Annotated in this window: 44 protein-coding genes (1 of these 44 running past the window's edge); 21 read left to right on the top strand and 23 right to left on the bottom strand. The window is 46.2% G+C overall.

The features are described 5' to 3' along the window. The 5 genes from F0364_RS21280 to F0364_RS21260 form a co-directional block, all read right to left on the bottom strand. Positions 1-2,722, bottom strand: partial view of a hypothetical protein gene (locus tag F0364_RS21280; RefSeq protein WP_153799836.1) — the 5' end (the start) only. The gene continues 4,172 nt to the left of window position 1, outside the view; the window shows 2,722 of its 6,894 coding nt (coding positions 1-2,722); it begins with the start codon at positions 2,720-2,722; its stop codon lies off the left edge, out of view. A 31-nt stretch (positions 2,723-2,753) separates the two neighbouring features. After that, positions 2,754-3,836 carry a hypothetical protein gene (locus F0364_RS21275; RefSeq protein ID WP_153799835.1) on the bottom strand — a complete coding sequence of 361 codons (1,083 nt, stop codon included), beginning with the start codon at positions 3,834-3,836 and terminating at the stop codon, positions 2,754-2,756. 12 nt (positions 3,837-3,848) lie between these two features. Then, the gene (locus F0364_RS21270; RefSeq protein WP_153799834.1) at positions 3,849-6,176 is read right to left on the bottom strand and encodes a hypothetical protein; all 2,328 of its coding nucleotides are present in this window, start codon (positions 6,174-6,176) and stop codon (positions 3,849-3,851) included. Positions 6,177-6,314: 138 nt separating this feature from the next. After that, positions 6,315-9,218 (bottom strand): SGNH/GDSL hydrolase family protein, encoded by a 2,904-nt coding sequence (locus tag F0364_RS21265; RefSeq protein WP_153799833.1) that lies wholly within the window; start codon positions 9,216-9,218, stop codon positions 6,315-6,317. A 36-nt stretch (positions 9,219-9,254) separates the two neighbouring features. Then, positions 9,255-12,170, bottom strand: coding sequence for an SGNH/GDSL hydrolase family protein (locus F0364_RS21260; protein ID WP_153799832.1), 2,916 nt, complete (start codon positions 12,168-12,170; stop codon positions 9,255-9,257). A 957-nt stretch (positions 12,171-13,127) separates the two neighbouring features. Between F0364_RS21260 and F0364_RS21255 the strand changes: the two genes are divergently transcribed. Together F0364_RS21255 and F0364_RS21250 are read left to right on the top strand one after the other, a co-directional pair. After that, positions 13,128-13,595: a hypothetical protein gene (locus F0364_RS21255; protein WP_153799831.1), complete on the top strand. Its 468-nt coding sequence runs from the start codon at positions 13,128-13,130 to the stop codon at positions 13,593-13,595. 324 nt (positions 13,596-13,919) lie between these two features. Further along, complete coding sequence (locus tag F0364_RS21250; RefSeq protein ID WP_153799830.1) at positions 13,920-14,375, top strand: hypothetical protein; 456 nt, start codon at positions 13,920-13,922, stop codon at positions 14,373-14,375. On the opposite strand, the gene F0364_RS21245 is transcribed toward F0364_RS21250, so the two are convergent. Further along, positions 14,372-14,629: a hypothetical protein gene (locus F0364_RS21245; RefSeq protein WP_153799829.1), complete on the bottom strand. Its 258-nt coding sequence runs from the start codon at positions 14,627-14,629 to the stop codon at positions 14,372-14,374. The two genes, F0364_RS21250 and F0364_RS21245, sit on opposite strands and share 4 nt — an antisense overlap. A 518-nt stretch (positions 14,630-15,147) precedes the next feature. Between F0364_RS21245 and F0364_RS21240 the strand changes: the two genes are divergently transcribed. Further along, positions 15,148-15,369 carry a hypothetical protein gene (locus F0364_RS21240; RefSeq protein ID WP_153799828.1) on the top strand — a complete coding sequence of 74 codons (222 nt, stop codon included), beginning with the start codon at positions 15,148-15,150 and terminating at the stop codon, positions 15,367-15,369. 1,242 nt (positions 15,370-16,611) lie between these two features. Here the strand turns inward: F0364_RS21240 and F0364_RS21235 are convergent. Genes F0364_RS21235 through F0364_RS21220 form a run of 4 tightly spaced genes read right to left on the bottom strand, consistent with a single transcriptional unit; the run spans position 16,612 to position 21,707 of the window. Further along, positions 16,612-18,264: a glycosyltransferase gene (locus tag F0364_RS21235; protein WP_153799827.1), complete on the bottom strand. Its 1,653-nt coding sequence runs from the start codon at positions 18,262-18,264 to the stop codon at positions 16,612-16,614. Continuing rightward, positions 18,261-19,544 (bottom strand): glycosyltransferase family 2 protein, encoded by a 1,284-nt coding sequence (locus F0364_RS21230; RefSeq protein ID WP_153799826.1) that lies wholly within the window; start codon positions 19,542-19,544, stop codon positions 18,261-18,263. Before F0364_RS21230 ends, F0364_RS21235 begins: the two co-directional genes overlap by 4 nt. Positions 19,545-19,547: 3 nt before the next feature. Continuing rightward, complete coding sequence (locus F0364_RS21225; protein WP_153799825.1) at positions 19,548-20,834, bottom strand: ABC transporter ATP-binding protein; 1,287 nt, start codon at positions 20,832-20,834, stop codon at positions 19,548-19,550. A gap of 18 nt (positions 20,835-20,852) precedes the next feature. Then, complete coding sequence (locus F0364_RS21220) at positions 20,853-21,707, bottom strand: ABC transporter permease (RefSeq protein WP_153799824.1); 855 nt, start codon at positions 21,705-21,707, stop codon at positions 20,853-20,855. Positions 21,708-22,055: 348 nt separating this feature from the next. Here F0364_RS21220 and F0364_RS21215 point away from each other — a divergent pair, with 348 nt between their 5' ends. Beyond that, positions 22,056-22,898: a hypothetical protein gene (locus F0364_RS21215; protein ID WP_153799823.1), complete on the top strand. Its 843-nt coding sequence runs from the start codon at positions 22,056-22,058 to the stop codon at positions 22,896-22,898. Positions 22,899-23,310: 412 nt separating this feature from the next. Next, the gene (locus tag F0364_RS21210; protein WP_153799822.1) at positions 23,311-23,751 is read left to right on the top strand and encodes a secondary thiamine-phosphate synthase enzyme YjbQ; all 441 of its coding nucleotides are present in this window, start codon (positions 23,311-23,313) and stop codon (positions 23,749-23,751) included. Here the strand turns inward: F0364_RS21210 and F0364_RS21205 are convergent. The 3 genes from F0364_RS21205 to F0364_RS21195 form a co-directional block, all read right to left on the bottom strand. Next, a complete protein-coding gene (locus F0364_RS21205; protein ID WP_153799821.1) occupies positions 23,748-24,860 on the bottom strand; it encodes a TIR domain-containing protein in 1,113 nt (370 codons plus the stop codon). The two genes, F0364_RS21210 and F0364_RS21205, sit on opposite strands and share 4 nt — an antisense overlap. Next, positions 24,861-25,661, bottom strand: coding sequence for a hypothetical protein (locus F0364_RS21200; RefSeq protein ID WP_153799820.1), 801 nt, complete (start codon positions 25,659-25,661; stop codon positions 24,861-24,863). A 511-nt stretch (positions 25,662-26,172) separates the two neighbouring features. Continuing rightward, positions 26,173-26,616, bottom strand: coding sequence for a nuclear transport factor 2 family protein (locus tag F0364_RS21195; protein WP_207632813.1), 444 nt, complete (start codon positions 26,614-26,616; stop codon positions 26,173-26,175). Between the two features lie 207 nt (positions 26,617-26,823). Between F0364_RS21195 and nudK the strand changes: the two genes are divergently transcribed. Next, a complete protein-coding gene (gene nudK, locus F0364_RS21190; protein ID WP_153799819.1) occupies positions 26,824-27,402 on the top strand; it encodes a GDP-mannose pyrophosphatase NudK in 579 nt (192 codons plus the stop codon). 10 nt (positions 27,403-27,412) lie between these two features. Here nudK and F0364_RS21185 read toward each other — a convergent pair whose 3' ends face one another. The 3 genes from F0364_RS21185 to F0364_RS21175 form a co-directional block, all read right to left on the bottom strand. Next, entirely contained in the window at positions 27,413-27,898 is a 486-nt protein-coding gene (locus F0364_RS21185; protein WP_153799818.1) for a cytidine deaminase, read from the bottom strand. Between the two features lie 33 nt (positions 27,899-27,931). Continuing rightward, positions 27,932-29,452 carry a signal peptidase I gene (lepB, locus tag F0364_RS21180; protein WP_153799817.1) on the bottom strand — a complete coding sequence of 507 codons (1,521 nt, stop codon included), beginning with the start codon at positions 29,450-29,452 and terminating at the stop codon, positions 27,932-27,934. A gap of 195 nt (positions 29,453-29,647) precedes the next feature. Beyond that, on the bottom strand, positions 29,648-30,466 hold the full coding sequence (locus tag F0364_RS21175) for a phytanoyl-CoA dioxygenase family protein (RefSeq protein WP_153799816.1): 819 nt from the start codon (positions 30,464-30,466) through the stop codon (positions 29,648-29,650). A gap of 123 nt (positions 30,467-30,589) precedes the next feature. Here F0364_RS21175 and F0364_RS21170 point away from each other — a divergent pair, with 123 nt between their 5' ends. Together F0364_RS21170 and F0364_RS21165 are read left to right on the top strand one after the other, a co-directional pair. Continuing rightward, positions 30,590-31,459 (top strand): AraC family transcriptional regulator, encoded by an 870-nt coding sequence (locus tag F0364_RS21170; RefSeq protein WP_153799815.1) that lies wholly within the window; start codon positions 30,590-30,592, stop codon positions 31,457-31,459. 103 nt (positions 31,460-31,562) lie between these two features. Continuing rightward, positions 31,563-32,921: an MATE family efflux transporter gene (locus F0364_RS21165; protein ID WP_153799814.1), complete on the top strand. Its 1,359-nt coding sequence runs from the start codon at positions 31,563-31,565 to the stop codon at positions 32,919-32,921. 345 nt (positions 32,922-33,266) lie between these two features. Here F0364_RS21165 and F0364_RS21160 read toward each other — a convergent pair whose 3' ends face one another. Beyond that, on the bottom strand, positions 33,267-33,863 hold the full coding sequence (locus tag F0364_RS21160; protein WP_153799813.1) for a porin family protein: 597 nt from the start codon (positions 33,861-33,863) through the stop codon (positions 33,267-33,269). Between the two features lie 162 nt (positions 33,864-34,025). Next, positions 34,026-34,952 (bottom strand): DUF4846 domain-containing protein, encoded by a 927-nt coding sequence (locus F0364_RS21155; RefSeq protein WP_153799812.1) that lies wholly within the window; start codon positions 34,950-34,952, stop codon positions 34,026-34,028. Positions 34,953-34,969: 17 nt separating this feature from the next. On the opposite strand from F0364_RS21155, the gene F0364_RS21150 reads away from it, so the two are divergent. Further along, on the top strand, positions 34,970-35,764 hold the full coding sequence (locus F0364_RS21150; RefSeq protein WP_153799811.1) for an ABC transporter substrate-binding protein: 795 nt from the start codon (positions 34,970-34,972) through the stop codon (positions 35,762-35,764). An 89-nt stretch (positions 35,765-35,853) separates the two neighbouring features. On the opposite strand, the gene F0364_RS21145 is transcribed toward F0364_RS21150, so the two are convergent. The 3 genes from F0364_RS21145 to F0364_RS21135 all read right to left on the bottom strand — a co-directional run bounded on the left by F0364_RS21145 (position 35,854) and on the right by F0364_RS21135 (position 38,198). After that, the gene (locus F0364_RS21145; protein WP_153799810.1) at positions 35,854-36,465 is read right to left on the bottom strand and encodes a zinc-ribbon domain-containing protein; all 612 of its coding nucleotides are present in this window, start codon (positions 36,463-36,465) and stop codon (positions 35,854-35,856) included. A 182-nt stretch (positions 36,466-36,647) separates the two neighbouring features. After that, complete coding sequence (locus F0364_RS21140; RefSeq protein ID WP_153799809.1) at positions 36,648-37,178, bottom strand: hypothetical protein; 531 nt, start codon at positions 37,176-37,178, stop codon at positions 36,648-36,650. Between the two features lie 39 nt (positions 37,179-37,217). After that, entirely contained in the window at positions 37,218-38,198 is a 981-nt protein-coding gene (locus F0364_RS21135; protein WP_153799808.1) for an OmpA family protein, read from the bottom strand. 481 nt (positions 38,199-38,679) lie between these two features. Between F0364_RS21135 and F0364_RS21130 the strand changes: the two genes are divergently transcribed. Beyond that, a complete protein-coding gene (locus tag F0364_RS21130) occupies positions 38,680-41,547 on the top strand; it encodes a TonB-dependent receptor (protein ID WP_153799807.1) in 2,868 nt (955 codons plus the stop codon). 231 nt (positions 41,548-41,778) lie between these two features. Here the strand turns inward: F0364_RS21130 and F0364_RS21125 are convergent, their stop codons facing one another. Beyond that, the gene (locus F0364_RS21125; RefSeq protein WP_153799806.1) at positions 41,779-42,225 is read right to left on the bottom strand and encodes an META domain-containing protein; all 447 of its coding nucleotides are present in this window, start codon (positions 42,223-42,225) and stop codon (positions 41,779-41,781) included. Positions 42,226-42,295: 70 nt separating this feature from the next. Between F0364_RS21125 and aac(6') the strand changes: the two genes are divergently transcribed. Both aac(6') and ychF read left to right on the top strand, forming a co-directional pair. After that, positions 42,296-42,739 carry an aminoglycoside 6'-N-acetyltransferase gene (gene aac(6') / locus F0364_RS21120; protein WP_153799805.1) on the top strand — a complete coding sequence of 148 codons (444 nt, stop codon included), beginning with the start codon at positions 42,296-42,298 and terminating at the stop codon, positions 42,737-42,739. Between the two features lie 133 nt (positions 42,740-42,872). After that, positions 42,873-43,976, top strand: coding sequence for a redox-regulated ATPase YchF (gene ychF, locus F0364_RS21115; RefSeq protein ID WP_153799804.1), 1,104 nt, complete (start codon positions 42,873-42,875; stop codon positions 43,974-43,976). Positions 43,977-44,047: 71 nt separating this feature from the next. Here ychF and F0364_RS21110 read toward each other — a convergent pair whose 3' ends face one another. Next, the gene (locus F0364_RS21110; protein WP_153799803.1) at positions 44,048-44,926 is read right to left on the bottom strand and encodes a sugar phosphate isomerase/epimerase family protein; all 879 of its coding nucleotides are present in this window, start codon (positions 44,924-44,926) and stop codon (positions 44,048-44,050) included. A gap of 449 nt (positions 44,927-45,375) precedes the next feature. Here F0364_RS21110 and F0364_RS21105 point away from each other — a divergent pair, with 449 nt between their 5' ends. From F0364_RS21105 to F0364_RS21065, 9 genes are all read left to right on the top strand, one after another. After that, a complete protein-coding gene (locus F0364_RS21105) occupies positions 45,376-46,125 on the top strand; it encodes a hypothetical protein (RefSeq protein WP_153799802.1) in 750 nt (249 codons plus the stop codon). Positions 46,126-46,283: 158 nt separating this feature from the next. After that, positions 46,284-46,436 (top strand): hypothetical protein, encoded by a 153-nt coding sequence (locus F0364_RS21100; protein ID WP_153799801.1) that lies wholly within the window; start codon positions 46,284-46,286, stop codon positions 46,434-46,436. 108 nt (positions 46,437-46,544) lie between these two features. After that, positions 46,545-49,355 carry a TonB-dependent receptor gene (locus F0364_RS21095; protein WP_235921187.1) on the top strand — a complete coding sequence of 937 codons (2,811 nt, stop codon included), beginning with the start codon at positions 46,545-46,547 and terminating at the stop codon, positions 49,353-49,355. A 2-nt stretch (positions 49,356-49,357) separates the two neighbouring features. Next, positions 49,358-50,521, top strand: coding sequence for a DUF4249 domain-containing protein (locus F0364_RS21090; protein ID WP_153799800.1), 1,164 nt, complete (start codon positions 49,358-49,360; stop codon positions 50,519-50,521). Continuing rightward, positions 50,496-52,946 carry a hypothetical protein gene (locus tag F0364_RS21085; RefSeq protein ID WP_153799799.1) on the top strand — a complete coding sequence of 817 codons (2,451 nt, stop codon included), beginning with the start codon at positions 50,496-50,498 and terminating at the stop codon, positions 52,944-52,946. The genes F0364_RS21090 and F0364_RS21085 overlap by 26 nt, the downstream gene beginning before the upstream one ends. Positions 52,947-53,554: 608 nt before the next feature. Next, the gene (locus F0364_RS21080; RefSeq protein ID WP_153799798.1) at positions 53,555-54,082 is read left to right on the top strand and encodes a YfiT family bacillithiol transferase; all 528 of its coding nucleotides are present in this window, start codon (positions 53,555-53,557) and stop codon (positions 54,080-54,082) included. An 87-nt stretch (positions 54,083-54,169) separates the two neighbouring features. Continuing rightward, positions 54,170-54,733, top strand: coding sequence for an NUDIX hydrolase (locus F0364_RS21075; RefSeq protein ID WP_153799797.1), 564 nt, complete (start codon positions 54,170-54,172; stop codon positions 54,731-54,733). 465 nt (positions 54,734-55,198) lie between these two features. Further along, the gene (locus tag F0364_RS21070; protein ID WP_153799796.1) at positions 55,199-56,722 is read left to right on the top strand and encodes a TolB family protein; all 1,524 of its coding nucleotides are present in this window, start codon (positions 55,199-55,201) and stop codon (positions 56,720-56,722) included. A 508-nt stretch (positions 56,723-57,230) separates the two neighbouring features. Further along, a complete protein-coding gene (locus F0364_RS21065) occupies positions 57,231-57,659 on the top strand; it encodes a helix-turn-helix domain-containing protein (protein ID WP_153798833.1) in 429 nt (142 codons plus the stop codon). Positions 57,660-57,671: the final 12 nt, after the last annotated feature.

Below are 57,671 nucleotides of genomic sequence, written 5' to 3'. Positions count from 1 at the left end.
TGCGGTTCTGGCCGTTAAATGTGAACCGGATCTTTTCGAGGGTAAGTTTGCCCTGCGCACCATTAGGGTTGTCGGGCGTGCCTTTACACAGATTATAACTATAGTCGAAGCGAACCGTCTTTATAGGCCGTGCATCCTGGTGCCCATGCGCATAGTAGTCCGCCCGGGTGAACAGATCAATCTGCTTCAGGCATTTCATAGATGCATCGCCGGATGAAAGTCCCCCTGAGGGCCCTGATGCACCCTTGCCGTCGAAGCGGTCCTGCAGCGTAAAGACTGCTATCATGGTTTTGGATTCAATGGATTGCAGGTACCAGGATTCCCGCTCGCCATAAGAAACGATACCCTTGTCATCTTTGGTTTCGCTCCTATTGCCGGGATTGAAGTTGGCGTCTTTGTCTGGACCGAGCGGTGTGCGCCAGCGGTGGTTCTCAAATTGTGTATAGCTGAACTTAACCGCGTTACCCAGGTCATCGTCTGTTATGCCATCACCTCTTACATCCACATAATCAGGCGAGAGCAGGCCCGTCAGCAGGAAAGAATGCGCATAAGCCGGAGTTTTGGTGATCTGGATATAGCCGTCTTTATACCTGTCCTCCAGCAAACCGGAACTGGTAGTCATCCATGACTCATCAATAGTTACTTTGTCCGCATCTGCTGCCGTCTCGGCATTGGAAGAGCTGGTATTGTTGATAGAGAAAGTATAATCTGCTTGCTTTATGTTATAAACAGGTATTCCATAAATGTACCGCTGGCCGTCTGCCTCAGTGACATTGATCTGGGAGATATGGTGGCTTTTACGGTAACCACTTACCCTGGGCGATGGCCATACGAGTTGCTGTCCTGCCTGTGGATTATTTAAGGTCTTAATTGAATTAATGCTCGTATCAAGACCAGCACGGCTTGCTTCAGCAGCGGTAAGAAAACTCACCACCTGGGTGCGTTTTTGCCGGGGTGCCAGCGTACCTGCGGCTACGGGCAAGCTGGTCCCCTCTTTATAACCAGCGCGGTTAAAGGCTTCCAGGTAGGGTTCAATAGTGGGAGAACCATCGGAACCGCCTAATTTAAAACGTACCAGTTTAGTACCCCCGATTTTGTCGTACAGCGTCTTATCCAGTACGGTGGATTCACCGGGGTTACGGAAATAGACATTTTCAAAACTCCCGGAGACCCCGCGAAATGACATGGCATGTTTCAACTTGTTGCCGTTGCCCCATTCTCCAATAGACGAAGGGGTTTTAACCGTGTTGAAATTGCCACCATAATGCCCAATGGGCCCGATATCAAAACCCAAAGAAAAGCTCTTGTCCCTGGTCTGTGTGAAATTGTCCCGCACATAACCCAAATCATTGCGGAATGCCCGGATACTTCCACCAGTACCTTCGCCCTGGATAGCGAACACATCATAGGCATACTGCGGTGCGGAAATGATCGGTGTATTACCGGTTACCTCACGGTCATTCAACCTGGTAAAATCCATAACCGCTGAGGGGTTATTTACCGCGTTTTCATAATACATGTAGCCCACCATGGGTTTAAGCTGCAGCGTATCGGTAGCTTCAATTTCTGATTTCTGCGCATACACTTCCACTTCAAAATTGGGGTGCGCCCCGAAAAGACCGGAACCCAGCTGAAAATGCCCTGAACCGGCAGAGTTGGTTACAGGCATGCGGATGACAGGTGTATAGGATGGCTTAGCGAAGCTGATGGAAGAAGAAAAAATGTTCTGACCAACACTACTGTTTTGTTGGTATTTTTTATCTCCGTAGTGTTCTTTACCCGGAGCCCGTTGCCTGCTGAAACTCATTTGTTCGCTCAGTTGAAGGTCCTTGATTCCTGTCCTTGAATTATAACTGGTACCCAGCGAAAATCCGGCCGTGGAACCACGCTCCTGCTTAAAGCCGGTATAACTGAAAGAGGCCAGTGGAGAGAGGGTTGCCCCATTACGCGAACTGGCATTCAGGCCAACTGAAAATCCAAGTTTTAGTGTGTCTGTTTTACCGGATTTGATATTCCGCACATTATTGGCAAGGCCGAAATTTACCCCGCCCTTGATACCCAGCTCAAGTGCGGGGCCAAGGTAGTTATTGAAAGACATCCCCAGGTTCAATCCTATAGGTATGTTCAAAACGTCCTTAATGCCGATAAGCTCAAAATCAGTCCCAAACCTCACGCCCCAGGTCTTGTTGGGCTTCATTGTCTGTATTTCAGTCATGGTATCCTGCCCGTTAAAATCATCCGGTATGCCACGCATGTTTCGGGTGACAGAACCAGGATTGATGTTCCAGCCCAAACCCACCCAACTGGCCTCGTCTTCCATGCCCGGGTTACCGTTGTAATAGATATTTACAGGGTAACCACCCACATCCAGCAGCGGTATATTATAACTGAAATCACCCGTAAACAGGTTGACCATATTGTCCACGCCAACCGGTTTGAAGGACGCCATCTCCGGCTGGCTCGGGCCGCCGATAAACTTTTTGCTTTGGGGGATGAACCTTGCGGGTTGTTGCGGCTTTTTGTTTTCCTGTGGCTTGGGAGACAGTGCTTTCGGCCTGGCCAGGGAGGCCGGAATACCGGCGGCACCTGTTTGTTGTGAACTGCCCCTGCCTGCATATCCGCCACCACCGGCGTAACCGGTTAAAGCGGTGGAGAGGTAGAACAGTGTCAGGAACAGCCATGCTGCGGTCTTTCGGTACCTGGAACAAATAAGTTGTATCATAGTCTATTGTCTGCTTGGATATGGAATCAAATTATTTTACACTAAAGGACGCCTGGTAAATCTTGCCTGCTTTATCCTTCATCTCGACGGTATATAGCTGCCCCTTGCTGAAATCGCTTCCCGCTTTAAAACCCAGGAAATTATCCCCGTACAGTATCTTTTGCGGTTGCGACCGGATAACCTTACCAGAGGCGTCCTTAAACCGCACTTCGGCCATATATTCACTGTCAAATGAGTAGAACCGGATGTTGATGGTCCCGGTTTCCACCAGGTAGTCACCCGCAGGCTCACCCGGCCGTTTCAAAGCCATATAGCTGATAATCTTTGGCGAAGGCGTTGGTGCATTTGGCTGTTGCACGGTGAATGTCCATATATCGCTGAAGGCGATGGCGTTGCCGTTATTGCGCCCGGTAATCCTCCAGGCGTATACTTTACCGGTGTCCAGTTGCTTGCTGGATGCGGGGTAATTCAGCAGGAGTTCCCTCAGCCTTCCCGCCCCGAATACCGGCACATTGACCTGTACCGCCTCGCTGCTGCTCTGGCCCGGTAATACCTCGACCAATGTGAGGTCGTAACTCAGGTCACCGAAGAGGTTAGGCGGTGTCGGCGGCAACCAGCTGAACTGTGGCCAGGCCGTCTGAAGCACCGCTTCATGGGCAGGCGTGCTCAGCAAGGGCGGGCTGAGCGGTTCCACGTTCACACTGATGCAGTTTTCCGCAAGAACGGCATGATGCGAACCGGTCAGGGAATAACAAGCCAGGTAATTACCTGCCGGCAGCATGCCGTTCGGGTCACGGTCATTGTTGAATGCCGGGGAGAAGTAACTGTATTGTATCGGTGATACATCCGCCACCTGCAACTGGGCGGCACCTTTGCGGAGCGTGATTGTACGGGAGATACCGGTCAGCAGCACCTGGTTGGTCTGTACATCCTGCAGGTTCAGGGTAACGGTAACGAGCTGTTCCCCTTCGATAGCTGATACCAGCAGCATATTCCATAGCTGGTTTTTCATCAGCACACCGGCCGGTGGCACCTGTAGTGTCATTGTAACCTGGCCCTGGCAGAAGACCGAAAAACAAAGCATACAGATAGTCAGGCGAATCCTGTTTTTCATCAGCATTGGATTTTAGAATGTTTTGAAATAAGTAAACCGGCCGATATTGTTATGCTCCAACCTCCTGTCCGGCCCCGGGATAAATCCCTTGTCAAATAAAAACCTGAACTCACCCAGGAGGGGGACTTTGATGGCTGCGTTGCCTGAATACCCTACCTGCCTCAGGTCATAAGCGGTCTGCAGGTTATATTTAAGGCCGCCGCCCACACTCAGCCATTTATTGCAGGTATACTGCGCGTTACCGTCCGTCGTATATAACCGGTACCAGGTATTGGATGCCCTGGAAAGATTGAACTGCAGGGTAAGCTTTGGCAGGAACAGAGACTGGTTGATGAGTAAATTTTTTGTGTTGAAATAAACAAACCCACTGTCCTTCGAACTGTTGTAGAACTGCGTATAGATCAGCGATGTACTGAGCGTATTATCCTTTAACCTGTAATAATGGCCCAGGCTTGCGGTCAGGTTATAGAACATATTCTGGAGATACCTGTCTTCCGACAGCCTTGTTAACTGGGAACTGGGAAAATAACCCAGGGATATTACCGGCCACTTGTTTTTCCGGTAGGTAGCCTGGATACTCTTGAAGACGGTTGTGCTCTTAAACCCTGCGGGTATGTAGGGATTGGTAAAATCATTTTCATTAGCGGAAGCAACGATTTCCACTGTCCTTTTGAACAGGCGCTGACTTACCCTGATGTTCCAGATGCGCTGGGCAGCGCCATTGGTAAAAATGCTGAAAGACTGGAAATTAGTGCCCAGGCGTTTATAATACCCATTGATTTGCGTTTGCGTGGAAGGTATATAAGAAGCCAGCTTTAGCGAATAGGCTTCGTTGGAATGATCCTTAAAGCTCAGGGCGGAAGCCAGTAGCCCTGTTGATTTGTCGCCGGCCTGATAGACGGGCATAGAAGATTTAGCCAGCTCCACGGTCAGCAGGTGATGGACCCCCAGCCGGTAATTACCTTCAATGGTAAATCCCATCAGGTAAGGAGACAATTGGCCGGGTCGCACCGTATCGGAAAAACTGCTATATAGCTGTCTTCGTCCTGCATAGTAGGACAGGATGATGTTGTTACCATCCTTCATGCCCCGACCCACCCTCACAATACCAGCATATTGCCTGGGGCCTGGCTGGTCCTGCACCACGAAGTCCCTGAAACGGTATTCCAAGGTCCCCGCCGCAAATGCGACGTACCAGGAAGGATTGTATTCTACCTGCAGGCCGGTAAGCATAATGTTTTTCAGGGATAGCTCAGAATAGTTAACCACATTGGTGCCCAGCCCTACAGAGCGTACCGCCATCAGGGATTTATATCCTTTTGGCATGGCTGAATCAGGAATACCATACTCCTGCATCCTGGCTTTAAGCTCCTGCACGTTGCTGATGGCGTCAATTTTCCTGGCACCGGCTCCGGATCTGCCCGTCAGGGCACGCAGCCGGCTATAGGTGGCTTCAAGGGTCTTGACCTCTTGCTTCAGCGAGTCGTACCGCCCCTTTTTAGCGCGGAGGTCATCCCGGAGGGAATCTGCCCAGGCCTTGTAAGCTGCAAGGGTATCCAGGTATTTTCGGACGCCTTTTGCGCTATCAGAACCGCCGGGTAACCTGGACATGGCTTTGGCTTTTAACGAGTCTGTCCTGCCGTGGAGGTTTCCCAGCTTCGACAGGGCAGAATCCCGCGACATTCCAGCCACCTGCCCCTTTTGTAACCCGCTGCCGGTTAGTGATACTGGCAGAAAGGAGGGCTTCCCTGGCAGGGTTAGGATTGAATCAGGGTAAATGGCTAATGAATCAACCTTCTGTCCCAACATAGCGGCATAACGCTTAGCCAGGTATTCCCGCTCTCTTATCTCCACCTGCCGTTGGAGGTAACCTGGTCCTTCCAGTTCACTGCGCAAGCCTGACAACTGCTGGTACTTAATATCCAGTAGCCTGCGGATGGAGTCCATTTTAATTGCAGGAATTCCCTGCAACGTTATTTTTTCTTTCAGCCTGTCGCGGACGGTTTGCTGAAACTGGTAACTATTGAAAAGGAGGTTGACATTATTAAAGCTTTTGAGCAGCCGGGCGTTGCCAAACCTGGTCGTGAAAAAAAGCCGCATAGGATAATGATCCTTTACAGTAATGTCCAGATAGGCCTGCACCGTGTGTTGGTAAACATCCTGCTGGGCGTATGGCGTATCAAGATTGGAATAGTAGTTCACATCATAGAGCACATTGCCATGAATTTTCAGTGCTGATTTTTTTGCAGGAGGAACCGGCGCTGCCTGCCACTTCATTTTTATGGGCTGCCTGCCAGCCGTAGCTGTATGCGAACCGCGGTCTGTTATAAAAATGATCATATGCTGTGTTTTTGTGCTGTCGAGGCAATATTCAACTACCTTCCTGCCTGGCCGGGAACTTTGTCCCGGCCGCTGTTGTCCTTTCCCTATCACCGTAACCAACAGGAGCCAGCACAGGCAGGATAGTAGCCTTTTCATCTAGTTTTCTTTTAGGATGAGTGCATTGAGATAACTGAACTGTCCATAGCTGCCGGTATTGCTGTTACTGTACACACCGATATATATCTTACCGGTGGCGTCAGGCACCAATGCTGTAGGAAGCGTGGGGGATACCGCATACTGGCCGGTATTGCCATATGCGTTTTGCAGGTGCACCTGGTTGCTGCCGCCCACTTTCACGTTGAATGTGGAATATTTAGGCGAAGTGGTCGTCACGTCCCTGGAGCCCAGCATGAACAGGCTGTAGGTCTTCGATGTATCCAGCCCTGTTATTACAAGGTTATAAGTGCTGCTGAACACCTTGTTAGCATTGTACCAGTAATTCTTCAGTGCCAGGTCAGGCACGGCCCCGCTGTTGTTACCGGTCTGTGTGCCCTGTCCGTCAAATGCGTTGGTGCCACCGAATGGATTCCAGTAATTAGTGCCTGTGCCGCCGGAGTTAATACCCCAGGTTGTTACAGGATCGGTAAAGCTGTATACGGCAGAATTGGTCAGGCCGTAAGCATTCAGCCAGCCTGGCAGGGAGTCTTGTTTAGCTGCAGAGAAAAACACCCGCATGGTTTTCTTTCCACCGTTATCCGGGAAGACATACACTTTGGCTGTTACCCCCGTTTCTCCGTTATCTGTCGTTATGGCTGTCAAACGGAAAGAATAAATACCGTTGGTGAGGTGATTGATAATTGTTGTAGGTGCAGTATCACTTACGATGGTAGGGTTGCTGGGCCCGGAAACCTTTGTCCATTTAAAACTGGCAATGTCTGTATTGTTCAGAACGACATTCGCCGACAATTCTATGGAAGAATCACTTGGGCTCAGAGTTATGGCTGTATCACGAACGGTTAAAATAGGAAGATTACGGTTTTCATACTTTATGGTATCAATATCAATTACACTGATATGTGCAAAGGAACTGCCGCTTGCCGGCCTGATGTTAATATCAACGGAATCCCGGTCGGCGATATATTCAAACAGGATAGCCTGGTCATAGTCCGCCGTGGCATTAGTACTATACTTTGTTTGCGCAGTTTCACCCTGGCTCCAATCATGCTCTGCGATCTTTGCCTGCAGTATCCTGGGGGTACTGGCATCATCCAGCCTTGCTCCCCACAGCTTTATTTTGTAGGCTTTGGAGCGAACCATACCGGTTATTCTTATACTTGCAGGGTTTGAATAGGTTGAGCTATGGGTAAACATGTTATCGGATACAGCTTCAGCGGGATAATCAAGTACGTTGGAGCTAAAGCCATTATAGTTGATAGCCTTGGTAGTACCACTGTTGAATGTACCCAGGGGATTACCAATCAATTTAATGGTAAGCCCACTGGCGGTACCGGCTGTAGTCACCAGGTTTTCCAGCTTGGCGCCGTTGGTAAAGCCTGCGCTGCCACCGGAACCATACCAGTTGTTCCAGTGTTTTGCTTCAAAATCCGGTGATGGAGAGGGGCTGCCATCAGCGGTTGTCCCATTTAGGGTGTTGACTCCATCACCACCCAGATCAACCAGCACCCTGGAGGCGGAGATATTGATGATGGCTGAGTCAAGGGTAAGCACATTGGACCAGGAAGAAGATTCCCCGCTTTGGTAATTTGCTTTTATCCTAAAGTAACGTTTTCGCGTATCAGGCCGGGTGAACGATTTTTTCATGACCGAAGGATCGGTAATCACATCGAATATCGACCAGTCGGAGCCGTTGAGCGAAGACTCCAACGTATAGGAATATACACCAGTATTCTCCTGGAAATAGGCGAGCCATCTTTGGGTAACTTCATTAACCAGAAGTGAGGTTCCCGCACCTGTCAGGTGTATATTGTCCCAGATAACATAAGGTGCAAGGATCCTTGCAATGGAACCCGGCTCAAGGAGTATATTAAATCCTTCAATATAGCGGTCAGGCCACAACTTACGGACGGAATCAGCCAGCGCCCGGGACTTAACCTGTTGCAGGCTGTCAAAATCATTGCGGGGCTGGGTGGTTTCAATAAAGAGCACCACATCGTTGGCCTTACAGATGCTGTCTATCTCCCGGTAATTACGAATGGTGGTATCCAGCTTAACCCCGGTCATTACATCGTTGCCGGGCAAGCACATGATGATAAAATCCGGGTTGTAGCTTAGCGCTTTTGTGATATTATGGGCGGGATCACCATTTCTTTCGACGGTATGAACATCAAAGCTTGTATATCCGGCCACCGCAAGGTTTGTCCAGGAATGACCTGTGGTATTTTGGGACAGCCAGGCATCTATCTTATCCGTTAAGCGCTCCGGGAAAGACATCCTGAACCCGGCGAGGGTTGAAGCGCCGATACCTACGATCTTCGGGGTATCCGTCAACGTCTTGTTGTTGACCCCCCATTTCAGTGTAAAACGATAACCTGCCGCGCTTTTTGTAACAAGTTTCAGGTTTTTGACATTGCTGTAAAACCCGAAGTTCTTATTGGTGATCAGGTTAAGATCCGCTGATTCTACATAGACCCTTTCCCCATAACGGAGGCCCGGATAAAAGGATATTCTGCCACTAAGGGTATCGTACAGGATACCTTCTGTGGAATCCCTGTATTGAAATTCGCCATTGCGCCAAACCTTGATCTGCTTATTGGCAAAGGCACTGTTGGTGTAGGCTGCATCCCCAGCCTTCGGAAAATTTGCCGTGACCCCGACCCGGAACTGAACAGCCTTGCCGCGGGTAACAGCATCCACCTGCCGGAACTGCGTAACGCCGTTACCGACGTTATATAGGTAACCATTGGTGTTTTTCGTTGCATTATTGATGACCAGTTCTCCGTTAACCACTTTAACGGTATCGGCTTTTACCTGGATGCGTGTTTGCGATACAGCGCCCAGTACCGGGAGTAGCAAGATAAAAAGGAGGATGGCTTTTTGCATAAGAAACTGGATATCGTTATAAAATGAAATGTTCTTTTAATTTTCCTGCAATACCAGGGCATTCAGGTAACTGAAAGGCCCATAGGTTGCCGTATTAGAAGGCGCATAGACGCCGATATAAATCTTTCCGTTTGCATCAGGTGTAAGCGCGGTGGGCAGCGCAGGACTGGCCGTGTACTGGCCCGTATTCCCAAAAGCATTTTGCAGGTATACCTGGTTGTCTCCATTACTGTCCTTAATATTGAAACACGAATATTTTGGCGCCCCCGTATTGGTATTGCGTGAACCCACCAGGTTAATCTTATATGTTTTGGATGTATCCAGCCCGGAGATGACCAGATTATAAGGCCCGCTAAAGGCCGTATTGGAGCTGAACCAGTAATTCTTCAACGCCAGGTCAGGCACAACCCCTGAATTATTGCCGGTTGTTTTACCCGAACCATCATAAGAACTATATCCGTTATACGGTGTCCAAAGACCCGTTGCCACCGAATGCAGGCGCCAGCCAGTTATTGGATCCGTGAAGCCCGCTGTATCCGTGTGTGGGGAGCCATATGCATTCATCCAACCGGGGATAGCATCCTGCCTTGCAGATGAAAAATGAACACGCATGGTTTTTTTGCCATTGTCGTTAGGAGACACCAGCAGGCTTGCTGTCGCGTTGACTTCCTCTCCGTTTACGGTTGTCACAGTTATTTTGTACGTATAGATACCGTTAGTCAGCTTGTTTACAAAAGTGGAAGCCTGTGTAGGCGTAGCAAAAGTCGTTGTACTCGGACCGCTCACCTGCGTCCACTGATAAGTGCTGATCGTGCTTCCGTTGGCCGTGATAATGGGTGTAAGCTGGTAGGAAGAATCATTACTAAGGGTAATATTCAGCGGTGTGAATTTGACAAGCGGCAAGAGACTGGGGACATAAGGCACTGTATCAATGTCTATCACCCCTACATGCCAGTAGGTGCTTCCCGGTGCTACACGCAGGTTGATATCAACAGAGTCCTTGTCGGCAATATAATCGAAAAGGATAGCCCTGTCATAATCAGGAACAGCGGCCGTCGGATATTTTGTATCTACCGTTAAAGCCGAGTTCCAGTCCTTATCACCCAGTTTTGCCTGCAGGACCCTGGCTGTAGCAGTGTTATCAAGCCTGGCACCCCACAGTTTTACTTTGTAGGCCTTGCTGCTATTCAGGCCAGTCAGCCGCAGCGTAACCCCATTGGGACTGGTAGAGCTATGGCCGAACATGTTATCATAAAGCGCCTGCATCGGATAATCAAAAGCGCCTGTTTTAAAACCGGTATAATTGATCCCCTTGGTGGTACCGCTGTTAAAGGTTCCAGTCGGTGTGCCGATCAGTTTAACAGCCATACCGGTGTTGGTATTATTAGTGGAGCGCAGGTTACCCAAAAACGCACCGTTGGTAAAGCCGGTGACACCGCCCGTGCCGTACCAGTTATTCCAATATTTTCCCTGCCCGTCCGGAGAAGGTGTTGGTTTGCCGTCAAGACCGGTTGGCCCCTGCGTATATAAACTGTCACCGCCCAGGTCAATTAAGACCCTGACTGAAGAAGTAGTAATAATGGTGCTGTCTATCGTGACCGTATTGGAGTAAGGGGAAGATTGCCCGTTTTTGAAGTCTGCCCTTATCCTGTAATGCCTTTTGCGTATATCGGGCTTGCTGAATGTTTTTTTCAGGATATCCGGATCCGTTATGTAATTAAAGGCCACCCAGTCCGTCTGATCCGTTTTGGTTTGGATGCTGAACGAAGAAACGCCCACGGTTGCCTGAAAATAATTCTGCCAACGCTCAAAAAGGCGGTTGGCAACAGGCTGGTTGCCTGCACCTGAAAGATTACTGCTGTCTGCCTGGGAGTAGGCAGGAAGAAGGGATGCCGGCCTCGATGTGCTGTAGTCTTTTATATCAGTAAATGCTTCCACATACCTGTCTGGCCAGGCCTGCCTGATGCTGTCTGCCATCACCTCAAGTTTTTGCTCATTGGCGTCACTGAAAACGGAACGCGGCTGGGCAGTCTGGAGAAAAGCAACAGCACCTTTGGCTTTACAAAGATTATCAATCTCACGCAGGTTTTGCAGCGTAGTCGACAGCGGGATATTGTCCGCCACATCCTGGCCGGGCAGGGCAATAAAAATGATATCAGGTTTATAACTCAAAGCCTTGTCTATATTGTAATTTGGATTGCCACCGCTGGCAACTGTGTGAATATCCGAGCTGCGAAAATTGTTTTGCGCAAGATTGATCCAAGAAGGGGAGACTGTGTTCTCCTGGAGCCAGGCATTGATCTTGTCGCCCAGCCTGTCAGGAAAGGACAACCCCTGACCGTAAAGCGTGGAGCCGCCAATGCCCACCACTACAGGGCTTTCTGTCAGGGTCTTGCTACTTGTTCCCCATACCAGAGAAAACTTGTGGCCTAGAACTTCGCTGGCAGCCAGCTGAAGGCTGTTACGGTTTGTATAAAATCCAAAGTTTTCGTGTTGCAAAAGGTCCATTTCAGCAGCTTCGATGGATATCTTTTCGCCGTACTTAAAAGCCGGTTTAAAAAGCAATGAACCTGTCAGCGTATCGTAGAGGATACCATCAATGGAATCCCTGTATTGAAAGACACCGTTGCGCCAGACTTTAACCTGGCGGTCTATGAACGCAGCATTAATATATATTGAATCACCGAGGTCAGGAAAGTTAATAGTATCTTCTCCAATACGGAACTGGACAACATTGGCTTTGGTGATGCCTTCAAGTGATTTAAAACGTGTAATGCCGTTACCCTGGTTATATAAATAGCCGCTCGTATTTTTTGTAGCGTTTGTTACAACAAACTCGCCGTTGACAACCTTGACGGTATCATTAACTACTTCTATTGAAGTTGAGTCTGATTGGGAATAAACATGGAAGGACAATACTGTTGCAAGCAACAAGGCTAATGCTTTGCGCATAGGACATTGGGTTGTTTAAAGGGCAATACATTACCTTGAGGCGGTATACATTTTTTTGTACAAACGTCTGCCGGGTGATCTATTAGACCACATTAAATGTTCAATATAAAATTATTTGCAGGAGACTGATATAGGTCAGGGTGCTGCGGTATTCAGGCCGGGTGTCATGTCAAAGTGTTTAGGTTATTGGATGTTGTTTCGAGCCAAGGTTGATTCTAATTATTGTTGTCTGAAATTAGAAAAGATAATTTAACCACCAAAAAAATTAAGATTAAAATTCAAATATTTTTTTACTACATATATTCAACTTTTTTGATAGCATTCAAAATGAAATTAAGAAGTGTACTGGTCTGACTTATGAGTAGAACATATACTATAAGTATTGGTACGAAAAATATTTTAATATCTCAAAAATTAAAAGGCAAAAATTGAGTTGGATATTTCGCATTTACTTTTTCTGTTACCAAGGATTAACTATCTTACCGTTTTAAGATTTTTTGGTAACCGTTATAGCCTGTTGGTGCTTCTCAAACAACGGTATATTCTTTAAATCAAATAACCAGCCTGGTCCTCATCCTTGAATGCCGATATTGTTAAACAATCTTTATGACGGGACTAGCATGCGTGATCTAAAAAAAATCACAACCCAGGTTTTCTTCCCCTTACTGACAGGGGCTTTTCTTTACAAATATGGATCCTGGATGGGAGCCTTAATCTTCTACTTACCCGACGGCTTGTGGGCATACGCGCTTGCCAGTTCCCTTCACCTCATTTGGGGCAGAGAGATGAACCACCTTTGGATCATGCTTATGTTTTGCATCTTCGTTTTTTTCGAGCTTCTTCAATATCAACACGTGATTCCTGGCACTGGTGATATCCTGGATATTATCATCTATTTTGTTTTCGCAGGTTTTTCATTTTTTTTTAATACCCGCTTTCACCTTAAATTCATCAACAATGCAATCTATCTTTAAACACCTCTCATCCGCTTTGGTCATTATTGTATTTTTTGCATTAGCCCTGGCAAGCGCCACCGCCAAGGACATTGATGTCTCCAAACAAACCGGTCAGATACCGCCAGACTTTCAGCCCGGCAAAGACACACTGCTTGTCGTGACCAATACACTGTTTGGCATAGGCGTCTCCAGTACTATACGCTCGTCCATTAAAGGGTACAAAGGACCCTATTTGCTTGTCAAATATGAAGACCTGAAAAACTATGACACTTCCACCTACCGCTACAGTATATTTCTGTCCCATAACCCTTCTTTGAACCTTGATGAAAAGGGGCGGCCAGGACCAGGCAGCGTTTCCATTGTCATGGAAGACAGGCAATCCAAAAGTTATTACAGAAGCCGCGGATTTCATAATCACGGGAGCCTGATGAGAAGATACGCCGAGATATTCAATGGCATGATGGAGTAAAATCCTTTTTGCAAACCCGGCTGTGATCATTACAATTTTGTTTATAAGTAAAGATCATTTTGGAAGTTTTACTACCAGGCCAGCGTAATTATACACAATGCAAGTGCATAGAAATGGGCAAATGCAAAAAAAGTTTAAAAGTCAAATTGGCTTGTTCAAATTGTATTACTATTGCTCCCTCAACATATCCGACTATCCTTTAAGCCTTAGGAAATTAACATAGGCCAAACCCTTGTTTATTTGTTGCCCGAAAAGCGCCTTATCACCTGCTGCTGCCGGACAATTCAGAATGCATAGGCACAAAGACTAAAGACCTGCGGCCTGGTGCTGCTGCTCGCGGTATGTTCATGCAATAACCAATCAGTAGTAGCGCCTTCTCCTGCTCCCCCGGAGCCTTATTTATTAAAGGCCCGGTCCATCAATATCGGGGACAATGTTGGCGGCTTTTATGAAGCGATTCCTCCATCTTATGCAGAGAGCAGCAGAAAGTATCCACTGCTCTTATTTTTTCATGGATCAGGTGCACTTGGCAATGGCAAAGAAGATTTAAGCAAAGTGCTAAAACTTGCCCTGCCCAAATTGATTGCTGAAAATAAACTGCCGCTTAGCTTTACTTCGGGGAACCAAAACTTTTCCTTTGTTATCCTGATGCCTCAATTCAAAGCATGGCCCAAACCAAACCAGGTCAGCCAGCTGATCAACTACGCGTTTGGCATCCAGCCCTTCAAGCCGGAAAAGGAACCGAAGCCCATAGACGGTATGTTTGAAATATGTTTCTAAGCTGTATTTTGCTGCTGTTGCGATACATAGAGGTAATCTTCTATCTGGTCATCTTCCAGATTCGTTGGAAGGCTGTTGAAATACAGGGCCATCTGCGCTATATGCCGGGTATAATTACTAAGTGTACTTGTTCTACGGCTTGAAGTTGACATGCGCCTTTTGAAACGGCGGTACATATCAGAAAATCCCTGTACTTTAGTACATACCTGCGCTAACAGTGTGGCACTTTTCGGAGAACGTTTTGTAGTGCTCATAATTTTAGATTTTTGGTGAAAAATCAAAAACTGCAAACGTTCCTCCGATAAAGCAATAGCAAAGGCTACCGAAGGTTTAGTGCAACATTGGGTTTTATGCAAGCTGGGCATGACCAGCAAACATCAGCCAATTGCAAATCCAGGCTGTGGTTCGGGCTGGACGAGCAACTTTGAGCTTTTGTTCTTAAATTCAACTTTATATTTTCAATCAGCAGCGGTTGTGGCCGGACGGAATTCTAATTCCCAACCTGCATAATGCCCTGCCCGTTGGTGGCAATTAAATTTGACCCACCCTACCTAATATGCAAAGTGGGACAAGACAGCAACAATACAGAAAATGCTTATATACTCCAACTTCAGGCTGTGCAAAACTTCGATGTTCAATATATAACATAGGGAAAATGAAATTTGAGTGCAGAAGAATATCAATAATTTATGACGAATTTGGCTGCAGCGTTACCCTATCGGAAAATGAAGATAAGTGATCATCGGTACTGGACATAAAAGCTGTCAGCGTAATGGCTTCAGTGGAAAAGTATATTTTGCTCCGACGGACTTTTTTAGAAGACGAATTTGAAAGTGATTATTATTACATCGAAACAAATGACCCTGAGATATCAGGTGAGCTTACAATATTTAGTATCTACTTATATCGTACACATTTATCAATGACTTATGGAAATGAGCTGATTGAAATCAGTCTTAATGTAACCGACAGGGAATTTGAAAGTTTGAAATAGGGGTTAAGGAAATTGACTGGTGGCATTGGTCACTTGATTATTCCTGAGTAACGAAAAATACTATCAAATGTTTTTTTCGGATATAGGCATTAAGCTTAAAGTACACGCGTTTTTGTTATCAGTGGATATTGCCTCTGAACGACATTAAAACCATATTCATGCATTGACCAACACTTTGATCCAATAATAGTTGAAATTTCATAATCCGATCGTTATTGACGTCAATTGATTTTCCTATAAACTGAGAATTCATTATCCGCTTGATAACTTTTTGTGGTATACCGCTGTCTTTGCATCAAGCAAAACTCTGAGAAGATATGCAGGATAACCTCCCTGTATACAACTATGCTAAGCTGTCGTTATTACACCTGATATTTCTCAATGCCTTCACTCCAAGCGATTCCGGGGATGGATACAAATCAGGCGTTAGAAAAAATGATGTTTAAAACTCCGTAGCGTCAGAGGTGACTGTCTTTTAGTTCCAAGATTTTTTCACTTACATTTTAACCTCTTAATGCACTATGCATATCCGATAAAACAACACTATTCGGAGTTTTCAATGTTAGGTGCTGTTGTGGATAACAGTAAGATGGCGGAAAAATAAGCGTACCTTTGTACAGATATGCTATTCTTTGTAAAGTTTTATAAAGAGCAAGGTGAAAAATCGATTTCTGTTCGGCAAAAAATTCGACTAAAAATATAAGTGATTGATTTGCAATAAGATAGATTCCTGTAAGTAATCCCTCCGGAACATAAAAAAATGGATGACCTTTCTACCTACAAAATGCTCCGCCGGAGCATAGTAACGCTTACGTTTATTTCTACCTTATCCTATCATTTATCCTGCTCATACAGTAATCAGGCATTAAATCCCCGTCTGCGTTCCTCCGTAATGGCCTTTCTATCCACACTATGCTCCCCTGGAGCATAGTAACGCCAACGTTTATCCTACCTTATCCTTATCATTTAATACTGCTCATGCAGTCATCAGCCATTAAGTCCCCATCTGCGTTTCATCCGCTAAAAAATCATCCGCCTTTTACACATCAACAGACCGGTAACCAGTAACCTGTAACCGGCAACCGTCTTCCGGGTGAGGGATTGAAGCGGTTACCCCGGTGAGGCCATCGCAGCAGGGCTTTTGTGCCGGAGTAATAGCGAAAAGCCCGACCCCTTGCGATAGCTTGGGGGCACCCCCTAATCAGTGCCTTATTGCAGGTTACAGGTGGCTGTTTTTTTAGCTTAAAACAAGCCTGTCCCGTTTTGCCCGCCCGGTTTAACGGCCCTTACAGCGATGATAACCTGGTAGCAGGGGTCCACATGATCAAGGTACTCACCGTGCGGCACTTCTCCAAGCCCAAGGCCCCACAAAAAAGCCGTGGCTGAAAAAACGTTGCCATAGGTTTTGATGGCCGCATCCGCAGAGAAGTTTGTTTGCATGGCCATCGTCATGCCACGCTCGGTAAAAGCCCACAGCCAGTTTTCGCCCCATTTGCCCGCATCAATCTGCGTAATGCCCGGCGCGGTAAGCAGCAGTACGCCACCCGGTTTTAAAATACGGTAGCACTGCTGCAAAGCCCGGTTAAAATCGTAAATAAAATGCAGGGTTTGCGTTAGTACGATGCAATCAAAATAATTGTCTGCAATGGGTATTTCATCGGCCTTTGACAGGTCGCCGGCCAGGGTGGCGCCGGGAAAATTGGGGTGCAGGTGCAGCACTTCACTTACCGTAACTTTTTCGCCACCGTACGCTTTGGTGTAAGCATTATCCCCTATCTCCATTACACAGCCTTTTATGTCGGCCTGGTGATCGTGCAGGAAGGCTTCTATGTAATAGCGGTCAATAGGGCCGCCGCGGTCGAAACCAAAATCGTTGCTGATGGGTTTTATCCTTTTAAAGCTGCCCCAGTCAATAGCGCCTTGTGCCACTTCTTTCGGCGTTTTACCAAGTATTTTCTTTAGCGGTGTAACTACTTTTTTAATATCGCGGCGCAGGCGGTTACGGGCATTAAGCGCCTGCATTTTGGATATGATGCCCGGCTGGTTAAGCTTTAATACCTGCAACTCATCGTTGGTAAGCAGGGGGCGCAGGTAATGGCGGCGGTTGAGGTAATAGAGTTTGTTTTTAACCAGCACATCCGTATAATATTCATTCCAGTTTTTAATGCCCTTCGCATACGCGTTTTTTTCTTCCAGGCTCTGCAGCTCCGGCTCCTGCCTGCGCAGTACGGTAAGCACATGCTGCAGCATCATGGTAATGTTGCGGCTCATGTTGTTACCGTGAATCCTGTAAGCCGCTATTTTTTCACGGTGCATATAAATAGGAAACCTACGGGTAAGCTTCAGGTACAGGTCGTAATCTTCGGCGGCACGCAAGGTAGTATCGTATTGAAAAGTGTTGAATACCGAACGGCGGTACATAACCGCCGCATGCATACCGATGAAGTTGCCCTGCAGCAGGTCTAAATAATGGTCTTGGTGCCTGGGTATGTTTTCATCTTCTTCAATAATTTCACCTTCTTCGTTTACCTTATAATGCCCGCCCGCCACCGCGGCCACAACAGGGTTATTGGCAAAAGCATCCATTTGCAATTGAAACGCGTCCGGGTAAAACCAATCATCCGCATCCAGGAAAACCAGGTAATCGCCGGAAGATTCCCGCACACCTGTGTTACGTGCAGCGCCAAGGCCCTGGTTTTGCTGCCATACATACTTTACCTGGCTGTAAGCCTGCGCAATTACTTTTGTAAAATCGGTAGAGCCATCATCAACCACAATAATCTCGTAATTCGTATAGCCTTGCTGCAATATGCTGTTAAGGGCTTCTTCCAGGTAATTACCGTGGTTATAACAGGTAATAACAACGGAAATAAGGTTGGTTGGGGAATGGTTCATGAAGATTGCTTTTTGTTTTTTAGCGGCATCCGGTTGCGGTAATAAAAAAACAAGCCGGAAACAATGCCGTTCAGTTCGGGTATGTAGGTGCTGTAGTTATAGGTAAAACGGCTGCGCAGCGCTTTGGGAAAAATCCGCAGGTACCAGGGTAGCAATTTGCGGTACAAATGCCGGAGGTTGCCTTTATGTCCAAAACGCTCATGCTGTATATACAGGGCGGCGGTAAAGCCACGCATGTAATAGAATATCTGCCTTTTTAATGCCTTCATCTCCCGCCGGTGCTGGTGGTAGGCTACCGCAAGGGGTGTATAGCGTATGGTGTAGCCGCTGGCCAGTATGCGGTACCAGTATTCAGAATCTCCGTTACAGCCTGCCGCGCCAACATCCAGCCGTTCATCAAAATAGCCAATTTTGCTGAATATTTCCCGCCGGAAAGCCATGCTGGCGCCGGCGCCGATTTCCCAGGCTGGGGCGCCTTCCTGTACATGCGCATTAAACCAGGCAGCGTCATAATCTTTAAACAAATATCCGCGGTTAAAGGTCCAGAAACTTTCGAATACCAGTTGTGCCATGCCGGTAATTTCTTCGGCGAAAATGAGGCCCGTAACACCCATTACATTATCCCGGTTAAAGGCCTGGGCCATGTAATACGTCCACAAACTATCCAGTACGGCATCATCATCCGTATAAGCTATAATACTGCCGGTGGCAGCTTTGGCGCCGGCATTGCGGGCAAAGTCCAGCCCGGGGCGGCTTTCCAGGCAATACTGCACACCCGGAAAAGAAGCTACCACTTCTTTGGTAAGGTTATCTGTGGGGGCATTGTCAACAACAATAATCTCCAGGGGCTTGTGTTGTTGCTGCAGCAACCTTTGCAGGCAGCTTTTAAGATAAACAGAGCGGTTACGGGTGCAGATTACCACGCTTACCTGGCCGGGAGAAAATAAAAGCGGCCCGTTTACCACAAAAATCCCGTCTGCAAAGCTGTTCCATTTATCCTGCTGCTGCCCCAACCAAATTTGCTGCACGGTTTCATCAATAGGTATATGCTGCACGTCCGCATAGTGCCGCAGGGTTGGCAGCATTGCTTCATAAAGCTTTGGAAGCAGCGCAGCACCATCATAACTATCCTCTTCGTAAATAAAATAGTGGCAGAGCGGAAAATTGCGCCACCATAATACCAGGTAGGTATTCTGCCCGGAAAGCCTGACACAATCTGTTACCGGAAACTGTTTTTCCGTATTAACATGGGCCATTATAAAGGGTTGAAAATCGCTCATACATCAGCCTCCGTTGCTGGTTTTCATGCTTAATGTAAAAGGTAGCTTCGGCCTTACATAACCGCTAAAGTTACCATACCATTTATGTTCTCCCTGCACATCTTCCACGTCAAAAAAAAGGCATTCTTCGTAATAGAAAATATCATCAGATATATCTTTTAGAAACACCAGGGATATTACATAAGAATCATTGTTCAGAAAGTTTCCAGGTATGGTGCAAGCGCCTTCCACCAATCCATTTTCAGCCTTTAGCGGGTCTGACAGCGTAGTAAACACACACTCGCCTGATACAGTAAAAAGGTACATACCCACGGAAATATCAAGCTGCGGCTGCAGGTTCCAGAACTCAAACTTTACATGCACCGTGGTTTCTACAGTCACCTGCTCCGCAGCATGGCCCGTTTCCGGCTGCAGGTACACTTTTTTAATCCTGATATTGTTATCGCCGGGGGCTTTGTCCGGATTGGAGTAAGTCTGTATCCTTTTCTTTTTCTGCAGGCTGTGCAGGTATTGGCTGATGACTTTTTCCGGCGTATTGTCGTTAATTATCCTGCCGCTTTCCAGCAAAATAACCCGGCTGCAAAAGCTCTGCACGGCGTGCATGCTGTGGCTTACAAATAAAATGGTACCGCCCTGTTTGGAAGACACTTCCCTTATCTTGTTCATGCTTTTTTTCTGAAACTCAGAATCCCCTACGGATAAAGCTTCATCCACAATCAGTACATCCGGCTCCAGGTGTGCAGCCACTGAAAATGCCAGCCGCACATACATGCCCGAAGAATACCTTTTAACCGGCGTATCTATGTATTGCTCTACGCCGGAAAAGTCAATGATTTCATCCAGCTTTTTATCTACCTGTTTGCTGGTCATGCCCAGTATGTTACCGTTAAGGTAGATGTTTTCCCGGCCGGTAAGCTCTTCATGAAAACCTGTACCTACTTCCAGCAGGCTGGCTACGCGGCCACGGCCTTTTACAGTGCCTTTGGTGGGCCTGGTTACACGGGATAATATTTTAAGCAGCGTTGATTTTCCGGCGCCGTTTTTACCGATAATGCCCAGCACCTCCCCTTCCCTTACGGTAAAGCTTACATCGTGCAGCGCCCATAGCAGGTTTTGCTTCCTCAGGTCCTGCCATTCTTCGCCGGCAATTTTTTGCAGGGGGTCTTCTTTTTTAAGTACAGCCATATCCCACCAGCGGGCAATATCCTTCTTCAGCGTGCCTGAAGAAATAGCCCCCAGCCGGTAGAGCTTGTGCAGATTGTTGACCTCAAGTATCACATTTCCTGTCATTCAATTATATTTTACTCGCTAAACAGTATCAATAACATTTTGCTCCACACGCCCAAAAGCCACCAGGCCCACCACAAAGGTTACAACTGTAGCGGCAATGCCGTACAGCAGGTGAATCCAGTCCAGGTTGCCGGTGCCAAACAGGGCATACCTGAAAGCCTCCAAAATGGGCGTAAGCGGGTTGAGCCCCAGGAAAAACCGGTACTGCTCTTCTACCAGCGAAAAAGGGTAAAAAACGGGGGTGGCAAACATCATCAGGCGTATGGCGAACATCATCAGGTTCTGCACATCGCGGTAGCGTGCAGCCAGCGCGGCCATGACAAGCCCTACACCCAGCGAAAAAAAAGCGGTAACCAACACTAAAACCGGAACCAGCAAAAGGTAAATATTGGGGCGCACCGGTGTTTTTTCAACCAGTACATAGTACAGGTACATAGCCAGCAACATAAGGCATTGTATGCCAAACCGCGTAAGCTTCGACAATACCAGCGACACGGGAACTATGATACGCGGAAAATAGACTTTGCTGAATACGGAAGCATTGTGGTGAAAAACCGGCGAAATGGCACCGATGGCTTCTGAAAAAAAACTCCAGATAACAACGCCTGCCAGAAAAAACAGTTGCGGCGGCACATTATCCGTGGGTATGTTGAAGATGCGGGTAAAGATCATGAAATATACATAGGTGGCTATCAGCGGCTCAAGAAAAACCCACAACGGCCCCAGCACGGTTTGGCGGTAGCTTACTATATGGTCGCGTTTTACAAAACGCATCACCAGGTCTTTGTATCTTAAGAGTTCTGCGGGCTTTATATCGGGCAAACTGCCGGCAGGTTTAATTTCCCATAACCAGTCTTTTGTGTCCGGGCTCATAATCAGCGGTGTTTCAGCTACTAAAATATGCTATTAATTAATGGGCAGGCTTTCTGTTGAAGATATTGATTTACATAAGGACGGCTGAAGATAGTAAATTAATAAACGGCAGGTGGCAAAACATTAAAATGGTGAGTGGTGAGTGGGGGCATCCGTTGTTTACATCGTACATCAAACATCTTACACGCTGCTTTTACGGGCTGGCCTTGTACATAGCAAAAACATAACAGCACCCAATACCCTGGTTGGTTTAAACTATTGTATTGCTGCCATTACTTTTCACATAGGTTAATAAAATCTCCGATTTTTTAGCAGGGGTTACTGTACATTCCGGTTTTAAATATTGATATGACAAAAGATACCAATATGCCACCGGGCAAATGCGATTTATGTGGCGAAGAATTTTCCAAAACAGCCTTACAGCGCCACCTTGCCGGCCACCTGTCTAAAAAAATACCAGGCGGTAAAGCTGGTGAATCTTTTTACATCAGGATAACACCTGACATTGGCAAAAACACATTGAGCCCTTACTTTCTTTACATCTGGGCCGATGGAGATACCAGTTTTGAAGAACTGGATTATTTCCTCAGGGATATATGGCTGGAATGCTGTGAACATTTGAGTGGCTTTAATAAAAAAGTAAGCCAGCAAAAAAAACAAGCGAACAGGATTAATTTTAACCTGAACATGACAAGAGCAGAACTTGAGAAGTTTTGGGAAGAAGACGAATTGAACGGCGGGGAAATTGCGAAGGACCGTTTATTAAAAGGCTTTATGAAAAAAGGGGATGAATTTAATTATTGTTATGATTATGGCTCATCCACAGATTTACTGCTTACCATACTGGATAAACTGCCCATAGCAGCCGATGACTTTATTATGCTGCTAAGCCGTAATGAACCGCCCCCGCTTATGTGCAGCGATTGCCGTAAAAAACCGGCGGTGAAAATATGTACTGCCTGCCAGTGGGACGAAGAAGCACTGTTTTGCAGTACCTGTGCGAAAAAACATGCAAAAAAATGCAGAGAGGCTGAATGGTCATTATATTCTGCCGCCAATTCGCCACGGATGGGTGTATGTGGTTATGAAGGCGGCCTTATAGACGTAGCAAGAGACCAACCTTATAAGTTACCAAAGAAAAAGAGTGGCACAGCAAACAGCAAAGAGGCAACAACAGGGGCAGCCGGGTAAAGCCTAGGTTATTATACTGCAGGCAGGATAATAATGTGCAATTGCATTGGTTAACCCCCTTGGGGTTGGAAGGCTATCATCAAATGCCAACCCCGGATTTTATCCGTGGCCATTCACATTTGTTACCTGGGGCTATTGCGCAATTTTTCCCTGTACATAATATACTTTCTTATGCCACCTGTTTACATAAAAAACAGCCGGTTACACTTTAGGGTGAGGGATTGCAGCGGATACCCCGGTGAAGCCATCGCAGCAGGGCTTTTGCGCCGGAGTAATAGCGGAAAGCCCGACCCCTTGCGATAGCTTGGGGGCACCCCCAAAAAAATCACAACAGAACATAAGGGGCCGGCAAGCCAGTTTTGCCGAATTTGAGGCATACTGTTATACCGGCCAAATAACTAACCAACTTATCATGAAAATTTACCAGCAACATTTACGGCTTTCTGAAAGAAGAAGGGGCTTTCACCTTATTACAAGAGAGGTTACAGAAGCTGTACCGGCCATTGGCAAGATAAAAACCGGTTTATGCCAGGTGTTTATACAGCATACATCAGCCTCGCTTACCATTAACGAAAATGCCGACCCTACCGTAAGGAAGGATTTTGAGATGTACTTTTCTAAAACAGTGCCGGAAAATGACCCTGCTTACCTGCATGATGATGAAGGCCCTGATGATATGCCCGCACACCTTAAAGCGGCCATGCTGGGCAACTCGGTGCTTATGCCTATAAGTAATGGCAGGCTGGCATTGGGTACCTGGCAGGGCATTTACTTGTGCGAACACCGCAACTACGGTGGGCCGAGAAATGTGGTTGTAACCGTTTGGGGAGAAGGTTTTTCGGAAAATGATTAGCTGTTTTCCAGCTCGCTGAACCGGGCCCTTACTGAACGCTTTATTGCTGCAAAATCTTCCCTGGCAAGCTGGCTGGTGGTTAGGGAGTTAATGTTATCCAGGAAAGGCAGCAGATCCCGCAAGGCAAAATTGATCGCCTCCACCCGCCTTAGCTCCTGCTGATCGGCGCCGTGCTTATTTACCAGTTGCCGCCAGTGGTCTTCCAGGTTTTTCCAATACGTAAAATAATCCTGCAATACTGCCGGGTTATTAAGATCGATATCCTCTACACGCAAAGGGTAAATTTTTTTTAGCAGTTCAGCCGTATCAAGATTGGAGTTGCGGTAAAGCTCATACAACTCATGCATGCAATACTCTGACCGCAGGTACTTATCGCTGATGGCGATGATGACAAAATTGCCTTTACCAATATTCTTTATAAACTCACTGATAAGCCCTTTGTATTGCAGGTTTACTTTGTCCCGCACCAGGGTAAAGTCTTTTTCATTTTTAAGGCTTTCGTACAGCGCATCTATCAATTTTTCCCGCTCGCCGCCCCACGCATAAGAGAAAAATACCTGCCTGTTAATTGTTTGCCGGCCCGCGTACAACCTGGCAGCGGCCAGGGCTGGCAGTATGAAAGCTGTTACAAAAACCCCGGCCAAAACAGTTACAAATAAAATACGCGTAACCAGCATTGGGCCACCGGCATACTGCGCTATCAGCATTCTTACCTGGCCAGATGCGTATTCTTTCAAAAAAGCTTCCCTGCCGCCGGTAGCCTGCACATTAGCGGCAAACTCGCCAGTTAACCATAAAGGGTAAAAAGTAGTGGTTCTGCCAGGAAAAGCCACCACGCAAAAATTATACAGCCACAGATAACCAGCCAGCAGCAATACAAAGCATACCGCCAGTTTGATTACCCTGCGGTTATGTTGCTGCAGGGTTACCGAACTTAACCTTACGCGGTTGGCAAAAATTAGCAGCAGGGCCACCATGTTAACCAACAGCAACACCACCCCGTATAACAGGCGGGATTCCCCGGGTGGTACACCGGCGCCCAGCCCAGCCACCAGCAGTACCGGCAAAAAAGCAAACAGTAACGCAACGAGGGGCAGGCCTTTTGCCATTTAAAAAGATTTTTCTATGTAATTATTTTGCGGGTTTTGCAGGGAAGGTGTAAACGATTTTATCATTTTGTATTTACCGTTGTAAACAAGGATAACCACATACGTTACTTCCGGCAGCCCGTAGTCTTTTAACTGCGTATTGCGGGGCACCTGGTAGTTATTGGCATTATCGCGAAGCTTGTTTATAACAGCCGTGGTTAGCTGGCTTTCGTTTGTAATATGCGATAGCCTTAACCGAAAATCCCATTCATATTTAGGTACCAGGTACACTTCCGCTCCTTGTGGCTGAGTAGATATGGTGCAGTTGATAAAGCGGTATTCTTCACTATACAGTATCCCGGTTTTAAAAGGGTCTTCCTCCGGCTTTTGTTCCTTTAATTTCTGCACCCTGGCAGCAAGTGCTTTAAAACTTCTTTGCTCTGCAGTGTTCAACAATGCTATGTTTGCAGGCTCTTTCAGCAGTTGGCCCGGCACCCAGTAAATCTGGTAAAACATTTTACATGCTGGCCTAAGCACTCCTTCCGGCAACACAAGAAACTTAACCCGATCGGCCGGTTTAAACAATACCGAAAAAACTTCCTTTTTAAAAACAGTATCTTTTACAGTAAAAATGATACTGCAGGAATCTATAAGCTTGTTAAAGGAACTGTCTGGCAGTGAAAAATGAAGCTGTTGCACGGTATCTTTTGGAGCAAGTATAAAATGCCGGCTTTGCGATACAGGCTGGCCGTAAACAGGTTGATACAACCCACAAAAAAACAAAGCTGTTAGTAACGCAATCGCCCGGCAACGGTGTATCATAACCTGTATTTGTTTATCTGTTGCTTTAAAATTACAACAGTTCTTCGTGTTTTGACAATACGCAAAATAAACTGTGGAAGATTTTGGAGCCCGGCGTAAGAAACATGAATGAGGCTTTTCTTGCGTCGCACTCTTGTACGCTTTGTTCTTTACCCGGCACATAGCACGGCAGGCATGTTTGGCTTTACTTATACCCTGTGTGCGGGCAACCGGCAGTAAGTGCTAACTATACTACCAACATGGTAAAACCGGGCAATAGCAATGTTCAACCCTCCCGGGGAGATGCCTATCACTAAATGCCAATCCCTGGTTTCATCCGGGCTATCCACATTTAGGCCTTTGGGCTATTGCCTAAGTTAATACTGTTGCAGTGGCATGGCTAAGTGATGAGGACCGCATTATGCCGAAGAGCGGACAAAGCCCTGAAGAGTGCGACGCAACTGGGTTTAATAGTAGTACTTCTGCCTGGCTCATAAAAAAACACCATACTGAATGCTGGTTATCCTAATAACTACTCCATGGTCACATTACCATCCATATACTTAAGGTTGTACTTAAACTGGTTTAGCCGCCAGCCAATCGGGGTACGTTGTGCCGTTAAATCGTAACTGCCAACAAAGGTTCTTGTGTGGCCTTGCGTGGCAGCCTTTTTATAATGAGTAGCCACCGCGTAGGCATATATTATTGCGCTGTCTTCATTCACCGTTATTAAATAATGGCCAGCCTGGTGGTGCGCCGCATCCAGCCCGTCAAAACCTTCATTCCATAACTTACAAACATCAGCCGCGGCCATTTCTTTGGCTTCGCCCCCGCCACCGCTGCTTACATCAAACCAAATGCTTTCTGTAAAAACTTCATCCAGTAATCGCTGCCATAGTTTGGCATCACAATACATAAACAATTTGTTGGCCAGTTCGGTAAGTGCTACCTTATCTGCCAGGCTTGCCGGTGTCATATTGCAGAATTTTGAAGCAAGTTATAGCAACAGTCTGTCCGCATACCGCATTTTTTACGAACGGACAAGAGACTTTTTTTGTGGCGGTAACCCGGTAATATCTGCCTCCGGTACTTCCGGCTGCAAACATTTTAAGCCGTTTACTAATTATAACAAGCTGTAACCAGCAGTCCTGTTTACATTGAAAACTAAAACCCAACAAAGCTGATGAATGACAAAGTAAAATTGCTGCACACCGAAGTTTTATCTGACAACTGGTACACGCTGCGTAAAATAACTTACGAGTATGTAAGCAAGGATGGCAGCAGGCAGGTGCACAGCCGGGAAGCCTACGACCGTGGCAACGGCGCTGTAATATTGCTGTACAACAAAGAATTAAAAACCGTTGTTTTAACCCGGCAATTCAGGCTACCTTCTTTTGTAAACGGCAACCCTTCAGGCATGCTGATAGAAGCCTGTGCAGGCCTTTTGGATAAAGACAATGCTGAAGACTGCATTAAGCGGGAAACGGAGGAAGAAACTGGCTACCGCATTTCTCATGTACAGAAAATTTTTGAAGCTTATATGTCACCGGGTTCTGTTACAGAGATACTTTACTTTTTTGTAGCTGAATACAGCAAAGACATGAAGACCGGTGATGGCGGCGGCATAGCACATGAACAGGAAGACATAGAAGTGCTGGAAATACCGCTTGATACGGCAATACAAATGATCAAAAGCGGGGAAATAAAAGATGGCAAAACCATTATGCTGCTGCAATATGCCAAACTGGAGAATTTAATGTAACAGGCGAGGTTTATTTTAAATCCCCTGAGCTAAAGCTCAATGGCAGCAGTGCGCCGGCGCTTGCAATTACATATACTTTGCCTTCCATACCGCCCAGTATAAGCCTTATGGGCTGCTTCACACGCTCTTCGTACTCCATCAGGCTCTGGCGGCAAATACCGCAGGGAGAAATGGGATGACCACTGTCTCCATTGATGTTATTGTAACTGATGGCTATTGTTTCTACTGGAATTTTGGGGTAAAGGGACGCTGCGGACGACAGCAGTACCCTTTCGGCGCAAAGACCTGCCGGAAAACTGGCATTCTCCTGGTTGCTGCCCGCCACAATTTCACCGTTGGAAAGTTTGGCCACAGCCCCCACCTCAAACCTGCTGTAAGGGGCGTAGGCGTTTTGTGTTACCTCCCTTGCCTCATTCAGCAGCCAGGCATCTTCTTCTGAAAGCTCATCAACAGAGTCGTACACTTCATACTCAAAACTGTATTGCTGCTTGTTCATAGTTACCTGCAATTTACGGCGAATAGGCGGCGGCTATTTAATTGATTTGAACAACCTGTTCCAGCGTGGCCCTTTGTTCCAGCTAAACCATATCAACGAGGCTTTGCCTACAATATGTGTTTCAGGTACAAAACCCCAAAAGCGGCTATCCTGGCTGCCGTGGCGGTTATCGCCCATCATCCAGTAATAATTGTACTTAAACATGTAAGTGTTGGTAACCTGGCCGTTAATAACAAACTGGCCGTTTTTTTCTTCCAGCTTGTTGCCTTCGTAAGTATCAATAATCCTGCGGTAAATAGAAATGTTGGCCTGGTTAAGGGTAACCACTTCTCCTTTTTTGGGGATGTGTAAGGGGCCGAAGTTGTCACGGTTCCAAACATAGTTAACAGGATCAAAAGGAAATATGTCATTAGAGTATGCAACAGGATCTGTGTTAGCCACTACACTAACCACATTAGGTTGCTTCTTTAATTTTTCTGCTGCGGAAGCTGTACAATTAATTAAAACAATATTTTGTTGCGATACAGTCCTGTAATCATCGGCATCATCAACATAACCGTCGGTAAAGTTCATACTCAATTCTTTTTCAAGAAAATCCGGGTCAAAAGGTGCTTTGATTGTCACAACATAGTCGGTTTGTGCATTAGGAGCAACAAAAGCAGGTTGATTATTAATATAAAGTTTACCGTCTTTAATGAATAGGTTATCTCCTGGTATCGCTACACAGCGCTTAATGTAATTGTCTGTTTTGTCAATAGGATGAACGATTACTTCATGTTCAGCATAAAGCCTGTCGCGGTTACCGCTGTAAACCTGCCGCAGAACATCGTAGTATGGCACCGCACTTTGGTAACCCTCTTCATTTATAATCGTGTCCCCCGCCGGAAAGTTGAACACTACTACATCGTTGCGTTTGATATCAGAGAAAGATGGCAGTCTTTTATAAGGCAACTGCAGCCATTTGAGATAAGATGGCTTTGTTTTACTGCCGGGCAACGTATTGTGCACAAAAGGAAAACTCAGGGGCGTTATGGGCAGGCGGGCGCCGTAAGTCATTTTGTTTACAAAGAGAAAATCGTTAATCAGCAGCGTTTTTTCCATACTGCCGGTGGGTATTACATACGCCTCAAATACAAACGTGCGTATGATGGTGGCGGCAACCACGGCAAAAACAGCTGCATCCACCCACTCACGGGTGGCAGACTTGCGGTACAGCTTCATTACCTTCTCCCCACCCCATTTTACATTTTTAGAAAACCCCAGGTATGGAAAATATACAAATGGGAACAGTACGGTATAACCATGCTGTATAAATGTAAACTTACCAAAATGCATTACGAATATGATGGTTATCCAGATAGTGATAAACTGGCCTGCTATAGGTATAAACTGCAGCCAGAACCATAACTTTTTTATACCGCATTTTTCAACAATGCACCAGGTATTGTAAAAGGGTACCAGCGCTTTCCATGGCTCTATACCAGCTTTTTTAAACATGCCATACATTCCCAAATGCCAGCCTATAGTGCCCAGGACAAAAATGATCCAACCCATATTTGTATTTTAATGGCAGCAAAAATACCATTATAAACATCTTCGCAAAATGTACCTAACCAAAGTTTTGTAAAATACCGTTAATAATAATGCTATGGTTGCATGTTTTACAGGCAAGGGGCTTGAAGTTCCAGGTTTGAAGTACTAAGTATGAAATGTATGCGGGCAGATGTGGGATGTACGATCAACTCCCCCTTACAACACCAACGGGTTCAATTCAGATGAAACTTCGGAACCTACCGGCAGCCCCTTGAGCCATTTGGCATGGTCAGCTATTTGGTACTGATGTTTAGGCTCGGTAATACGGGCGCCGTCGGCAACATAAATAATGGTCATTACTTCCCGCATCATATCAGAGTTATTACCCGGTGCGTTGTGTATGGTAAAGCCGTAATGAAAAGTAGCATCGCCGGCATTCATGTGGTTGGGGCGTACGATATTGTACTGATTGTCTTTAACAAAGTTGTCGAAAGCGGTTTCAGATTCATCAGAGATAGCTGTATCAAACACATAACCTTTGGTATGAGAGCCGGAAGCAAAGGTCAACATCCCCATATCTACATCAATATCCACCATCGGCATCCACAGGGTAACGGTATTATGTGTATCTATCGGCCAGTAATACTGGTCCTGGTGCCAGGGTGTTGGGCCGCCACCGGGCTCCTTAAACAGCGCCTGGTCGTGGTAAATGCGCACATTGTCAACACCCAGCAAATCCGCGGCTATTTTAGCAAACCGCTTTGCCAGTGTAAACTTCTTTACATCTTCATCAACCACCCACAGGTTCATAATCTGCAGAAAAGCCTTACCATAAGTATCACGGTCTTCCATCTTACGTTTTTCTTCGTTGTAACGGGCAGCAGCGCTGGCTATAACGCCGCGGTAAGCAGTTACTTCTTCCTGGTTTAAAACAGCGGGGATAAGCACATGCCCGTTTTTGCGGAATGCTTCAATTTCGGTTGGAGAAACAGCCTTGTAATCATCCAGCGCAGGTAATTGTGTTAATGTATTCATGGCAACAATATTTTACACAAAGTAACGCCAGGCTGTTGCTGCTATCATTGGTTATTTATACCTGTTTTTGATGTATTTTATCCTAAACAGCTTTACACTGAAACATTTTACGAAATTTACGTCATGCTTAAGCCTTCACTGGAGCCTATACAAACCACCGGGGAAAACAGCTTCTTGCTCCGCCGCTTTGAAGAGGATGGCTTTTCCGCGCCTTACCATTTTCATCCTGAATACGAATTAACGCTTATCACCAAAGGAACAGGTACCCGGTACATAGGTAACCACATGGACAGCTACCAGGCTGGCGACCTTGTGCTGCTGGGCAGCAATTTACCGCACTGCTGGAAAACAGAACCGGTTGTAAAAGGAGGTAAGAATGCAGGCTCTGTAGTTATCCAGTTTCGCGAAGATTTCCTGGGGCCGGAACTGTTTAAGAAAAAAGAGTTTACCAACATTCATACATTGCTCGCCAAAAGCAGCAGCGGCATTACTTTCAGTAAACAAACAACCGCCATAGCCATAGAAAAAATCAACGCCCTTTCCGGCCAGCCCGGCAACCTGCAACGGCTTATCCTGTTATTTGATTTGCTGGAAACGCTTGCCACACATGGCCGGCTGCAACTGCTGAACGGCAGCGGCTACAACATGAAACAACACAGCACAGACCAGGAAAGGATTAACCTTGTGCTGGCGTACATTATTGAAAACTTCAAAGAAAAAATAAGCCTTGAAAAGGCAGCTTCCGTCGCCAGTATGACAACCAACGCCTTTTGCAAATACTTTAAAAAAGCCACCCGCAAGACTTTTATGGATGTGGTGATTGAGTACCGTCTTAACTATGCCACCCGGGAGCTGGTGTACACAGACAAACCTGTTTCCCACATTTGCTTTGAATGCGGATTTAACGATATCGCCCATTTCAGCCGCATGTTTAAAACAAAAATGAAATCAACACCGCTTGGTTACAGAAAGCAATTCAGGAAGCATTTGTAGTGTACCGGATTGATATTTGCACTCTACCCCTGCTGATCATTGTTGCCGTTTAACCACAATACCCAACCGGCAAACTGTAATTGTTTTTACTTTTGCCGCCCTTATGGCAAGCGCGGCTGCATCAAACCATCTTAAAGTACAGATAAGTAACAGGCAAATCATCAAAATTGCCGCTCCTATTGCCGTTTCCATACTTATACCGCAGCTCAATTTTATCACTAACAACATATTTCTTTCAGGACTGGGGGAAGAAACGCTGGGTGTGGCCGGCATAACGGGTGTGTTCTACCTGGTGTTCGCTGTTATTGGCTTTGGCCTTAACAACGGCCTTCAGGCGCTTATTGCCCGCCGTGCCGGCGAAGGGCGCATTAATGAAATTGGCAACCTGTTTAACCAGGGGCTGCGTACAACACTTGCATTTTCAGCCATCAGCATTGCCATAGTGTACCTGCTGGCGCCCGTTATTTTTAAATACTCTTTGCACCGGCCCGAAGATGCTGACCTGGCAGTTAGTTTTCTGCGCATACGCATTTGGGGGCTTCCCTTTTTGTATGTGTACCAAATGCGTAATGCTTTGCTGGTGGGCATCAACCAAAGCAAATACCTCATCTATGGCACCCTGGCAGAAACTTTTACCAACATCGTCTTGGATTACACCCTCATCAACGGGCATTTCGGTTTTGCAAAACTGGGCTTTAACGGCGCGGCGGTTGCCTCCATCATTGCCGAAGCCACCGGCCTGCTGGTTACCTTTCTCGTTATGCACTGGAAGGGCGTTGCCCGTCAGATAAACCTTTTCGCCAACCGTAAATATGATGCCGCAGTTACCCGGCTTATCTTAACACAATCAGCGCCACTGATACTTCAATACGGCATCAGCATTATTAGCTGGGAGTTTTTCTTTATCCTCATAGAGCACCACAGCCAGCGGGACCTTGCCATATCCAACATTATGCGCAATGTGTTTGGGTTATTTGGCTGCATTTCCTGGGCTTTCGCGGCAGCCAGCAATACCATGGTAAGCAATGTTATTGGCCAGGGTTTGCAACACAGGGTTATAGAACTGATTATTAAAATAATGAAGCTGAGCACCGGCATGGCTTTGTTGATATTTGTGCTGCTCAACCTGCAGCCGGGCCTGTTGTTGCAGGTGTACGGGCAAGACCAGGATTTTATTAATGCCGCCATACCTGTTGTGCGGGTAGTATCGGCGGCGCTGGTGCTGCAGAGCGCATCTTCGGTATGGCTTAACGCGGTGGTAGGCACAGGCAACAGCCGTATTAACTTAATAACCGAAACCATTGCCATCATTTTGTATTGCATGTACAATTATATTGTGCTGGAGCGGCTGCACCTATCCATCATAATTGGCTGGGCATCAGAGTGGCTGTATTGGATAAGCCTTTTCATTCCCTCATTCCTCTATATAAAAAGCGGCCGCTGGAAGAACAAGGTTATCTAAATTCACTATTCATTGTTTTAAGTAAATAACATTCATTCGCCCACTCGCTATTCAAGATTCATCGTGCAGTGTCGTTCAGTTATTAAACCAATGACACGTTGAGTATTGTCCTGCTGAGTTTATCGAAGCATTGTCGAAACCGTTTTATGTCTGTTACTTTTCACGCATCCGTCTTCAACAATCTCAGGCTACTCACTACTCACCACTCACCATTCACTACTCGCCATTCCCCACTCACCGATCATGATACCAGCTAATCTTTTCATGGCATCGCCTGTTGCGTCGCAATCCGTTCATCGGTTGGTTCTTTGGGCGGCTGCAGCCCTGTAGTTAAAAAGGTTGCGGCTAAAACAAATGCATCCCCACTCCTACCTGTATTTGCCGGGATGACCATTTGTAGCGGTTGTCAATATTGTTTACATTAACCAGCCCATGGTTGTAGCGGGTATATACCCGGAACGACGGTGACAGGTTCAACTGCAGGCCGGCCACAAGTGCTACATCATTCTTCTTAAAAGCATCGCCGCCGCCTTTCAGCAGGTTTTCATCGTCGTACACCAGGTAGCTGTATTGGGGCCCGGCGCTTACAGTAAAAAAGTTGTTGATTTTGTAACTTACCAGCAAAGGCAGGCTAATGTAACTCAGCTTCAACATTTGCCTGGCCGATGAGCTTGCCGTATTAACATAGTACACACCAAAATCATCTGCCCGTTTGATTGTTTTTTGAGAAAACAATAATTCAGGCTGCAGCGACCATTTCCGGTTTAATGACAGCTCCGCAAAACCACCTGCCTGGTAGCCGGTTTGCAAACTGCAAGACATGCCATTACCAGAAATGCTGCTGAAGGTAAGGTCTGTTTTTATACCAACATGCACTGTTTGTGCCAAAGCGGGTAACACTGTAAAGGTTACCGCCACTGCCATTAAAAATTTTCTCATCATACACTGCTTGTTTTGAATGCAGTGCAATACTATTTTCGGTCAGCGTTAGTAATTTGTTATTGTAGACAACAAAACCGGATACATCTTTTAACAGGAGATTTTTTTCGGAGAACCATGCCGGGCAGTAACCCAATCCCTGTGTACTTGTAGCAAAGAATACAATTATTTCCACCTTCTTAAATCTGTTTTATCAAACACATAGCCAGGCGTAACAATTTTGTCTTTAATGTCTTCCACGCTATACCAGGGGCTGAGGGCAGCATTGTTTTTGTTCTTAACAATATGCATATCCTGTGCCGGCATGTAGCCTTGCGCCAGCAGGAATATTTTTCTGCCTGTTTCCTTGTTAACAGCTACATCCGCAACAATCATCGCATGCCCCGGCGAACCAGCTTTTACAAGCACATCCCCAGCCTGTATATCTTTTAAGTCAGCAACCGGGTTTGTCTGTTGCCGAACAGTGTAAGTACCGCAATAGGTGAATACGATGCGCAGGAAATTCATCAGGTTGCTATGCGTATAATTGGGTGAGGTGTTGGCCCGCCGGCATACATATAACTTGTTGTTATGCACATCATACCGCTCCCCTTTTGCATAGCGGTCAAAACTCAGTATTACATTACCTGATGCCGGAAACTTTACTTGCGCATAGTTTTTAGCGGTCCAAAAATATTCAGAGCGCAGCCGCATAATGGCATCGGCGCATTGCTGTAAATCTTCATCCCCTGTTGAAATATCTATCACTGCGTAATGGCTTGCCTGGTCTTGTTTTAATTGCTTGTTGTAAAGAAATACCCTGTTATCTGCCTTTAGCATCAACATGCCCAGCCATGCCGCGAATGAACCTGCCAGGCTTACCGGCCGCTGATAACCTGCAGGCAGCCATATAGTGGAGATATTGTTGACTGGCGCCGGTTTTAACTTCATTTCCCGGCAGTGAGCAGAAAGGGTTTTGTGTTTGCTGAAAGTAGCCGCTGCAGATTGGCTTAGCAATAAAGCAACGGCATAAAGAGAGAAAAGGGTGATAATCTTCATATAAGCGTTTGGCTGCAATGAGATGCCTGTGGTTATTTTTTCCATACCGGTCATAACCAATAATTTCGGCCATGCTTATTTACAAAGACCAGCTTAACCGGGAAGTAAGGTTGCCCGGCATACCCCAACGCATTGTGTCAGTTGTGCCTTCGCAAACAGAACTGCTGTATAGCCTTGGACTTGATGAAGAAGTAAAAGGCATTACCAAATTCTGCGTTCACCCGCCGCAATGGCGTGGCAGCAAAACCATTATCGGAGGCACGAAAAATATCCATATTGAAAAGGTAAAGGCATTAAAGCCTGACGTTATAATTGCTAACAAAGAAGAGAATGTAAAAGAACAGGTAACGGAGTTGGAACAATTGGCGCCTGTATGGGTAAGTGATGTCAATAACCTGCCCGGCGCACTGCAAATGATTAGAAGCATAGGTGAAATAACCGGCAAAACCGAAACAGCTTCGGCATTGGCCAATAGCATTCAAAAAGGGTTTGAAGAATTAACCCCGCACAACCGGCCAATACGCACATGCTACCTTATCTGGCGGCAGCCGTACATGACAGCAGGTGGCGACACTTTTATCAGCGATATCCTGCAACGCAATGGCCTGCTTAATATTTTCAACAGCCAAACCCGCTACCCTGTTATTGAATTACATCAACTGCGCCGCCTTGACTGTGAATTGGTTTTGTTATCCAGTGAACCTTACCCATTTAAAGAAAAGCACATAGCCGAAATAAAAGCGGCATTACCCAATGCCAAAGTAATGCTGGTGGATGGTGAAATTTTTAGCTGGTATGGCAGCAGGCTGCTGCATGCAGTGGGATGGTTTAAGGGGTTTAGAAGTTACCGTAAACAATTGTATTAACAGCAGGGAAAACAGCCACTGTATTTAAAAATTAAACATTAAGGCCCTTGTTCTTGCAGTTAAACATTTAATCAGCCCTTTTACAACAGTTATTCATCCCTGTCAATATTGAGAATCCTTTCTTCATCCAGCATCTTTTTAAGCTTGCTTTTGGTAATGGCAAAAAGCTTATCTGAATAAGCTTTTTCGCCTTTATGTTTTATGGTAGAAAGGCCACTTGGCATGTTGGCCACATAATCGCTTACTTTTATAAAAACAGTGCTGTCCTGTACTGATTCAACCCTGTAAATAGTATATTCACCGGACTTTGTTTTTATCTCTAATACATCGCCATTTTGGGGGCTCATTATCTTGCCCGCATTTATATTAGCCTGAAGTTTTGAATTGATAATTCCACTAATAATAATACTGCCGATAACAGCAAACCCTGCAAAAGTCCATAAAGGTGTTTTAATTTCGTTTTTAACCTTACTGCAGGCCACTTTTAAAGAATCCGGCATTTCTTTTTCCTTCAGTACCTGTTTGCAGGAACTGCATTGGCTTACAGCGGTTTTTTCTACCGGTATAAGCGGCACCCAAAAAACGTGTACATATTTTTGAAAAAAATGAACCCTTACCGCATTTTCTTTTTCGCAGTTTGGGCATTTGCCGGTCAAAGTTTTTTGGGTTATTTCAGACGCCCTGCCTCCGTAAATTATCATTTCTTTAAAATAGATTGGTAAAAAATACTTTTTCAAGAGAACCGGCCAAAGCACTAATTATAATTTAAACAAGCGTATTAATTAGCAGCGGGTGGCGGGTTATGAGGGTTATTGCGCCTAAAAAAAACATCCTTACCGGGATGTTTTTTTAGGCGCAGCAAAAATTATCTAAAAATTTATAATCAGGATTTTGTTTTTTTGCTATAGGTAAAATGAAGTATTTCTGTACGGCCCTGGTAATAAACCGGGTATTTAAGTTTAAGTGTACTTCCGTCCAGCGATTCAATTTCAAAGATGTAGTTGGTAAACCTGTCGGCTTTAATGCCCTTCATTGGCACAGCCCTTTTAAACTGCAGAAACTGGCCATCGCCTACCAATAAAACCAGCCAATTGGTTTTACGTGTTCCCACCACGCAACCGCCCGATGCCGATGTTACACTATAACTGCCCTGGGCATCTTCAGAGAAAGTCCATTCCCCGCCGGTAAGGCAGGGGTAATTAGCATCTTCAAACAAGGGTATGGTTGGCAGTTCGGGAATATTGTTACTGTCTGCAGTAATGCTGCTAAGCGTCCACACAGCCTGCAGGGATTTGGTGCCCCTGGCAATACGGGCGCCCGAACCTGACCTGGCCGCGGAACCTGCGGAAGAGCATGCGCAGAAGATAGATACAACGACGATTAATAGTGAAGCGGAAATATATGAAAGTTTCATAGCTGGATAGTTTATTGTTTTAAACAGGGTGGCACTTAATTATTGTTTGATGATGACAAATTCTACACGACGGTTGCGGGCAGCATCGTCGCTGGTCCTTTCAGGGTACACCAGGCGGCGGCGGGCGCCAAAGCTGGTATAAGTTAACCTTTTTGCATCAATGCCATTTTTAACAAGGTATTCTAACACTGCCCTGGATCGGTTGTGCGATAACTTAAATTCTTTGGTATCCAGGTCAACCAGGTCTGAAGCAACAGGATCAGCACAGCACACATGCCCCTGTAATTCCACTTCAACGGTTGGGTTATTCTTCAGCGCTTTAACAGCAGCTTCCAGTACATCATAAGCACCTTTGGCAAAAGTGTGGCGGCCTTCTTCAAAGTATAAAGTGCTAAGTACAATGGAGCTGCCGGGCTTTAATTTTTTAAACAATTCAGTAAGCCTTCTTTCCAGCTCTTCTTTACTGCCTTCGGTATTAATTAACTGGGGCACCCTTACAGTATCAACTGTTTTTACCGGATCTGTGGGTTTGGGCACTACCGGGGTTACCGGTACCGTATCTACAGGAGGTTTTACCGGGTCTGGTTGTGGTTGTGGTTGCACTACGGGTACTTCCGGTTCAGGGGTAACATAGGCTATTACGGTAACGCGGCGGTTTTGCCAGGCGCTGTCCTGCCTGTTAACAGCAAGCTTGTATTTGCCCTTTCCCTGGAGGCCCACGTCAATTTTACCTTTAAACTTGGCATCCAGTAAAAAATCTTTAACCCTGTTGGCGCGGCGCAGGGAAAGACCGTCGTTATACTTATACCCGCCCACAAAGTCCGTATGGCCCACGATAGCCAGGCTGTCAACAGTTTCAAAAGGTTTTAATGTGTACATTAAATGATCTTTCCAATGCTGGGTAAGATGGTACTTGTCAAAATCGAAGTAAACGGTAACCATGATGCTGTCTTTTTGCGCAGTAGCGGTAGCAGCATTTCCAATGAGGAACAGGAGGATTAAAGCTCTGATTGATTTCATAGAATTTGATTTGCGATTGGTGCCCGCCGGTAGTGCAGGTTAATGCCGGATCGGGTGCAATTTACATTCGGTATCCTTGCAAATACAGGCCATTGTGTTTTTTATGGGTATTTTAAGGCTGCATGCTCCTACCCTGCGGGAAAAGCTGCGCAGCGAATCTAACAGCACAAGAGTGCGACGCAACGGAAGCTTAATTAATATTCCTTCTGCCGGGCCCATAATTATTCGCGGCTTTTCTTAGCCCACACGCCAGTTAAAGTATACATTGCGTTTGCCCTATACAAAACGACTATCTTGCACAGTAATTTCCAAATGCCTTATATTCGCGGTTTATCCCGAAAGAAAAATAAATTTCCGGATTATTTAATCACGACCCCCTCCTTAAATAAAAGTGCTCAAACCTACACCCATGTAACCGTTGTTCAACAACCGTATTTTTCGTTTGCTGCTTGTATTTCTTAACTGTAAAACCAAACTTAACATGCTTAACAGGAAATCTGCAAGGCAATGCATCCTGCTATTTGCCACCACGCTACTTTCATTCATTTACGTTACTGCACAATCACCAACCGGCACTGTAAAAGGTACCGTTAAAGACGCGTCTGGTACCGCACTCAGCGGCGCTTCAGTAACTGTACAAGGCAAAAACATAGGCACAGCTACAGATGGCTCCGGCGCTTACACTTTGCAACTTGCCCCCGGCAAATACACATTGAGCATTTCGTATGTAGGCTTTCAAAATTATATTACCAATGTTACCGTAGTTGGGGGAGAAACAATAGAACAAAGCGTATTGCTGGTACAAAGTTCAGACCTGGCAGAGGTTACCGTAGGCACCCGCAGCCGATCGCCACGTACGGCAATTTCAACACCCGTACCTGTGGATGTAATACCTGTAGCGCAAATAGTGAATGATGTAGGACAGGTTGACCTGAACCAGATTATGACTTACCTGGCCCCCTCTTTCCAGTCTGCAAGGCAAACTATTTCCGATGGTACAGACCATGTGGACCCGGCACAATTGCGTGGCCTTGGGCCCGACCAGGTATTGGTGCTAATTAATGGCAAGCGCAGGCACCAGTCTGCCCTGGTAAACGTAAACGGAACAGTAAACCGCGGAACTGTAGGCACCGATATGAGCGCTATACCTGCCAGTTCTATTGAACGTGTAGAGATTTTGCGTGATGGCGCTGCCGCACAATACGGCTCTGACGCCATAGCAGGCGTTATTAATATTGTACTGAAAAAGAAAACAGGCTTGCTGGATGTAAATGCATCCTACGGCATGTACAATACCAGTTACGACAAAAATTATGCGTTGTATAAGCTAAATAATATCAGCAACGATCCTTCCGAACACGTAACAGATGGCAAAACTTTCCAAGCAGCTTTAAATTATGGATTTGCTGTAGGCGCCAAAGGATACCTTAACCTAACGGGCGAATACACCCAGCGTGGGGCCACCAACCGTACAGGTACTTATACCGGAGCTTTGTACCCGAATGTAGGCGGCGTAAACCGCGATGATTCAATTCTTAATGCAAAGGGGCTTACAAGAAACGAGTTTGACATGCGTATAGGCAACTCAGAGATGAAGGGCGGAGCACTATTTTACAACTTTGCTTATCCTTTTGCTGATGGCAAATCTGAACTGTATGCCTTTGGCGGTTACAGCATTAAGAAAGGCAATGCTGCCGGGTTTTACCGCTACCCTACTTCTGTAGTATCCGGTGCAACCAAATATGCATCCGATGTATTTGCTCTTTATCCTAACGGCTTTTTGCCTGAAATTGCTTCCGCTATCACTGACTTTTCTACCGCTATCGGCCTGCGCACAAAATTTTGGAAGTGGGATTTTGACATCAGTAATACTTACGGTATAAACAGGTTTGATTTTGATGTAGAAAATTCCATTAATTACACACAATTTGCTACAGGAGAAACCACAAGGCCGCAAACAAGTTTTGATGCAGGCGGGTTGAAATTTTTCCAGAATACCATAAATGCGGATCTCTCAAAAAAATTCGATGTGCTGGCAGGGTTAAATGTTGCCGGAGGGTCTGAGTTCAGGATAGATGGGTTTGGCATTACCAGCGGCGAAGAAGCTTCTTACAAAAACTTTGATATACAATCCGGCGCTACCGGCGGGGCACAGGTTTTTGCAGGGTTTGTAAATACCATTGGCGGTAACAAAACACGTAATGCTTTTGCCTTTTATACTGATCTTGAGCAGGAGTTTACCAAATCTTTTATGCTAACAGGCGCTTTGCGTTATGAGCATTACAGCGATTTTGGCAGCACGCTCAACTATAAATTTTCAACCAGGTACAAACTGCACCGCAATTTTAATATAAGGGCATCTGTAAGTTCCGGGTTCAGGGCGCCATCCATGCAACAGCAATATTACGCCAAGACAAATACCCTGTTTGTAACAGAGAATGGCAACCTGGTACCTAAAGAGAGCGGCACTTTTACCAACGACAGCAAGCCTGCGCAAATACTGGGCATACCCAAACTAAAACAGGAAACCAGCCAAAGCTATTCCGTAGGCTTTACCGCAAACCCAGTTAAAGGCCTAGACATAACTGTGGATGCTTACATGATTGATATAAATAACAGGATTGTACTAACAAACAATTTTGGCGATGGTGGAAATGCAGAATTAAGGGCCCAGCTACAAGCTGTGGGCGCAAGCAACGCTAACTTTTTCGCCAATGCGGTAGATACCCGTTCCAAGGGCCTGGAGGCAGTAGTAGCTTACAACGCAAACCTGGGAGCGGAACATTCCCTGCGCACTACCCTGGCAGCTATATTTATAAACAACGAAGTAAAGAAGGGCGCAGATGGCAAACCCATTGTGCACGCATCGGATATACTGGTAGAAACAAACCAGGTAGGCGCCTACTTTAATCGCGAAGACCAGAGCCGCATGGAAGTAGCTAACCCGAAAAACAAACTTAGCCTTACGTTTAATTACAAGCTTAAAAAGTTTGGCGCCATGCTGCGCTTTGTAAACTTTGGCAAAGTGCAGTATCTTGATGCTACGGTTAACCCGGCTAATCCTTCAGCCTTTCCGGTAAATGCCTTTACAGGGCAGAAAGAAACGCTGGACCAAACCTTTGGCAGCAAGTTGGTTACAGACCTGTCTTTTTCGTACCAGCTAACAAAAGAGTTGGGCATAACCCTTGGCGCTAATAACCTGTTTGATGTTTACCAGGATATGCATACCCATTCCGGCAACTTCAGCAATGGCCGTTTCGTGTTTAGCAGAAGGGTGCAACAAATGGGTTTTAACGGCGGGTACTATTTTGCCAGGGTAAGGTTTGCAATTAACACCAAAACCAAATAATACGTAGCTGCGTAACTAAATTGTAGCCGCTGCCAAAATATAGTAAGACTGAAACTTTTAAACGTTATTCGGAATGTTTAAAAGTTTCAGCCTTTTGCTGTTTCTCACCAAAGATTTATTTGGGTATCCGCCGCAATCCCTCACCCGAAAGTGAAACATGCTGTTTTTACGCTCAACACAAAATTTCAAGCATTTTTGCAGGGATACATTAGAGATAAACTCAGGTCATCGCTATTCAACGGCCTTAAAGCGTGCCAGTGGCGCCATGCGGGCTTTATTAAGTGATAAAGCCGTATCGCTTACCGTGTAGTTATCAGCGCTGCCCAGCACTTTCTTCAACCCTTCCTCAACGGTCATGTCGGCGCAGGCCATCATGGTGGACATGCCTTGCCTGAACTGGATGCGCATTGTTTTTTCATCTATTGTATACTTTCCGCCCAGGCCGTTGCAGCCGCCATTGGCCGCGTAAGTGCTGTCTACTTTATTAAACATAATAAATGGCTCTTTGCCATTTACGGCAGTGGCAACAGGCTGGCCCATTAATTCTACAAGCTGCCATTTTTTACCGGTAACGGATGCTTCAGCCGCAACAGATGAGGTGGTTTTTTTTGAGTTTGAACAGGCGGTAACGATGATTGTAAAAAACAAAACTGTTATGGCGGTGGCTGGTGTTTTCATATAGATTTTTATTTAAACTTAAAGAATAATGTGTGAATGAACTGATAGTAAGAAACAATTAATTTGCCGCATGACCATACGAAATGTTGACACCAACCACCTTACCGGCCTGCTGGAAATGGCTTGCGACCTGTGGCCAGACACGGCAAAGGAAGACCTGGAAAACACTTTGCAAGAAGAATTTAATTCTGACAGGCACCATCATTTTATCGCCGTGGATGATAATGATGAATGTATAGGTTTCATCAGCCTGTCCCTGCGTTCAGATTATGTAGAAGGCTCTTCCGGCAGCCCGGTAGCCTATATTGAAGGCATTTATGTAAAGCCTGCCTACCGGCGCCTACATGTAGCAGAGGCACTGGTGCAGGCTGGCATTGGCTGGGGCCGCCAAAAAGGATGCATGGAAATAGCATCTGACACACCGGTTAACAACACTGAAAGCCAGCACTTTCATGAAAGGATTGGCTTTCAGAAAGCCGGTGTTATTGTGCATTATATCAGGAATATTGGTTGATGTAGCCTTGCTTCGGGCCCCATAAAAAACCTCATTTTCCGGGCGCTGTTATTATTGCCCCCGAATCACTACTTTTGCGCCTCAAAAAATCAGTTGCAGGGCAACTGCCATCTTACAAACTACAAACTTATATATGGCTTTACAAGCAGGCATCGTGGGGTTACCAAATGTGGGCAAATCAACACTGTTTAACGCGTTGAGCAATGCCAAAGCTCAGGCGGCCAATTTTCCGTTCTGTACCATTGAACCCAATGTGGGTGTTATCACCGTGCCGGACGAGCGGCTGATTGAACTGGAAAAACTGGTAAAACCCAACCGCGTTGTACCTACCACCGTTGAAATTGTTGACATTGCCGGGCTGGTAAAAGGCGCCAGCAAGGGCGAAGGCCTGGGCAACCAGTTTTTGGGAAACATACGCAATACTGATGCGATTATACATGTGCTGCGCTGCTTTGATGATGACAATGTTATCCATGTGGACGGTTGCATTAACCCTGTTCGTGATAAAGAAATTATTGATACCGAGCTGCAGTTGAAAGACCTGGATAGCGTGGAAAAGAAAATTTCCCGCACAGAAAAACAGGCCAAAACAGGCGGCGATAAAGAAGCCCAACGTGGGCTGGAAATTTTACTGGCTTTAAAGTCGCACCTGGAACAGGGCAAGAATGCCCGTGCCTTCGAGGTTACGCCGGAAGAAAAGGCCAAACATGTGGATGATCTTTTCCTGCTTACCATAAAACCTGTTATTTATGTATGTAACGTAGATGAAAAAAGCGTGGTAAGCGGCAACAAACATACCGATGCGGTAAAAGAAGCCGTTAAGAATGAGAAAGCCCAGATACTCTTCATAAGCGCAGAGATTGAAAGCGAGATTGCCGTAATGGAAAGTTACGAAGACCGCCAGATGTTCCTGGAAGATATGGGCCTGCATGAAAGCGGCGTGGCAAGGTTAATCAAATCAACCTACCTGCTGCTTAACCTGGCCACCTACTTTACTGCCGGTGTACAGGAAGTTCGTGCATGGACCATCACTAAAGGTATGCTGGCGCCCCAGGCTGCCGGGGTAATACATACCGATTTTGAAAAAGGCTTCATTCGCGCCGAAGTAATTAAATACACAGACTTCGTTAAATATGGCTCTGAAGCAGCCTGCCGCGATAATGGCAAACTGGCTGTGCAGGGCAAGGATTATATAGTGGAAGATGGGGATATCATGCACTTCAGGTTTAACGTGTAACTTATTATTAATATAAAAAAGCCGGGGGCTTAGTAATAGGCCCGCGGCTTTTTTATGCACAGTGCGCAGCATCATTTTAATTTAGCCACCTGCTCATTATAATACTTAACGGTTTGTATAACCGAAGGCAGGTTGCTGGGTTGGTCTTCCGCATCACGCTCTATGTAAATATGCCCTTTAAAATTTTGCTTGCGCAGTTCTGCGAATACAGCGGGAAAATCAACCACACCCGTACCTACAGGCACGTCCTTAAGCGCAGGGTCGTTAAAGGCCGCTATGTCTTTAAGGTGTATACCAATAATGTGGCCGCTTAGCTTCTTTACAGCATCCACAGGGTTAATGCCGCTTTTAGGCCAGTGGCCAAGATCCGCACAGGCGCCAAAATTAGGGTGGCCCTGTATGGCCAGTAAAACCGTATCAGGGTTCCAGTACTGGCTAACACCTTTCCAGTGTTCATGTATGGCCACTTTAATACCGTAAGCGCCGGCAAGGCTGTCTATGCCGTCCCACATGTTTATTGGCGGCTCGGCGGTTACAAATTGCACACCCAGCCCTTTGGCTATGTCAAACTGTTTCTTCCAGGATGCCAGTGTGGTATCGCCGGCAATGTATATGGATTCGCAGGTTAGCCCCTTAGCCGCAATCATTGATTTCAGTTTGTCAATACCGGCGGGAGACAGTTGCATTACCAAAGAATCTTTCAGCTCAGGCCCGGTGGCGTGAAAGGTATTGGGTTCAATGTATTTCAGCCCTGCGCTGTCAACTTTATCCAGCGATTGAGGAAAGTTAAACGTGTGAAACGTCCATAGGGCAATCCCGAATTTCCAGTCTGTTTGCGGGTTAATACCGGCGGTAGCGGCGGTGTCAGAAGTATTGTTTTCGCTTGATGCACCATTGTTGCAGGCGGCAAACAAAAAGCTGGCCAGCAACAGGTAAAAGGCTTGTTTCATGGTAGTCTGTTTTGCGGTAGGGTGAAGTTATCGAATCAATGATACTATCCCTTCATCCCTGTGCTTTTTTTTGATACCGGCATTATCTTTCATGGCATCGTCCCTTGCGTCGCAATCCTTTCATCAGTATATCAATGGGTATCGTTCCGTTCGCGGTGCTGCATGCTGGCAGGTTATATTCCACTTCGGGTGTTACAATTTACAGCAGGAAAAAACATTCCGGAAAATAACAGGCTGCCGCACAATGTCATTAAGTTAAGGAAACAAGTGTCAGGTTGAGCTTGTCGAAACCGGGTTATTCAAACCGCTTTTTCACCAATCCGCCTTCGACAGGCTCAGGCTGACAGCTTAACAATGGCATTGGACTGCCGCACCAAATAAAGGGACTGCCGTTTTTAATTACCGCATAATCATTTTACCCATTATATTTATGCAAACGATTACTGCCTATGCGGATAACATCGCGGTTCCGGTACCCGGTTATTTTTTTTGCCGGCATCCTGCCCCTTACCATTGCTGCACAGCAACCAACCGACAGCCTTGAAACAGTTGCCGGTGTTGAACATGCCATTCAGCTATACCATGATTTTCTATCGCCGGAAACCAGCCTGTACAACGGCATTGAGTATGTGGATTACGCACACTTGCTGAAGGAAGGGCACCCTTTCTTTGATGCTTCCGCGTTTGCGAAAGGTAGCCTTGTGTACAACGGCATCATGTATAACGATGTTGAATTACTGTACGATGTAGTTAAGGATGAAGCCATCCTGCATGCACCAGGCTATATAGCTAAAATGCAGCTATTGAAAGAGCGGGTTAGCAGTTTTTCAATAGGCAGCAGGCATTTTGTGCGCCATGTGCAGGACAGTTTGCATGCATCTCCCCCAACCGGCTTTTACAATGTACTGTATGATAACGGCATACAACTGTACCAGAAAAAAATCAAAACCGTGCAGGAAAACATAAGCACCAACCAACTGGAACGATATATAGCTGAAACTACCGGCTACTTCCTGAAAAAAGGAAATGCCTGGTACGCTGTAAACAGCAAGGGGGCTGTTTTATCTGCATTAAAAGATAAAAAGAAAGAACTGCAGCAGTTGATAAAGCAACAAAATTTAGACATAAGGCACAATAAAGAAGAAGCCCTGAAACAAATAGTTGCTTACTACAACAGCATAACATCAGGCAAAAACTAATGCGGCAGGATATGGTATATATGACCAGGCAGTATAAGCCATTTACGCAACCTGTGTTCCGGCGGAACACTTTGCGGGTAGAACATGACAAGATGTTACCCTGCGTTCCAGAGGAACGCTTTGTGCTTTTACCGGCGGGGATGGGTGCAAAATGTTTTATGGAACATAAACAGAGCGTAATGATCATTGTACCGAATCCTTTACAGGATAAATGCCGATTGCGTAAAACAAACCTGCTGCACCTTAGCGCCAGGGATAGCAGTGAAAACCCCGCTGAAGCATTGTGCAGGGGTATTGTGGCGGAGTTGTAACGGATAGCCCGGCCCGCCCTGTATTTTGGCGGGGGCGCCCTTACACTAATTTCCGTCATTGCCATAACAGGCAAAACTTAAAAAACAATAACAACCAAAAACTAAAGCTTGAAACCACTGACCAACACACGAACAGGAAAACGGCATGTGCAACCTTTGGCTGTTTTTTTACTTGCCGTTTTGCTTGTTATTAATTATACCCCCACAAAAGCGCAGGCAACAGGCACACCACTGGTGTCCGGTAGTTTTGTTAACCTGCCCGCCAAAGATTTTTTACTGCAGCTTGAGCAGCAAACCGGCTACCGCATTTACTTTGACACAGCCCACCTGGATACCCTGAAAATAACGCTTGACATAACAAAACAACCCTTACTGAAAGTGCTTGACCAGGCATTTGCCAACACGGGAATAGAATATGCGGCAGATGTGGACAACAGCATTTTTATAAGCCGCGGCCTTAAAGTACAAACTGAACTGCCCGCCGGTTACTTTGCAGGCAACAGGCTGGCTATCCAGGATACTGTGGACAGGCAACCCGCCCTGCCGGCGCCAGGGGTAAAAGCAAAACCCCAGCTTGCACAGGGCAGCAAACTTTACGAGATTGGCCAATCAACTTCAGCAGGCGGGGGCCAGGTTACCATTGCCGGCTATGTGCGGGACAGCAAAACCGGCGAACCGGTAATAGGCGCCTCGGTATATATTGAAAATCCTTCTGTTAGTGTGCTTACAGACCAATACGGCTACTACTCCATAAGCCTGCCCAAAGGCCGGCATGTACTTAACATACAAAGCATAGGCATGAGGGACACCAGGATGCAGCTGCTGGCCAAAGGTGATGGCAAACTGAACATTGACATGCCGGCACAGGTAATGACGCTGAAAGGTGTTACCGTATCCGCCCAAAAAGCACGCAACATTAAAAGCCTGCAAATGGGCGCCCAAAAAATTGATATAGCAGCCATTAAACAGGTGCCGGTGGTGTTTGGCGAGGCAGATGTGTTGAGGGTGGTGCTAACCATGCCCGGCGTAAAATCAGTAGGCGAAGCCAGCACCGGGCTTAATGTGCGTGGTGGCTCGGCAGACCAAAACCTGGTGCTGTACAACGATGCCACTATTTACAATCCCTCTCACTTTTTTGGTATGTTCTCCGCCTTTAACCCGGAAGTGGTAAAGGATGTGCAGCTTTACAAAAGCAGCATACCTGCCAAATATGGCGGGCGCTTGTCATCAGTGGTGGAAATAACCAGCCGTGAAGGCAACAAGAAAAAACTGGCCGGCAGCGCCGGCATTGGGCTGCTTACCAGCCGCCTTAACCTGGAAGGGCCGCTGGTAAAAGACAAATCATCTTTTGTGCTGGGTGGCCGCGCCACTTATGCCAACTGGCTGCTTAACCTGCTGCCAGACCAATACAAAGACAGCAAGGCCGGCTTTTACGATATCAACCTGGATATTCACCATGAATTCAACAAAAAGAACACGCTCTACCTTACAGGTTACCTAAGCAGCGACCGCTTTAACCTTAACAGCGATACGGTATATAAATACGGCAACCAGAACATATCGCTAAAATGGAAACACATTTTCAACAACCGGCTGTACGCTTTGTTTACAACCGGTTACGACAGGTATAAGTATGATATTTACAGCGACAAGAACCCGGTGAACGCCTATTCGCTGGGCTTCAACATAAACCAGTCTTACTTTAAAACCCACTTCAATTATTTTGTGAACAGCAGCCACACCGTGGAGTTTGGCATCAGCAGCATTTATTACAAGCTAAACCCCGGCCTGTACCAGCCACTGGGTAAGGAATCGCTGGTGGCAAGGGATGAAATGGAAAGCGAACAGGGGCTGGAAAGTGCAGTATATATAGGCGACAGGTACACCATCAATAACAACCTGTCTGTTGAAGGCAGTGTGCGTTACTCACTGTTTGGCTTTATGGGGCCGCATACGGTAAATTATTATGCGCCGGGACTGCCCAAAACAGAAGACAACATGATAGAAAGCAAGGCTTACGAAAGCGGCAAATTCATTAAAACCTATGGCGGGCCAGAGCTAAGGTTGTCTGCACGTTATGCTTTCTCCAACACGGTATCGGTAAAAGCGGGGTACAATACACAGCGGCAATACATACACATGCTGTCTAACACCGCCGCTATGGCGCCCACAGATATTTGGAAACTAAGCGACCCCAACATAAAACCACAGTATGGCGACCAGGTATCAGTGGGGTTGTACAAAAACTTTAAATCCAACACCATAGAAACCTCTATTGAGGTTTATTACAAACGCATACAGGATTACCTTGATTTTAAAAGCGGTGCCGTACTGGTAATGAACCACCATATTGAAACGGACGTGATGAACACCAAAGGAAAGGCTTACGGTGTGGAATTGCTGGTAAAAAAATCTACCGGAAAGCTGAATGGCTGGTTTAGTTACACTTACTCCCGAACGCTGCTAAGAATGAACGACCCGGCCAGCGGAGAAGTGATTAACCGTGGCATGTGGTACCCCACCAATTACGATAAGCCCCACGATGTAACGCTAACCGGTAACTATAAATTCTCACACCGTTTCAGCATATCGCTTAACAGCACTTACAGTACAGGAAGGCCTATTACCTTACCTATCGGCCGTTTTTATTATGCAGGTGGCCAGAGAACTTTGTTTGCCGACAGGAATGCTTTCAGGATACCAGCTTACTTCCGCACGGATTTTTCCATGAACATAGAAGGCAACCACAAAGTGCATCAGAAAACGCATAATTCCTGGACCATCGGCGTGTACAACCTTACCGGCAGAAAGAACCCTTATTCAGTATATTTTACTTCTGAAGACGGTTTGATTAACGGTTACAAGCTGTCCATCTTCGGCAGCGCCATTCCTTACATCAACTTTAATATCAGGTTTTAATTATGATAAATTGTAAACAAATATCTCGTCTTTTAGGTACGTTACTTTTACTGGCGGCCTGTAAAGAACGTTACGACCCACCCAATATATCCCCCGCCACAGGCTACCTGGTGGTAGAAGGGTTTATCAACAGCGGCGCGGCAACCAGTACGGTCATCACATTGTCCCGCACAGTAAAGCTGGAAGAAACGCAAGTGGTGCATGAAGCAGGCGCGGCAGTGAACATTGAAAGCGAAAACGGAGAAACTTACCCACTGCAGCCGGGCGTTAGCGGGCAGTATTCTTCACAACCGCTTACCTTAAACCCGGCCTCCCGTTACAGGCTCCGCATTATAACAAGCGATGGCAAAGAGTACCTGTCTTCCTATACGCCGGTTAAAACCGGGCCGCCCATAGACAGCATTACCTGGAAGCGTGAAGAAGGTGGCGTGCAGATATATGTAAACGCCCATGATGAACAAAACAACACCCGTTTTTACCAATGGAAATTTGAAGAAACCTGGGAATTTTATTCCAGCTTTTCCAGTTCATTAATATATACAAAAGACCAACTTGGCAGGCCGGTAGGGGTTGCATACCGTTACCCGGACCATTCCATTAATGACTCCATCTATCAATGCTGGAATACGATCTATTCCAGCAATATTTTACTGGGCAGTACAGAAAAACTGGTAACAGATGTTGTGTACCTGCCTATGCGGTTTATAGAACCCGCTTCCGTAAAACTAAGCTCACTTTACAGCATCAAATTAAAACAATATGCCCTTAGCCGGGAGGCCTACCAGTTTATGCAGAAGATGAAAAAGAATACAGAACAGCTCGGCTCTGTATTCGACCCCCAGCCTTCCGAACTCCGCGGCAATATTGAAAATATAAACGACCCCAGCGAAGTGGTTGTTGGCTTTGTAGATGTAACCGAGGAAAAAGAAAAACGCATCTTTATTTACAACAGGGAGGTGCCGGGCTGGGGATATAATGCCGGCTGCAGGCAAGAGGAAATTGACAACCACCCTGACAGCATCGCTAAATATGGTGCGGGTCTTCTTCCGGCCACTCCTAACAAAATGGGGTTATTTGGCGCCATCCTTACTTTTTACGCATCAGACCCTGTGTGTATAGACTGCACCATGAGGGGCACCAATGTTAAACCCGATTTCTGGCCTTAAACCACCACAAGCAGTAATGCCCATGCACTTTAGTTTTATCAGCAAACGAAAATACCGGTTAAGCCATCCGCTTATCATCATTGTACTTGCCTGCGTAATAAGTAATGCGGCCGCACAGGACCAGGTGCAGGAAACAGCAAATGCATTCAGCCGTTATACCCGGCAATCCCCGGCAGAAAAAATCTTTGTGCACACTGACAAATCTTTATACATAGCGGGAGAAATCATTTGGTTTAAAGCCTATACCACAGATGCCACACTTAACAAACCGCTGAATATAAGCAAGGTTACTTATGTCGAAATACTGGATACGGCAGGCAAAGCCATTATGCAGGCCAAGATAGGCATGCAGAAAGGTTCCGGTAACGGTTCTGCCTATCTGCCGCTCACCATCAATTCCGGCAACTATGTACTGCGGGCCTATACCAACTGGATGAAGAATTTTAGCCCGGCTTTCTTTTTTGAAAAACCGCTAACCATCATAAACACGCAAAAAATTTCACCAGCAGTACAGGGTATCAAAAAAGACAGCTTCAATGTGAGCTTTTTCCCGGAAGGGGGAAACCTGGTTCACAATATCAATGCTAAAGTTGCCTTTAAAGCCGCAGACGCTTATGGCAAAGGGTTTAACTTTCGTGGCAGCCTGCTGGATGATAACGATACCCTCCTGCATTTTAACCCGCTTCACGCAGGCATAGGCAATTTTAGTTTTACGCCGCAGGCCGGCCATGTTTACAAAGCGGTAATACAATTACCCGCGGGTGGCAGCCTTATTAAAGAATTACCAGCGCCCTACCCTACCGGTTATACCATGCAGGTAAACAACGAAAGCGGCGCCATACAGGTAATCGTTCAAACCAATACCGGCAATACTGCACCGGTTTACCTGTTCATACATTCACGCCATGTGGTTAAATATAACGCTGCGGCAACGCCTGTAAATGGCAAAGCTGTATTCAACATCAACAAACAAACACTCAACAGTGGTATTTCGCACCTTACCGTTTTTAACAGCGATAAAAAACCAGTTTGTGAAAGACTATTCTTTAAGCCGCCGCAACAGCAACTGCGCATCAGCCTGCAGGCAGAAATGCCCACGTATACAACCAGGAAAAAAATTGATATTTCCTACACTGCCACAGGCAGCCATGCCGGCGACAGTTCCAACCTTTCAATGGCGGTGTACCGGGTAGATTCACTGCAGCCGCTGGATGAAACCTTTATTGACCAATACCTGCTGCTGGCTTCTGACCTGGCAGGCCCCATCGAAAATCCTGCATGGTATTTTACCGATACATCTGCGCAAACAGAGGAAGCGCTGGACAACCTGCTGCTAACCCAGGGATGGCGCAGGTTTAAATGGCAGGATGTATTGCAAAACAACAAACAGTATTTTACCTACGTGCCGGAATATAACGGTCACATAATTACCGGAACGGTTACCAGCCAGCCTACTGGGAAACCGGTAATGAATGTAGAAACCTATCTTTCGGCGCCCGGCCTAAGAACACAGTTTACAACGGCAGTTAGCGATAGCAGCGGAAAACTAGGCTACGAAATGAAGAATTTTTATGGCTCTGGCAGCATAACCCTGCAAACCAGCCAGGCACGTAAAAACAATTACCAGCTTACCATCAACAATCCTTTTAGCAGCATGCCTGCAACAACTGTTCCGCAACTATTCCTGTTGCCGGCCGCCAACCCGGTAACCCTGCAACAGCACAGTTTAAGCATGCAGGTGCAAAACATATACTCGGCAGAAAAATCAAACAGGTTCAGCCTGCCTGTCAGCGATACGTCTGCTTTTTATCTTCACCCGGATGCTACTTACTACCTGGATGACTATACCCGTTTTACCACCATGGAAGAAATACTGCGGGAATATGTAAAACTGGTGAACGTTAGAAAAAGGGAGGGTATTTATTACCTGGATGTGTTCGATTTGTCTGGCAATAAAATATTAACCAGCAATCCACTGGTGTTGTTAGATGGTGTGCCCATACAGGATATGAATGAGCTGTTAAAACTCGACCCACTTAAATTACGAAAGCTGGATGTGGTAAACAGGCGGTATATAATGGGGGCTACCATTTTTGATGGCATCCTTAACTGGGAATCCATCAATGGAGATATGGCAGGCTACACCCTGCCGCCTGCCGCCATTACATTAGATTATGCTGCCCTTAACGAAGAACGCGAATTTTACAGCCCCGTTTACGATATGCCTGCCAATGCCGGTAGCCACCTGCCGGATTTCAGGAATCTCCTGTATTGGAATCCTAATATCACTACCTCCGGCAGCAACACACAACATGCTGTTTTTTACAGCTCCGATTTACCGGGCAAATATGTTGTTGTGTTGCAGGGTATTTCCGCAAGCGGCCTAAGCGGCAGCCAGGTCACCAGTTTCCAGGTAAACAAGTAAGCGGACAATGCAGGTACCGGCATTATCTTTCATGGCACCGTCCCTTGCGTCGCAATCCGTTCGTCGGTATATCTATGGGCATCGTCCCGTTTCCGGTATAAAAGGCTGGTATAGCACATAGTTTCCACTATTCAACGTGAGTTTCGAATCTTTTATACTCATATTCGGATATATACTAATAAAAATCAGATAGGATCATTCGTTATAACTGAATTATCAAGCTTAGTATGTCTTGCCGAAGAAAATTCTACTGCTGAAATCACAGTAGTACAAAAGCTTAATCAGGGCGAATGGAAGAAACGTGCTGTATATCGTTTCTCCCTTGACTTTTTTTGTTACTTTTTTGTGTCAAGCCTGTCCCGGACTTGTTACGGGGACAAAAAAGTAAAATAGTGTTTTTCAATACAGGTTTGTGCGGCACCCAAAACTCACGTTATTTAAGGTCCGTCTTGCAAAGCCGTTTCCGGCCCCTCTTGTTTGGGGTTAGGGTGAGGCCGGGCAATAATGATAGTTTTGCATGGGTACAACCCGGTATTTCCTGCCAACTTATCAATAAATTCGCAACATTACTTACCTGCCAAACGGCAGTAAACAAAACAGCAATTGTTATGAGCGACGACCTTCGTTATCCCATCGGGAAATTTACACCACTGCCCTTCTCTCATGAGCAGAAAGAAAAATGGCTGCTCGACATAAAATTTTTGCCAGATGATATGGAGCATGCCGTATTAAACCTGGATGCACAGCAACTTGACACACCTTATCGCGAAGGCGGCTGGAAAGTAACACAACTGGTACACCATGTGGCAGACAGCCACATGAATGCCTATATACGCTTCCGCCTGGGGCTAACTGAACAAAACCCGGTTATTAAGCCTTACGAAGAAGGCGAATGGGCCAAACTGCAGGATAGTGAACTAATACCCATCAATGTATCGCTAACATTGCTGCACTGCCTGCACCAGCGCCTGTACGCATGTATTAAAGACTTAACCGTAACACAGTGGGAACGTACCGTTTTTCACCCTGAGCATAAAAAACAAATCAGCCTGTGGGAACTGCTGGGCATGTACGCCTGGCATGGCCGGCATCATGTTAAACACATCACAGCGTTAAGAGAAAGAAGGGGCTGGTAGTGTTTAAAAAGCTGGCTTAACAGGCAAAGGCATAAATGTTGCAGCACGTAATAGCATTGCAATACATTACACACTAAAACCACACACATGGGCGAACATCTGAGATGGAAATTACTCTCATCAGAATATATATCTAAGGAAGACTGGTTTACCGTAAGAAAAGACACCTGCGAAAAACCCGATGGCAAAATTGTAAACAATTACTACGTTTTTGAATTTCCAGAGTGGGTAACCTGCCTCGCCATTACCGATGATGGAAAAATAATACTGGAAAAACAGTACCGCCATGCGGCCGGGGAAATATGCATAGAATTGCCCGGCGGTTGTGTGGATGCCACCGATGATACCCTGGAAGATGCCATACGGCGTGAGATGCTGGAAGAAACCGGCTATGCTTTTGAAACCATGCATTACCTGGGCAAAATTTCCGCCAACCCTTCCACCAATTCCAACATGATGCACATGTTCATAGCCACCGGCGGCAAACTGGTGCAGGAACAGGAACTGGACCATAACGAAGAAATAGAAATTTTCCTGGCCAGCTTTGAAGAACTGTTCCAGCTAATGGAAGAAAAACGCATCCTGCAATCCATGCACATGAGCACCATTTTTTACGCTTTGCGCTACCTCGACAAACTTAAATACAGTTAGTGCCGGTTAATCCGGAATGTACAGCATCAATTGTATAATAGCCCGAAGGGCAATGTCATTAAGTTAAGCCCCATCGGGGCTTACTGTTTGTAGAAACAAAATCATTCAGATGAACGGATGCCACGGAGTGGCTACCCAATCGTCGCTTAAGGGCAGCCGCTATGCGGCATAATTCCCTTGTTGTATGCTATTTCCACAAACATGTAGCACCAACGGCGCAAAGAACAATGTCTTTCTTCTTAACTTAATGACAATGCCCGAAGGGCTAAATGTGAATAGCCCCGGATGAAATCCGGGGTTGGCATTTTAGGATGCCACATCCAACCCCAAAGGGGTTGAATAATGCTATGGTATGTTTTTGCCCCGGTTGCAAAAAAATAAACACTAATAAAAGAATGAGTGTACCCCGCTCACAGTGTTTTGGTAATTTTAATGGCTCCTCAAAGCTTTAACCTCTGAATTGCCATGAAAAAATCATTTGTCTTTATCGTATCATGTATGATGGCCGCTGCCGCCTTTAGCCAGCAATCAACCGCCGGAATTTTTGATGGCCATGCCGATGTTGGCAATGTGCTGCACAAGGGCAATGCCGTTTACAATAACAGTACGCAGGAGTACAGTATTTCCGGTGCAGGTACCAACATCTGGTTTAACAGGGATGAATTTCATTTTGCCTGGAAGAAGCTAAAAGGAGATTTTATTGTACGCACCACAGCAGCTTTTATCGGCAAGGGCGTGGAAGCGCACCGCAAGTTGGGCTGGATGGTGCGCAGTTCGCTGGATACATCATCAGCGCATATAAATGCCGTTGTTCATGGCGATGGGCTTACATCACTGCAATTCCGCCGCACTGCCGGCGCACAAACGGAAGAAATTAAGTCGAAAATTACAGCAGCGGATGTAATACAGTTAGAACGCAAAGGCGATACCTACACCATGTCTGTAGCACGCAACGGAGATTTGTTTTCTACTGAACAATTGGAAAGCTTAAACCTGGGGGACGAACTGTATGTCGGGCTCTTTGTTTGCTCCCACAATCCGCAGGTTACAGAAACAGCAGTGTTTAAAAACGTACGCATTATTAAACCGGCGCCCGCCACACTGGTGCCTTACAAGGAATACTTAGGCAGCCAACTGGAAATACTGGATGTGGCAGCAGCTACCAGTAAAATTGTTTACCAGTCCCCACGCTCCCTGCAGGCGCCCAACTGGACGCTGGATGGCAAAGCGCTTATCTACAACAGCGAGGGCCTTTTGTATACGTATAACCTGGCCACCAACCAGCCAACCGTGCTTAATACAGGCGCTGCCAGGCGCAACAATAACGACCATGTAATTTCTTTTGACGGTAAAATGCTGGGCATAAGCAGCCATGTAGATACTGAAAAAAATGTTTCTATCGTTTACACCCTGCCCATTACCGGAGGCGAGGCAAAACGCATTACACCAAAAGGGCATTCTTACCTCCACGGCTGGTCGCCGGATGGTAAATACCTTATTTATACCGGCCAGCGGGATGGCGAGTTTGACATTTACCGCATCTCCGCCGATGGTGGTGAAGAAACCAGGCTTACCACTGCCAAAGGGCTGGATGACGGCTCAGAATACTCCCCGGACGGGCAATACATTTACTTTAATTCTTCCCGCACAGGTACAATGCAACTGTGGCGTATGCGGCCGGATGGCAGCAGCCAGGAGCAGGTTACCAACGATTCTCTCAACAATTGGTTTCCACACATTTCGCCGGATGGTAAGTGGATAGCATTCTTAAGCTTTGGCCGCGATGTTAGCCCAACCGACCACCCTTTTTACAAACAGGTGTACTTACGTTTAATGCCTGTAACGGGCGGCCCATCCAAAGTGATAGCCTATATCTATGGCGGGCAGGGCACCATCAACACGCCCTCATGGTCGCCAGACAGTAAACAACTCGCCTTTATCAGCAACAGCAATTTGCTCTATGATATTTTTCCGGTAGAGAAAAAATAGGCTTGGTTTCTGCCCTTTATTCTCCTGGCGACAGCTACAACAAATTGCATCTTGCTCCTATAAGATTTTTTCGGGGGCGTCCTCGTGCTTCGGGCCGGGCTTTCCGCTTCAATCCCTCACCCGAAAGTGCAACACGCCGTTGCTTTCACTAACAGTTTATAAGGTTGAAAAAAGGCAAGAGACCTGCAATCTATCGGGGCTGAAAAGATGCCATAAAAAACCAACCGATGAAGTGATTGCCAGCCAGCTCTGTTATTTTATTTTGGTACTGGCGAACCTCCTTCGTCGGTTTGCGACGCAATCCCGAAGTTTCAGCTTTTTTATTGGGACAATTCATTTTAATGACGGGCAGTTTTTTCCGTTGGTTTCAGAAGAGGGATGGGAGAGTTTAATAAAGTTATTTTTGGCGGCTTTTTTGATCGGATTAAGTTGCAATAGGTTTCAGTATCCTATAACACGAATCCCGGCAATTTTTTTCAATACTTTGCCGCCATAAATAATTTTAGTTATGGCAACACAATCATACCATGGTAACCTGCCGGAAATTGATTTACAGTTATTAAACATCAACCCGGCAGATGCCACTTCCTGCAAACTGCTGATGCTGATAGAAGGCGTATACGGTATTGGCGTGAAGCGCAGCATTGAAAAATACGGCTATACCGAGCAGCGCTACTACCAGTTGCTCAAAGCATTCCGGCAATCCGGCAGCCAGGCGCTTTTGGATAAAAAACCCGGCCCCCGCCAAAATTCCCGCAGAACAGAACAAATAGTACAGCAGATTATCCGGCTGCGCTTTTTGGACCCCGATGCCCCTGCTGCCGTCATCATGCAGAAACTAAGGCAGCAAAACCATGTTATCAGTTTACTCAGCGTGGAACGCACCATACAGGAATACGGCCTTCAAAAAAAAACTTTACCAGTTAAATCCCGATAAACAATGCAGGGA

The sequence above is a fragment of the Foetidibacter luteolus genome (genome assembly GCF_009650435.1).
Lineage (GTDB): Bacteria > Bacteroidota > Bacteroidia > Chitinophagales > Chitinophagaceae > Foetidibacter > Foetidibacter luteolus.
This window is presented reverse-complemented; position numbering and strand designations above follow the sequence as displayed.

Coding starts and splice junctions, on each gene's coding strand:
- nudK (WP_153799819.1), top strand. CDS start 26,824: ATGAATGACAAAGTAAAATTGCTGCACACCGAAGTTTTATCTGACAAC.
- F0364_RS21085 (WP_153799799.1), top strand. CDS start 50,496: ATGTTAAACCCGATTTCTGGCCTTAAACCACCACAAGCAGTAATGCCC.
- F0364_RS21185 (WP_153799818.1), bottom strand. CDS start 27,898: ATGAACAAGCAGCAATACAGTTTTGAGTATGAAGTGTACGACTCTGTT.
- F0364_RS21070 (WP_153799796.1), top strand. CDS start 55,199: ATGAAAAAATCATTTGTCTTTATCGTATCATGTATGATGGCCGCTGCC.
- F0364_RS21220 (WP_153799824.1), bottom strand. CDS start 21,707: ATGAGCCCGGACACAAAAGACTGGTTATGGGAAATTAAACCTGCCGGC.
- F0364_RS21245 (WP_153799829.1), bottom strand. CDS start 14,629: ATGAGCACTACAAAACGTTCTCCGAAAAGTGCCACACTGTTAGCGCAG.
- F0364_RS21100 (WP_153799801.1), top strand. CDS start 46,284: ATGGAACATAAACAGAGCGTAATGATCATTGTACCGAATCCTTTACAG.
- F0364_RS21270 (WP_153799834.1), bottom strand. CDS start 6,176: ATGATCATTTTTATAACAGACCGCGGTTCGCATACAGCTACGGCTGGC.
- F0364_RS21235 (WP_153799827.1), bottom strand. CDS start 18,264: ATGAACCATTCCCCAACCAACCTTATTTCCGTTGTTATTACCTGTTAT.
- F0364_RS21200 (WP_153799820.1), bottom strand. CDS start 25,661: ATGATACACCGTTGCCGGGCGATTGCGTTACTAACAGCTTTGTTTTTT.
- F0364_RS21080 (WP_153799798.1), top strand. CDS start 53,555: ATGAGCGACGACCTTCGTTATCCCATCGGGAAATTTACACCACTGCCC.
- F0364_RS21260 (WP_153799832.1), bottom strand. CDS start 12,170: ATGCGCAAAGCATTAGCCTTGTTGCTTGCAACAGTATTGTCCTTCCAT.
- lepB (WP_153799817.1), bottom strand. CDS start 29,452: ATGGGTTGGATCATTTTTGTCCTGGGCACTATAGGCTGGCATTTGGGA.
- F0364_RS21155 (WP_153799812.1), bottom strand. CDS start 34,952: ATGACCGGTATGGAAAAAATAACCACAGGCATCTCATTGCAGCCAAAC.
- F0364_RS21090 (WP_153799800.1), top strand. CDS start 49,358: ATGATAAATTGTAAACAAATATCTCGTCTTTTAGGTACGTTACTTTTA.
- F0364_RS21145 (WP_153799810.1), bottom strand. CDS start 36,465: ATGATAATTTACGGAGGCAGGGCGTCTGAAATAACCCAAAAAACTTTG.
- F0364_RS21240 (WP_153799828.1), top strand. CDS start 15,148: ATGGCTTCAGTGGAAAAGTATATTTTGCTCCGACGGACTTTTTTAGAA.
- F0364_RS21140 (WP_153799809.1), bottom strand. CDS start 37,178: ATGAAACTTTCATATATTTCCGCTTCACTATTAATCGTCGTTGTATCT.
- F0364_RS21150 (WP_153799811.1), top strand. CDS start 34,970: ATGCTTATTTACAAAGACCAGCTTAACCGGGAAGTAAGGTTGCCCGGC.
- F0364_RS21135 (WP_153799808.1), bottom strand. CDS start 38,198: ATGAAATCAATCAGAGCTTTAATCCTCCTGTTCCTCATTGGAAATGCT.
- F0364_RS21125 (WP_153799806.1), bottom strand. CDS start 42,225: ATGAAAACACCAGCCACCGCCATAACAGTTTTGTTTTTTACAATCATC.
- F0364_RS21075 (WP_153799797.1), top strand. CDS start 54,170: ATGGGCGAACATCTGAGATGGAAATTACTCTCATCAGAATATATATCT.
- F0364_RS21230 (WP_153799826.1), bottom strand. CDS start 19,544: ATGAGCGATTTTCAACCCTTTATAATGGCCCATGTTAATACGGAAAAA.
- F0364_RS21205 (WP_153799821.1), bottom strand. CDS start 24,860: ATGGCAAAAGGCCTGCCCCTCGTTGCGTTACTGTTTGCTTTTTTGCCG.
- ychF (WP_153799804.1), top strand. CDS start 42,873: ATGGCTTTACAAGCAGGCATCGTGGGGTTACCAAATGTGGGCAAATCA.
- F0364_RS21255 (WP_153799831.1), top strand. CDS start 13,128: ATGCAATCTATCTTTAAACACCTCTCATCCGCTTTGGTCATTATTGTA.
- F0364_RS21105 (WP_153799802.1), top strand. CDS start 45,376: ATGCGGATAACATCGCGGTTCCGGTACCCGGTTATTTTTTTTGCCGGC.
- F0364_RS21170 (WP_153799815.1), top strand. CDS start 30,590: ATGCTTAAGCCTTCACTGGAGCCTATACAAACCACCGGGGAAAACAGC.
- F0364_RS21130 (WP_153799807.1), top strand. CDS start 38,680: ATGCTTAACAGGAAATCTGCAAGGCAATGCATCCTGCTATTTGCCACC.
- F0364_RS21165 (WP_153799814.1), top strand. CDS start 31,563: ATGGCAAGCGCGGCTGCATCAAACCATCTTAAAGTACAGATAAGTAAC.
- F0364_RS21195 (WP_207632813.1), bottom strand. CDS start 26,616: ATGACACCGGCAAGCCTGGCAGATAAGGTAGCACTTACCGAACTGGCC.
- F0364_RS21275 (WP_153799835.1), bottom strand. CDS start 3,836: ATGAAAAACAGGATTCGCCTGACTATCTGTATGCTTTGTTTTTCGGTC.
- F0364_RS21210 (WP_153799822.1), top strand. CDS start 23,311: ATGAAAATTTACCAGCAACATTTACGGCTTTCTGAAAGAAGAAGGGGC.
- F0364_RS21175 (WP_153799816.1), bottom strand. CDS start 30,466: ATGAATACATTAACACAATTACCTGCGCTGGATGATTACAAGGCTGTT.
- F0364_RS21225 (WP_153799825.1), bottom strand. CDS start 20,834: ATGACAGGAAATGTGATACTTGAGGTCAACAATCTGCACAAGCTCTAC.
- F0364_RS21265 (WP_153799833.1), bottom strand. CDS start 9,218: ATGCAAAAAGCCATCCTCCTTTTTATCTTGCTACTCCCGGTACTGGGC.
- F0364_RS21110 (WP_153799803.1), bottom strand. CDS start 44,926: ATGAAACAAGCCTTTTACCTGTTGCTGGCCAGCTTTTTGTTTGCCGCC.
- F0364_RS21065 (WP_153798833.1), top strand. CDS start 57,231: ATGGCAACACAATCATACCATGGTAACCTGCCGGAAATTGATTTACAG.
- F0364_RS21160 (WP_153799813.1), bottom strand. CDS start 33,863: ATGATGAGAAAATTTTTAATGGCAGTGGCGGTAACCTTTACAGTGTTA.
- F0364_RS21215 (WP_153799823.1), top strand. CDS start 22,056: ATGACAAAAGATACCAATATGCCACCGGGCAAATGCGATTTATGTGGC.